This window comes from Ancylomarina euxina (assembly GCF_003863355.1).
GTDB lineage: Bacteria > Bacteroidota > Bacteroidia > Bacteroidales > Marinifilaceae > Ancylomarina > Ancylomarina euxinus.
Genome location: NZ_QQWG01000021.1, coordinates 1 through 57,671, shown reverse-complemented (window position 1 = coordinate 57,671; position 57,671 = coordinate 1). Strand labels below are relative to the sequence as shown.

Here is a 57,671-nt window from a genome sequence, read left to right as displayed (position 1 = left end):
CTTTAAAAGCCATGACCAGACCTAAACAAATTGTAAACAATCCTATAGCCTGAAATACAATCTCGAAAAGGCGTTTGGGAATACGTGAACGAAAAGCTAAACCAATAGCACTTCCTAAAATCACAGCTCCTACATTAACAATCGTTCCAACCATTGAGATCTCTTATAGATTAGTTTTCGTGAGGTAAAAATGAATACTTATCAGAATAATGTAACATTTGCTCTGAAAAATCCATAGGGTATGAGATCTCAACATCTACAATAATTCCTTCTTGATAAATAGGGTGGTATTCTGGATTAATAAAACCAGCATAAGCAGCCAAGTTCAATTTTGCGAAACGCTCTTTCACTTGCTTGTGAATAGCTTCATCAACTTTAACGGCATAATTCTCTACCAAAAGTTTTCCTGCTTCAAAATCGCCTTCTGATTTAATACGCTGAACCTCTTCTAACAATTCGCCGAAAAGCGTTCTTAATTTATGGTAATCACGAACCACAAAATAAACTTTCCCCTCCTTCTCTACGCGTTCTATGACTTTATCATCTGCACCTTTTTCGAAAACCCACTTTGCAACTAACTGACGATTTCTCATATGAGATTCTTCGATCTCTTTGCCCAACTCAACTCGAGTCAATTGAGTTAATAGACCATTACGGATGTAACCGTCATACTCTGCCTTACCTACCTCTAAAGAAGGAACCAAGCCAATCTCAATCAGCTTTTCATCCATAATGTAATACAAGGCAAATAAATCGGCTCGGGCTTCTTCAAGTGTAGAATGGTAATTTTTCAAAGCATCCATGCCAACACCAGGAAGTAGTTGTCCTGAACCATGCCCTAAACACTCATGCAAATCGGTATGTAAGTTCCCACCAAGATGTCCAAAAGCTTTGGAACGGGCAATCTCTTCTTCGCTATAAGCAAACTCTTCAAGCATGCCACCCTTTAAGGATGCCTGATGGTAAGCATGTGTAATATTATCAATCGTCACCGATTTACTACCATGTTCCTTTCTAATCCATTCCGCATTCGGCAAATTGATTCCAATCGGAGTCGCAGGATGACAATCACCACCCAACATAGCAACCGTAATCACTTTGGCACTTACACCTTTTACAACATCTTTCTTGAAACGTGAATCAACAGGAGAATTATCTTCGAACCATTGCGCATTATCCGAAATGATTTTAGTTCGTTTACTTCCCTCAACATCTTCAAAATTCACGACTGATTCCCAACTACCTTTTATGGCAAGAGCGTCACCATAAACTTCAATAAAGCCATTTACAACATCAACATGAGCATCCAAATCCTTAACCCAAAGGATAGAATAGTCATCGAATACGCTTAAATCACCTGTTTTATAGAATTCAATCAGTTTAATCAAGGCCTCTTGCTGCAATTCACTATCTGCAACAGGAAGAGCTTTTTCTAACCAAAATACAATCTCTTCGATAGCTTCGGTATACATTCCACCAACTTTCCAGGTCTTCTCTTTTAGCTCACCGTTCTCTTTGACAAGCTTGGAGTTTAAACCAGTTGATATTGGACGATCGACATCTCCTTTGTCTAATTCTTTGTAGAATTCTTCGACCTCTTTCTGAGAAACGCCTTCATAATAGTTATTCGCTGAATTCTCAATTAAATCCATTCCAGGATTAAGCACAACACGTTTGGCTTGTTCTTCTTCGCTAAAAATAACATCAGTTAAACGAAGAACCAGATCAACTTCATCTTCTGAAGCCATTAAAGGCATCATCTCATAGTTGGAGTTAGCAATCAATTCGCCAAAATATTCCTCTGTGAATTCTGGCATCATCTTATCCATAGAATAATGATGATGTATACCATTTGAAAACCAAATTCGTTTGATATAAACCTCAAATTTCTTAAAATCCTCACACTCTCTATCCCCATCGTATGACAAGAGGATGGCTTCTAAAGTACGTCGGACTTTAAGATTGTATTTATTATTCTGATCGAACAAAATATCACGGCCACAATGTGCGGCCTCCGATAAATAATAGATCAGCTCCTTTTGTTGAAGAGACAAGTCCTCGAAGCCAGGTACCTGATATCTTAATATTTTAATATCAGCAAACTGCTCGGTTTGATATATAAATTGTTCTGCCATAATTTTAGATATATTTTTATCGGTAATAGTGATTAATAAAACCAATACTACTGCATTTCAAATGGTTCATTATATTTTTAGAGAAGTAAAATTAATTCAGATTCTTCACATCAAATTCTTCAACCAAATGCCATATGCCATTTTTAAATTCTAAGGCATCGTATGAAAAATCTGGTCCGTAATATTCAAATTGATTGATATAGCGTGATTCCGACGGTGAAAGGTGATCAAAAACAACACAATTCTCTCTCTCGTGATATTTCAACTTCATTTGTACCTGCTTTGAGTACTCAAAAATGACACGGGATAAACGTTTCCCTCTCCAATTAATAACAGGTAATCCTAGTTCGGGCTCACCTGTCTTTGAAAAACCAATGATCTCTATCACCTTTTTATTTGTTCTATCCTTATTGCCATCCCATCCAAGCAGTAGATACAAGTTTCTTTTATTGTGTGTGAAAGGAACAATTTGATAATACAAAGCTCCCAACCATTGATTTGCTGAAAGCTTAGTCTCCATATTGACTTCCAACTCCAGGTTTTGATGCAATTCAATCAATGCAATTTTTCGTCCATCCCTTTTCTGAAGAAGAGCAAAATACCTATAAGCACCATTCTCAAGGGTATAATTCCAAGAAAAAATTCTCAACTGCTCATCAGACGAGGTCACTTTCCCTAAATTTACAATCTCGTTATAAGAATAAGTAAAACTTCCTTTCTTTTCCAGGCTCTTCCTTAGGTCTCTCATTATATTTTGAGAAATATTCGACTTCAATGAGTCATTAGATGCCATTTTTAAATCCTCAAAATGAGCATTCAATAATTGTTCTGAATCTGCAAACTTAGACTGCGCAATTAAGCCGTGACTTAAACAAAAGAACAACAGTAGAATAAGAAATCGTTTCAAGACCATCATTTAGATTTTTACAGCATCCATAGCCTGAATTAAAAGCTCACAGGCTTCATGAATCTCTTCGTCAGTAATCACTAATGGGGGTGCAATACGAAATGCCCCGGGATAAAATAAGAATGGATCCATAACAATACCAAGTGCGTAAGCATGCTTCATTATCTCAAGCATAACATCCTGATTTTCCACATTTACAGCAATAAAAAGGCCCTTCTGTCGAAAACCTTTAATCAATGGATGATCTTTTAGAAGAGAAATAAATAATTCACCTTTTCTTTTAACATCGTCAATAATCTTATCCTCAAGGAGAACTTCAAGTCCTGCCAGAGCAGCAGCACAAGAAACAGGATGACCACCAAAAGTAGTGATATGCCCTAACATCGGGTTTGATTTAAAGCTGTCTAAAATTTCTTTTTTAGAAATAAAGGCTCCAATTGGCATGCCAGCCCCCATAGCTTTAGCAAGAGTTAGAATATCAGGAATTACATTGAAATGCTCAAAAGCGAACAACTTACCTGTACGTCCAAAACCCATTTGCACTTCATCAAAAATTAGAAGTGCACCGGTTTTGTCACAACGCTTGCGTAAAGTATCTAAGAACTCTTGGGTAGGAATGATTAAGCCTGCTTCTGATTGAATAGGTTCTAAAATCACACAAGCTGTTTTGTCTGTGATCTTTTGAAGATCAACAATATTATCGAACTCAATCTGACGAACATCGGGCAAAAGTGGACGATATGCATTTTTCATTTCTTCATCACCCAATACGCTTAATGTCCCATGTGTGCTACCATGATAGGCATTATTAAAGTGAACAATTTCACTTCGGCCTGTATATCGCTTAGCTAATTTAATAGCCCCTTCATTTGCTTCACTACCTGAATTCACAAAATAAACTGAATCCAGTTTCTCGGGTAGATTATCAACCAACAACTTGGCTAACTTGACTTGTGGTGATTCAATAAATTCACCATAAACCATCAAGTGCATATACTTATCCACCTGATCTTTCACAGCCTGTTTTACACGAGGGTGACCATGACCAAGATTACTAACTGATACACCCGATACAAGATCGAGGTATCTTTTTCCTTCTGGGCTGTACATATATATCCCCTCGGCCCTTTCAATTTCAAGTGAAATAGGATAGTCAGAGGTCGTTGCAACGTGTTGTAGAAATAATTGTCGATTGGAAATCATAAACTTAAATTTAATAGATTACAAAAATCTTAAAAATTCCGGCCAAAAGGAAATGATACGTATAAAAATATCAGTTATCCTTGAGATGTAAAAATACAGATTTTAAAAGTAAGCCGACAGTTAAAATAAATCTATTCATATAGTGAGATGATACGAAAAAAGGGCTTGCTTGTGCAAACCCTTTATATTTTTTTATGATAAATACTTAGCGAGTCATCAAGTTGATATCTCCCATCAATTTTTCACGGTAAGATTTCCCTATAGGAATTGACTTAGATCCGCCATCAGTTGTGATAACCACTGAATTATCCTCTATCATTTCAATCTTCTTTAAATTCACAACGTATGAACGATGAATTCTTGAGAATAGATGAGAAGGCATCTTATCTTCAATTGCTTTCATCGTAAAATGGATCGTATACTTATCTGTAAAAGTATTAACTACCACGTAGTTTTCAAGCGCTTCAACCCAAAGAATATCATCATAATGAAGTTTTACAAGAGTTGAATTACTCTTAATAAATATTTCATTATTTTCTGGGGTAATTATTGCATTTCCATTTTTCTCGACACGGCTATTAACCTTATTTACAGCTTTAAAAAAGCGGCTATAAGAAATTGGTTTTAACAAATAATCTGATACATCATACTCAAAAGCTTCTAATGCATATTGCTCTTTGGATGAGATAATAATAACTTGAGGTGTTGTATTCAAACTATTCAAAAACTCCATCCCGGTCATTTCAGGCATTTCAACATCAAGAAAAATCAAATCAATAGGATCATTTTTCTTAATCTCATTAATAGCCTCAATTGCACTTGGATAAGAAGCAATAAGTGTCAGATAATCTGTTCTTTCAATATAACTTTCAACTACTTTTCTTGAAAGTTTATCGTCATCAATTACAACACAATTCATATGATTAAATTTATTATATCAATTTTAAAATAAAAACTTAAGAATTTACGAACACTTAAATTTCTGTGACCAAATTTAATAATCTTTTCGTGAATGAAGAAAAAAAATATCATTATCACTAGATAAACTTAACCAAATAATGCGAGAAAGTAAACAAATCGGTTCATTTTATTGCGATTACAGATGTTTTTTAAAGCGTTCAATCATTTTTTCGCTACTTTTTATTGATCTCTTATACCACTCTAATTTCAAATCTAACTTCTCTTCCTCAGTTAATTGCCAATCTACATCTGAACGACGAAGTGCGGATGCCAAATGACTTAAAACAAGTGAGGCAGACACAGAGATATTAAAACTTTCTGTAAAACCATACATCGGAATTTTGACAAACTCATCGGCATGGTCCATTACAACATCTGACAACCCCCTACGTTCAGTTCCAAAAAAGAAAGCTGATTTACCTTTTGTTAGGTCAAAATCCGGAAGCAAAACATCATTAGTGTGTGGTGTTGTTGCAACAATTCTGTACCCCTCCTTCTTCAAACTGTTTATTGCATCAAGCGTATTCTCATCCTTAAAATTGTATCTTTTCAGATCAATCCATTTTGATGAACCCATAACCACATCAGGATTAATCTCATATTTATTTGAATTTTCAATCACATGTAAATCTTGTACCCCAAAACAATCACAAGAACGCATGACTGCACTTGCATTCTGAGGCTGAAATATGTTTTCTAGAACAACAGTAACATATCTTGTTCGTTCATTTACATTTTTTTCAATCAATTCAATTCTTTCTTCAAGCATTACTGTTTCAAGAAATTGAATCAAATCTTTTTTCTGTTTAAAATTCATATCTGCTTAAAATTAAAAATAGCGATAATCGAAACTACCGCTATTCTAAATTCAGGTTATTCTCTAACCAAAATGATATAAAAAAAGGAGGTTAAAAGATAACCTCCTTAAAATTTCTTATTCTTAAATTATTGAATTACATCAACAAGCTCAGAACCTGCTTTGAATTTAATAACTTTTTTAGCTGGAATATCAATTGGCTTACCAGTTTGAGGGTTTCTTCCAGTTCTAGCTTCACGAGTTGAAACAGAGAATGAACCAAATCCGATAAGAGCGACTCTATCTTCACCTTTAAGAGCTTCAGAAGTAGTTTCGATAAAAGCATCAAGAGCTTTTTTTGCATCAGCCTTAGTTAAACCGGCTTTGTTAGCCATTGCTTCAATTAATTGAGCCTTGTTCATAATTTATAAGTTTTTTGGGTTAATAAAAATGTTTTTTTATCTGAATCACACACAAATATAACGGTTTTATTAAGCTTTGCAAATTTCAGAGCATAAAAATTTCATTTTTTTATGATTTTAAAGTGTCAACATAATAATATACACACCCCCTATATACACAGCATTGTAGAGTAATAAAACGTATATATTTTTCAAAAAACTCTGCCTGAGTTAAATTTCTTCAACAAAAAATGGTTTGTATCACAACCTCTCAAAACAGCCTTGAACACTGATTATCAAGCACGAGCGAGAATAAACATCTATATACTCCCTTAGTAATCACCTAGATATTAAACTTAATCTTTACTCAGGGAACCTGAGTAGTATGAAGCTTACACGAACAGCTTATTTTTAATCCTTACAAATATGTATTTAAGCCAAGTAGTAGATCTTGTATACTCTTACAATTGGTCACCTCTCCATTACTATGAATCTCCCACTCCATTCTATCCTCAATCAAATGTATAGAGCAATAATCTGTTTTCTCTCGAGTAACTTGATAACCTTCACGGGAAAGTGCTCTTTGTGTCCAAAATCCCATCACATCATTACCTACTAATTGTATTTTCTGCTTTTTCTGATAATTCATGATAAAATTCCCAGTTTTTCTATCAAAACTGAATGATTTATTCTTAAATGTATCTTCAATACTACCAGAGAGAACTAAATCTTCAGGAGCACCAATTTTCAAATCATTGTTTTTAGACATTAACCAAATAATATCAGCAGCTTGCAATGCCAAATCAAGCTCATGAGTTGAAAGAAGAATAGCTTTATCGGTCTCTTTAGCTAAATTCCTAAGCAATCGCATAATCTCAACTCGATTGGGTAAATCCAAATGGGCTGTTGGCTCATCTAGCATGATCAAAGGCGTATCCTGAGCCAATGCTTTTGCAATCATCACTCGCTGTCGCTCACCATCGCTCAGTTGATTAATAAACTTATTTGCATACTTCCATAAACCGACTTGCTCAAGTGCCCACTTAATCATTGATTCATCCTTATCCGATAATCTTCCCATCCACGACGTATAAGGATGTCTCCCAAGAGAAACAATGTGATAAACTGAAAGATTACCGACCTGCAATCTTTCAGTCAAAACGATACTAAGTAAACGTGCAATTTCACCAAAATTACGTTCACGAATTGGGACTCCCTCAACTAGAGTTCGTCCTTTTAATGGAGCTTGTAATCCTGCTATTGTTCGCATCAAGGTAGATTTCCCTGAACCATTAGGGCCTAACAAACAAACCAACTCACCTCTTCGAACCGTTAAATTAAGATCAGATAAAAGACATAAATCCTCACCCCTCCTTTGCTTATATCCTATCGACAAGCCATCTGTTTCTAATATATCTTTAAAATAATTTTGACTCACAATCAATATTTGTTTCTTAGTAATAATTTAAATCTTAGGCTTTGTATAGGTTATTTTCATGAAAAAGAAGCCTTAACACTTCTACTTCTAATTATTACCCAGATTACAACAGGGCCGCCAAATATAGCAGTTACTGAATTTATCGGCAATGTTGTTTGATTTCCTGGAACTTGTGACAGAATATCACAAATCAACATTAGAGCTGCACCTATAAGAACAACAGCAGGCAATAAAACCTTATGACTAGCAGTCCCAAAGATTGCTCGAGCCATATGTGGAACAGCTACTCCAATAAAGGCAATAGGGCCTGTAAATGCCGTTAAAGTACCTGCTACAAGAGCTGTACTAATAATAACCCAAATTCGAGTTCTGTTTACAGATATACCAACACCTCGAGCATAATTTTCACCTAATAATAATGCATCCAGCGGTTTTATCAACACAAAAGACATCAACAACCCTATAACGACAACAGGAGCCATTAAGTTCATCTCGTTCCAAGTAACACCACTAAGACTCCCAAAAGTCCATACTATAAAACTTTGCAGTTGTTCTGGATCACTAAAATATTGCAGAATATTCACTACAGCACCTGTTATACTTCCAAACATGATTCCAATAATCAAGAGAGAAACACTATCAGAAATACGGATTGAAGCCATTCCTATAATCACAAATATAATTGAAGCACCAGCAATAGCAGATACTACAAGAGCCCAACTACCAAGAAAACTATAAATAACTCCAAAAACACCGGGTAGCAATACAGATGCCATAACCATTAATGCGACCCCCAAACTAGCACCAGAACTAATCCCTAAGACGTATGGACCTGCTAATGGGTTCCGAAATAGAGTTTGCATCATCAATCCAGAGACAGACAAACCAGCTCCAACCAAAATAGCAGTTATAGCCTTAGGTAATCTAAAATTCAGTATGATATAATTCCAAGATGTTTTAACATCCTCCCCCATCAAAATTGACATAATTTTTTCGGAAGGAATACTGACACTCCCCAGGACAAGATCAACTATTAGAAATAGGGCTATCAAGATAAAAAGACCTACAAAGAGTATAATTTTTGTTTTATTCTGCATTTCTAAATTCAATTATTTTTTTCGGTAAAAATTCACAATCTCTTAGTCTAATTTCTGATAAAAAAACAGATCATGATCTAGAAACAACTCTGGATGTAAAACTTTAGCCACATCCTTCAGCAATAAATCCGGACATATCACTCCCGATTCATAATAATCATTAGCTCCATTTTCATTTGTTCGCTTAGTTACAGAATAGACTTGTCCATCTTTATAGGCTTGAAACAAGGTATATCTTTCATCTAAATCTTTCATTTCCTTAAGGCTTTGACAGTGTGCTGGACCAAACCATATTTTGGCTCCAGACTGTTTCTCAAGAACAACTTCGAAACTTAGCGGAATACTCCCTTGTGTTGAGTCAGAAAACCAACAATATTCACCCTTAGCATCACGTAACAATTGAGCTAAATAACTTTGTCCACCTGGCATATACCAAACCCCTTTATAATGATAACCAGAAATAACATCTGGCTTATCTTCAACTTCTTTAATTTTTGATTTAATACTAGAATATCGGTTTTCCAGTTCAGAAAATAAATCGTCAGCTCTTTGCTCCATATTAAAAAAAACTGCGATAAACTTAGCCCACTCAGCACGTGCAAGTGGACTACTCTCCATCCATTCAATATTAAAAGCAACTGGCAGACCTGCATTTATCAATTTCGTTTCATCATTGGATATCTTCATAAATCCTGCAACCATCACAAGTTCAGGAGATAAATCAAGAATTCTTTCAAAATCTAAAGTTGCTCCATGCCCAACTCCGATTACTTTACCGCTTTCAACTCTTTTCGAGAGTTTTCCATTATAAACTCTATCAGGCAAAGAAACGGCAACGACTTTATCCAGAACACCCAAAAAATTCAATATCCCAATTTGAGTACTCGACAGAGCAGCAATGCTTCTAACTGGCACTTCAATAATCTGACCATCGGTTGGTATACTGCTGCTTTTCTCTTTTCCTCGAGGGACAAGATAGTACTTCTGAAAAACTTGCCCTTTATTCCATGGATCAAGAACAGAAATCTCTTTATATCCTTCACGAATTTCGATTGTAAAACCTTTTGCATGCTTAATATTTGATCTAAAATAAAAAGACGAGTCAACTATCTCTTTAAGTGATTCCGATTTAGAAACAGTTTTCTTGTTTGCAGATTTCCCACAAGATAGGATTAAGAATAAACTAAGCATAGTGCTTAGGATCAATAATTGGCGAATACCCATTGCATAAAATTAGAATGGGAAGTAGAAAAGAAGATATAAGCAAACAGCCATAATCTCGTTACTCAACTCCCGAAGTTACGAATATAAATATCTTAAGGCAGGTCTTCTGGCTTATCCATTCAAACGCCTTCCCATTTCCCTCAAATTCATGAGAAGTAAATAGTGGCTCTATCGTTTGAACATACAATTCGACTTAACGAATAGGACATACAGCTGCGGGAACAGCTCCGGCATTAAACCGGATTCCCTTTTAATTCCTTTTTAGGAAACCTAATTAACTGCAAAGCTATGCAATATTTATAAAAAAAAAACAAAATGATCATTCTCATTGAATGAAGTCAATTCTTAATTAGAATATAGCTAATCATTAAAAAAGAGGCTATTGACTTGCAATAACCTCTTTAGATTCTCTTAATCTTCAGGCTCATTGATTTTTTCTGAATCTGGAGCATCTTTTTTTATTCGCCCAGACTCTTTAAGGGCTTTATCAATAATCCATTCAATTTGCCCATTAGCACTCCGAAATTCATCAGCAGCCCACTTCTCTAATTTCTTATAAATTTCGGGATTTAATCGCAAAACAAAGGATTTCTTTTTTGTCATATTTTATATACTATTGATATAAACTACCCGTATTTATGACGGGAGTTACATCCTTGTCTGAACAAAGAACAACCATTAAACTACTCACCATTGTAGCTTTCTTTTCTTCATCAAGTTCAATTACATCTTTTTCTTTTAGTTGTTCAAGGGCCATTTCAACCATACTTACGGCACCTTCAACTATTTTGAATCTTGCAGCAACAACCGCAGTTGCTTGTTGACGACGCAACATTGCGCCTGCAATTTCTGAAGCATAAGCTAAATAGTTGATTCTCGCTTCCATAACTTCAATTCCTGCGATCTCCAATCTTTCTGCAAGTTCTCTTTCAAGCAATTCACTCACCTCATTCCCACCAGAACGCAAAGTTATCTCAGCCTGTTCATCCTCAAAATTATCGTATGGATACGAACCTGCCATTCCTCTAATAGCAGCCTCAGACTGAATTGCTACAAAATTTGAATAATCATTAACATCAAAAGTCGCTTTAAATGTATCATTCACACGCCAAACCAAAACAACACCGATCATAATTGGGTTACCAATCTTATCATTAACTTTAATTGGGTCACTATCAAGATTTCTTGCTCGTAAAGATACTTTTCTCTTTGAGAAAAATGGATTAACCCAAAAAAAACCATTAGCCTTTACGGTTCCTTTATATTCTCCAAATAAAATTAAAACAACCGACTGGTTTGGATTCACAACTACAAATCCTGGCAGCATAAACACACCTACCAAAAGTGCAATAATAAAAGCTGGATGATGAATAACTGCAAGTCCAAAAACCCCAGCTAAAATTAAAATCAGAACTAAAAAAACGCCAAAATAGCCTGATATTGGTACAAAACTTCTTTCCTGTGTCATAATTATATGTTTTTGATATTATTTTGATATCAAAACTATAAAATATATTCCACTTGCACAAGTCTTCGTTTTCGAAGAGCTAATCGTTTTATTCTCAATATCTAACAAAAACTATGATTATCAATAAAATTTCACCTCTTCACTCGACAAATTATGATCATTCACAACTGTGAGAATTATTACAAAAATCAAATGATTTACACACAATATTACATATTGAAAATACTAAATTATGCTAACTGCCAAATAAAGACTTTCTTATTTAAATTAATTAAACTTGGAATTATAAAAAACTCTACTAACCAGACACTTAAGACTACACATAAACACAATATGTTGACACACTGACAATTAACTTTTATTTATTTTTTTTCATTCTCTAACAGCTGATGTTTCAAGGCTTAAATCATCTTTTTTAAAAGTCAAGTTTAAATTCATTTTTTTTACAGATTTTTTTTATCCAAATTTGCATGACCCAATAAAAACTAACCATTAAAACGACTTAAAATTCTGAACAAGAAATGAACAATAATCACTTCCAAATCTGGGAAAATTGCTTAACCGTAATTAAGGATAATGTTTCGCCAATTAGCTACAGTACATGGTTTCAACCTATCGTACCATTAAAGTTGGAGAACGAAATTCTTACTTTACAGGTACCTAGCCATTTCTTCTATGAGTACCTGGAAGAGAAATATATTGATCTTCTTAGAAAGACTTTAAGAAAAGAATTGGGTTCTAATGCAAAATTAGAGTACAACGTGGTTATGGAGAATAATCACATGGCCAATGTGAAACCTTTATCTGTAATCGTTCCAGGAAACAATCCTGCTAACACCAAAAACCGCCCAGTTAAGAATCCTTTTTCTCAAGAGGAACCAAGTATAAAAAACCCATTTGTTATACCTGGTATTAAAAAGTTACAAATCGATTCTCAGCTAAATCCTGATTATACTTTTTCTAATTTTATTGAAGGTGACTGTAACCGTTTGGCTCGCTCTGCTGGCTGGGCCGTTTCAGAAAATCCTGGAGGAACAGCATTCAACCCTCTTGTATTATATGGAGATTCTGGATTAGGAAAAACTCACTTGGCTCAATCAATCGGATTAAAAGCAAAAGAGCTTCATCCTGAAAAGACTGTTTTATACGTTAGTTCACAAAAATTCCAAACTCAGTTTACTGAAGCTATTCGAAATAATAACAAAAACGATTTCCTTCATTTTTACCAAATGATCGACATCTTGATTATTGACGATATCCAGGAATTAGCGGGTAAGGAAAAAACACAAAATACATTTTTCCATATTTTCAATCACCTGCACCAATCGGGGAAGCAATTAATTTTGACTTCTGATAAGGCACCAATTGAATTGAAAGGTATGGAGAATCGCTTACTTTCTCGTTTTAAATGGGGATTGTCAGCTGATTTGCAAAATCCAGATTATGAAACCAGAGTTCGTATTTTGCAACAAAAAGCATATAAAGATGGTATTATTCTAGAAAATGATGTGATTGAATATATTGCAACACATGTTATTAATAATGTTCGTGAACTTGAAGGAGCTCTTATTTCATTATTAGCTCAGTCAACTCTGAACAAAAAAGAATTAAATCTAGAATTGGCCATCGAAATCATCGATAAATTGGTAAAAAATACCAAACGTGAAATTTCAATAGACTATATTCAAAAGATAGTTTGTGACCATTTCAATATGGCAATTGATTTACTTCAAGCCAAAACTAGAAAGCGTGAAATTGTGCAAGCTCGTCAAATCGCCATGTATTTTTCAAAATCAATGACCAAGGCATCTTTATCAACTATTGGTTCACAAATTGGCAAGAAAGACCACGCTACGGTACTACATGCATGTAAAACAGTTAACAATCTAATAGATACCGATAGAGCTTTTAAAACTCAAATTGACGAAATAAATAAAAAATTAAAAATGTAATTGCCAACAGGCCTTCCATTTTTTCAACATAACAAGGAGCTGTTCTAAAAAGAGCAGCTCCTTTTTTTTGAAACACTAACCAACTAAATACGAAAATGTTACTCATCCTATTTGCCATACTAGCCTCAACAGGAATCTTTATTTGTTTCAAAAGTTTTGAAAAATTCAAGATTGAAATTCTTCCTGCCATAGTCATCAATTATATTATTGCTGGCCTTATGAGTTATCTCCTATCTGATAAATCCACTTCATTGCAAAAACTTTCAGAACAAAGTTGGATAGGTCTTGCCTTACTGATTGGTTTATTATTTATTGTTGTATTCTTTATTATTGGTAAATCATCTCAAAAAGCAGGAATTACGATAACGAGTTTAGCCAGTAAAATGTCTTTTATTATACCTCTCTTATTTTCGATCTTGTATTTTAAAGAATCGGTAAACCTGATGATGTTTTTAGGCTTTGTACTTGCTATATCATCAATTATACTAGCTGTGTATAAACCATCTGATAAAACTCGTAAAATCAAACATATTTGGCTACCTATTTCACTCTTTCTTGGAGCAGGACTTGTTGATACCTTGGTCAAATACTCGCAAGAAACTTTCTTAACCAATGGCGGATCAGAGTTATTCTCGCTGGTTCTTTTTGCTATTGCAGCTGTAGCAGGCTTTATCAGCTTGTATATTCAAAAAAGATCGCTTAAACAATTAGTTTCTATCAACACCTTAATTGGAGGCAGTATTTTAGGTATCGCTAACTTTGGGTCTTTATATTATTTAATTGCGGCCCTAAACAGTTCAGGATTTAAAAGCTCTGTTGTTTTTAGCATGGTAAACATTGGTATTGTTGCCTTATCTCTTATATTTGGACTTTTCATCTATAAAGAAAAAATTAGCAAGCTTAACTACTTTGGAATCGCTTTGGCATTTGTTGCGATAATTATATTAGCTCAATAGTCAAAAGAAATCATCCTAAACTGGTGCATGATGCAAACAGATAATTACAGAACTATAGAAACTATCTCAGAGGGTATTTATAAAGAAAAAGGAAGTAAGTTTATTGCTTATGCTTTTCCTGTGACTTGTGAAGAAGATATTAAAACAGAAATTGACAAACTCAAAAAAGAATATTACGATGCCCGTCATCATTGCTATGCCTACATACTGGGAGCCGATAAGAAGGACTTTCGTGCCAACGATGATGGAGAACCTTCATCTACTGCAGGAAAGCCTATATTAGGTCAAATACTATCGTCTGATCTCACCAATATTTTAATTGTTGTCGTTCGCTATTTTGGTGGAACAAAACTGGGAGTTAGTGGTTTAATTCATGCTTATAAAACGGCTGCTTTTGATGCGATTTCAAATGCTGAAATCATTGAAAAAACGGTGAATGACATCTATGATATTCATTTCGACTATCTGGTTATGAATGATGTTATGAGAATTATTAAGGAAGAAGAACCTCTTCAAATTGATCAGGATTTTAATTTGACTTGTAAAATCACCTTAAGCATCAGACAAAGTGAAGTAGAGAAGATTATAGAACGCTTTAATAAGATTGATAGTATCAAATTGGATCATATCAGAACAGAATAAAAAAAATTCCACCTTTATTTAAAGATGGAATTCATATTTCTAATCGAACAAGCTTACGGTATATGGGAATTCACCCATTTGATATAGCTTATGAACAATTTTAGCTTCATGAATGGCATCATCAAGTCCTCGGTGTGCTTCAATATAGCCTGTATCTCCAAAGAAATAATCCCAAGCCTCCTCCACTTTAGGCCATTTAAAACCTCTACGACCATTAGGTGCAGGTAATTTCACAATTGGAGTTGAAAGATGCATGGGGCAATCTAACTCCTTAACATGAAAGCCTCGATCCTTAAGAAATCCAAAATCAAAAGCCTTATTATAAGCGGTCACTCTATATCGATCTAATAAATCCTGAATTTCTTCTTTCTGACTATCAAGGCTTGGAGCTTCTAGCAGATCTTCGAACCGCAGATCTGAATTTTGAAAGATCCATCCAAAACCTCCTCGGGTATGAGAAGAATTAAGTCCATCCTCCTTTATCAGTGAATCGTAAACAGGAGTAACATCACCCGAATCTAAATCAAGCTTAACAATTCCAATTTCAACAATTTTTCCACCCTGATTCAAAAAGCCAGTGGTTTCTATATCTAATACTAATATCTCTTTAGCCATACAAATAGTTTAATGTGTAAAACCAAAAGTTCCCCATTTTAAATTGGGCAACTTTGAAGAATAAAAATAAGCGAATCAAACCAGAAATATGATATCTAGTTTAGTTTTTTTTCAGGAATAATAGGTAAATACTCTGATTGCACATTACTCATTGATCGAAACATATTGGTTCTGATACGCGAATCATCACCAGCAATACGCTCTATCATCTTAGTTGTCTCCTTACGCTTGGTGACATCTTCGTGTGGACAAAGTTCTTTTTCCAATACAAACTTACGAATACGACTGTATTCTCTCATTTCTGCATCTTTCAAAAGAATCAATGGTCGTATTAAAATGATATTCCCTTGAAACATACTCAATTTGGCTGGCATACTACAAACTGCTCCCTGATACATCATATTCATCAACAGCGTTTCAATGGCATCATCCATATGATGTCCTAAAGCAAGCTTATTGCATTTAAATTCATCAGTCATTTTAAAAAGAGTTGTTCTTCGGTGCCAGGAACAACGAAAACATGCTGGCTTTTTACTGGGTCGGTCAAAATCAACATTGATATCACGATAAATTAAAGGCACATCCAATTTTTCACAAAACCCTTTTAAAAATTCTCGGTCGACTTCATAAGGCAATTCTAATACATTGATATGAACAGCAACAACTTCAAAATTCTGTTTATTAAATTTACGCCTCAAGGCTAGGAGTTCGAGCAAAGCAAGAGAATCTTTACCTCCAGAAACACCCACCATAATTCTATCACCATCCTCTATCAGTTCGAAATCGCTAATGGCTTTACCCATTCGTTTCGCAACCTTTCTCTGAAAACACTCATCTTTCTTGTCCTGTTCCGTTTTTGTTTTTTTAACAGTCTCCATAATTCCTTTCTTTAAGATTGCCAAAAATAAGAGAAAGTTCCTAGGCTATCGATTCTGAAGCCAATTTAAAATGAGTTAGTATAATAATCAGCTTAGATTATTGGAAATACCATTTATTAGGAAATTAGAATTACTTTTGCCGCATGCAGGAAAATAAGATTAACACACAAGAGATTTTAAGGAAACTAGGAATTAAAGCCTTAAAACCAATGCAAGAGAAATGCATTGAAGCATGGGAAAAGAATGATGACATTATTCTTCTGTCCCCTACCGGGTCAGGAAAAACATTGGCATTTCTACTTCCTCTTCTTAATCAACTTGATGAAAATAAAAATGGCGTTCAAGCGTTGATTTTAGCTCCATCTCGCGAACTTGCAATCCAAATAGAGTCGGTTTTTAAGAGCTTAACAACACCTTTCAAAGTGAACTGCTGCTATGGTGGTCATGCTATGAAAATAGAAAAAAACAGCCTTGCTACTCCTCCCGCTGTTCTTATTGGAACACCTGGACGAATTGCTGACCATCTTCGTCGTGAAAATTTTTCTCCAGATAGTATTAACACCATCATTTTAGATGAGTTTGATAAATCTCTGGAACTTGGTTTCCATAGAGAAATGGGCCAAATTATTGAACAATTAGAGTTTATCAAAAAAAGAATTCTAACATCAGCAACAAAAAGTGAGAGTATACCTGACTTCACTGGAGTAAAAAATCCTTTTGAGATTAATTACTTAGTTGATGCTCCTAAAGACACTTTAGTCGAGAAAATTGTTAGAGCTGATGGTAAAGATAAATTGGCCGCTCTGTTCAATTTAATTTGTCACAATGGCAACGAAGCAACTTTGGTGTTTTGTAATCATCGTGATACCGTTGATAGAATCAGTGACCTTCTAAAAGACTCACATCTTCAACACGACACCTTTCATGGAGGATTAAAACAGGAAGATCGTGAAAAGGCTTTGATAAAATTCAGAAATGGATCTCATCATATTTTAATTACAACTGATTTAGCATCCAGAGGGCTTGACATCCCCTCAATTAAACATGTGATACATTATCAGTTGCCAACAACGGCAGATGCTTACACACACCGTAACGGTCGAACAGCAAGGATGGATGCATCGGGTTGTTCTTATTTTGTAATGGCAGATAGTGATTACCTTCCAGAATTCATCAATCAGAATATTGAAGAACTTATCATCCCAGATAATATTGTCCTTCCTGAAGATCCAGAATGGCTAACCATCTATATAGATGCAGGTAAAAAGGATAAGATCAACAGAATGGATATTGTTGGTTTCTTCATGAAGAAAGGTGAGCTTGAAAAAGATGAATTGGGAAAAGTTGAAGTTTTAGATCATGCTTCTTTTGTAGCTGTAAAACGCAATTCAGCAACAAAACTACTTAGAAAACTAAAAGACGAACGCATCAAGAAAAAGAAGGTAAAGATGGCAGTGAGTTACTAATCTAATCATCTTCATGAGATATAGAGAATAATAAATCCCAAGCTTCAAATTGAGGCTTGGGATTTTTTGTGTAATAAGAGAGCTGACCATACGACTAGCTCTCTTAGATTAATTTATAGGAAATTAGAATTTATCCCAGAATAGTTTAGTGCTTAATTTATCACCACCAACAGCAGCAGCTGCAGTTGTATAATTATCACCATTTAATGTTTGCTCTCCAATTGGATAAGTGAATCTTCTTGGAACAAAGCCTTCAGCAGCATCGTCAGCTGTATCCGGAGCAACTAAAGCTGGATAATCTAATCTTCTGAATTCAGTCCATGCTAAAAATCCTTGGTTATACAAAGAAATCCACTTTTGAGTTCCGATCTTCTCTTTCCAAGTACCAGTAGCAGTAGCATAGGCAACACTTGGCTGAGCAAGATAAGTAGCAACATCAGCAACTTCATAGTAATCAAAAGAAGCCGTAATTGCCTCATCATAATGAGCAGCAGCATCAGCAGGAGTACCAACTAAAGAAAGCTCAGCTGCCTCTGCCATCATAAACTCAACATTTGCATAGTCCAAAAGTACGTGCGGTAATGTCGCTTCATAGAAAATACCCCCAATATGAGAAAAATCTCCATAGCTACTATTTAGCCCGTAAACAGCACCAACATAACCATCCTCAATATTATCATCAAAATAAACAGTACGTCTTGGATCATTTAAAGTATTCAATACATCAACAAAAGGTTTTGCAACAATAAAGTCTTTACGACCACTTTGCACTAAATCTTCCCACATTGGGTTAGTATTTGGTGTTGCATCCAGGTACTCAAACGTAGCATTATCTAAATTAGAAGCAAATACACCCGAAGCAATAGCTTCTTGCACTGTTGCTGTACCTAGAGTTGCATCTACATCGTACATTACAAGACCCATTCTCAATTTAAATGAATTTGCAAATTTTTTCCATAGAGCAACATCTCCACCATAAATAAGATCTGCACCACCGAAACTATCTTCTGCTACATCCATATTAGCAATAGCAGCCGACAAGCGAGCAATTAGATCTGCATAAACAGTCTGACCATCATCATATTTTGGTAAAACATTAGTTATATCTAAGGCTTCTGTATAAGGAATATCGCCAAATGTTTCAACTAATATAGCATAGGCATAAACATTCATCACCTCAATCATTGCTAATTGATTCTTTTGAACATTAGTACCTCCAATTCCAACCGGTGCAGCAGGTGCCTCTTTAATAATTCGCTCACTTTCAGCTAAATCATTAAGTACATCACGGTACATAGTTGCCCATAAACCATCTGGCACTTTTCTATTTGCAATATTATAGTTGGCTTCATCGTTATACGTTGTTGAAGTAATTTGCTGAACAAATTGTCTCCAAACATTTGTATTAACGTTAATACTAGCCATGTCGTCAGTCAAGTTCTTCTGAGCACCTGTAAAAAAGGTCTCTCCTGCAGCCGTGGCCGCATTCTTTGTATCTACATTTCGATCCTCTAGATTGTCAGTACAAGAGTATGCTAAAAATAGAGTTAATAATATAATTGATATTCTTTTCATAATCGTCTATTATTAAAATTTAATTTTCACATTAACTCCTATGTCACGAGTTGTAGGCATTACTCCACTTTGGTAACCTTGTAAATTTCCTGAACTTAAACCTGCTTCAGGGTCAGCATAAGGTAGATTCTTGTGAATAATCCATAGGTTAGACCCAACAACACTTACTTGTGCTGAGCTAATAAATGTGTTCTTTAATAAATTAGAAGGAAGAGTGTAAGAGAAAGCAACCTCTCTTAATTTGATATAAGAAGCATCGTATATATGTAAAGCATTAGGAGCTCTAGCATAACCAGAACCATTGCCATAATAGTCACCTCGTCCATAAACAGTATTCTTAGAACCATCGGCTTGTACACCGTTGAAAAGAACACCACCACCATTAGCTAATGTCTCACGTCTTTCAATACCTCTAGCATTTTTACCAACACTATTTGCATATAGACCTGTAGCATTACCATACCATGTATCAAGAGAGAAAATATCACCACCTTTTTGTATATCAATCAAGAAACTAAGATTAAAATTCTTGTATCTTAATTTATTGCTGATACCACCATTCCAGTCTGGATTCATATTACCAATAACATTATCGGTCGTACTTGACTTCATATAGTAACCTGAAGAAGTGATCGTACGTTGACCATCTGTATAAACAAAATCAGATCCTTGAATTGTACCATAAGATTCACCAATAGTAGCATTAATAGTAATACCCCCCTGGAAAGACCCTAACTGTAGATTCTTAACATCCTCAAATAATGAGATAACTTCGTTTTTATTTTTCGCAAAGTTTACATTTACATCCCACTGAAAATCCTTAGTCTTAACAGGAGTTGCGAATAATGTAAGTTCTACACCTCTGTTCTCTATTTCACCAGCATTAACATACTTTGAAGAGTAACCACTTGCTCTAGATATAGAAACAGGCATAATTTGGTCTTCAGAATTTGTTTTGTACCAAGAGAAATCAAACCCAAAACGCTTGTTAAAAAAGTGCATCTCCAAACCAGCTTCAATACTTTTTGTTCTTTCAGGCTTTAAGTTTGGATTGTTCTTAGTACTATTTATAGAATAGATATGTGTTGAGCCAAAAGGAGATGGTTTAGTTAAAACATCACTAATTCTTGCAAAATCAGCACTACTTCCTACTTCTGCATAGTTAGCGCGAATTTTACCAAATGATAACCAGCTAACATCTACAAATTCAGAGAAAATCATACTAGTTGCAACAGATGGGTAAAAAAACTTACTCTCGTTTGATGGTAATGTTGAAGAGTGATCCTGTCTGGCGGTTACGTCAACAAAAAACGTTTTGTCATAACCAAAAGAGGCCATCCCATAAATACCATCAACTCCAATTTCAGTGGCTCTTTCAGTTGGTGCCAATGGAACACTTTGTGAGTTAGAAATAGCAAATAAACGATCAACAATTAACCCCCCATTTGTTTCAGCATAAATAGATCTGAAAGAAGTACGTCTTTTGTTTACACCTACAACTCCATTTAAATTAATTCTCTCTGTTAAATCTTTGTTAAAAGATAACATGAAATCGTAATTCTTTTCTGTAAAATCAGCTTCGTAACGAGTGTATTTAGATACAGGATTACTTCCATTATTGATTCTCTCTTCTTGTATATAAGAATAAGTATCTACAGAAACCTTTCCTTCAGCAGTTAACCAATCATTAATTTTATAGTTCAAAGCCATATTACCAAAGAAACGATTTCTAGTATCAGTTTCATAATTCTCATAACGAGCCCAATATGGATTATCCCAATATATTGGAGAAGGATCATCATATGATGATGGATTCCAAGTTACATTTCTTTTTGTCTTATGGTAGATATTTTCTAACTCCTTAACATCTACGTTAGTTTGCCACCATTGTCTGAATGAAGAAACCATGTTATCGCTATAACCTGTTTCGTTACGACCTTTAGCATCAGTTAAAACATAGTTTGCACCTGCTGAAACGGTTAACTTATCTGTAAGTTTGCTCGAAGCATTTAATGCGAATGTATTTCTTTCCAAATCACTATTAGGCATTAAACCATTTTGTTGAAAGTTGGTATAAGAAAAACGATAGTTCCCTGTATCAGTACTTCCAGACATAGAAACGTTATTCGAATAAGAAACCGGTGTTTCAAAAAACTCAATTGGACCATTCTTAGCGGCAACCCAAGGACGTTTTTTTAAATAATGTTCAGATGCAGGATCTAAAGAATTCCAATGAAATACGTTCAAGTTTGGATCAAATTTACCACCAAAAGAAGCATCTTCAGTAAGAGGAACAATTAAATCAACAGTTCCGTCACCGTCAACATCGGCTTCATCAAAATCCCCTGTACTTCCGTAATAAGGACCATAACCTGATCCATACTGTTTTTGGTATTCTGGGAAGGTAGACTTATCGATAGAACCTATAGTAATACCTGAATTCACTGTAATCTCTACTTTATTCCCTTTAGAACCTTTTTTAGTTGTAATAATAATGGCACCATTTGCAGCTCTAGAACCATAAAGAGCAGTAGCGGCAGCACCTTTTAGTACGTTAATTGACTCAACGTCATCAGCGTTGATATCCGAAGCGAAATTACCATAGTCGTATCCACCTCTTGCTGTTTGCTGACTAGATCCATTTAAGTTAGCGTTACTCATTGGAACACCATCAACAACAAATAGAGCTTGGTTATCACCAGTTAAAGATGTATTACCACGAATAAGGATGTTTGTAGATCCACCCATATTTGTATTTCTTTTAATTTGTACACCAGCTACTTTTCCAGACAGTGCATTCACAACGTTATCCGTCTTAACAGCTGTAACTTCTTCACTAGTTACTGCCTGAGAAGCATAACCCAGTGATTTTTTCTCTCTAGTAATACCTAATGCAGTAACAACAACTTCATCCATACCTATAGATTCAGTTTCAAGAACCATGTTAATCACAGTTTGTTCCCCAACTTTAATCTCCTTGGTTACCATACCGACGAAACTAAAGATCAAAACATCTGAAGCCTTAGCTTCTAAGGAATATTTCCCGTCAATATCAGTACTCGCACCTATAGTCGTACCTTTAAGAACAACAGATACACCAGGCATTCCGAGCCCGTCGTCAGCACTGGTTACCGTACCGGTAATTTGCTTGCTTTGCGCAGTCACTATTTGGGTCCCTACTATAAGTAGAAAGACAAATAGTCCAATTAATTTTTTCATAAAAATTCTTTTTAGTTAGTAATTAAGTAAAGATGCAAATGGTTTAATGGTAATAATCGATGCTAAATTTAGCATATATATTGATTTTAACAAATATTAACATGCATTTAACTGATGTTAACACACATAATTTTTGTCAGCATTTCCTATAAAACTAAAGATCTTTTTTATGTTTCCTATTACATACACAAGCATTCTATTATTATTTTATATTTTAATAATCAAGCTAATAGAGATAGTCAGCTCCATACATCTACATATCTCATTTAACTTATAAGACTTCCTTTGGCCCTACTATTTATAATTCATCTAAATACACTATTTAAAACAAGACTAAAACTTCAAATCGTTTTACAAAATTCATCCACTACATAACAATCTCATCTTATAAAATCAATATGCTCTTTATACCACCGATTTAAAGCTAAAACCATATAAAAGCAATCGGAAAAAAGAATTCCCAGAACACTTTAGACATAAAAAAAGGGATGATTCAATTAAGAATCATCCCTTCATATTTTTTTTTTGATTTAAACTTTTATGAGTAAATCTCTTTTTTCGATGCGATTAAAGTGTTTTGGAGTAATGACACAATCGTCATTGGACCAACGCCACCAGGAACTGGTGTGATGAATGAACATTTAGGAGACACTTCATCAAAATTAACATCTCCTATCAATTTCCAACCCGATTTAGTCTTATCGGATTTGATTCTGTGGATTCCTACGTCAATTACGACTGCACCAGGCTTAACCATATCTCCTGATAAGAATTCTGGCATACCAAGAGCAACAATAATGATATCTGCTTCACGGGTAATCTCAGGAATATTCTTAGTACGACTGTGGCATAGTGTTACTGTACAATCACCATGAGAAGCTTTACGCGACATTAATACACTCATTGGTGTACCAACAATATTACTACGACCGATAACAACACAGTTCTTACCTGAAGTTTCAATCTTATATCGTTTCAACAACTCAACAATCCCTGCTGGAGTAGCTGGCAAGTAGGTTGGTAAACTTGCGACCATCTTACCTACGTTCATCGGATGGAATCCATCGACATCTTTCTCTGGGCGAATGGTTTCGATCACTTTAGATTCTGAAATATGCTTAGGCAATGGCAACTGAACAATTAAACCATCGATTGAATCATCCTGATTCACTTTCTCAATTTCAGCTAATAGTTCAGCTTCTGTGATATCATCTTCAAATCTGAATTCAGAAGAATCAAAACCTACCTGATGACAAGCTTTAACTTTTGCAGCAACATAGGTTTCGCTGGCGCCATCATGTCCGACAATAATAGCCGCAAGATGTGGCTTTTTACCACCATTTTTAATAATCCCTTCAACTTCAGCAGCAATTTCCTGCTTCACCTCAGCCGAAATCTTTTTTCCATCGATTAATTCCATGACTATGTTTTGTATCTGTGATAAGTAATTTGCAGCTTGAATCTATAGCTACAAGACATTCTTTTTTAAGAAAAATGCCTGACTATAGAGTCAAGCATTTTCATATTTTATCTATCGCTTTTTCATTGGAAGATTTCCCATCATTCGAGACATCTTTCCGCCTTTCGACATCATTTTCATCAACTTTCGCGTTTCATCAAACTGCTTAATTAGTCGATTCACATCTTGAATATTAGAACCACTACCATCAGCAATACGCTTACGACGAGATCCATTCAATAAAGTTGGGTTCTCACGCTCTAGTGGTGTCATTGAATAAATAATCGCTTCAATCCCCTTAAAGGCATCATCATCGATATCTATATTCTTAAGTGCTTTTCCAACACCAGGAATCATCGAAGCTAAATCCTTAAGATTACCCATTTTCTTAATCTGAGAAATCTGAGAAAGGAAATCGTTAAAATTAAACTGGTTCTTAGCAATCTTCTTTTGTAGGTTACGAGCTTCGTCAGCATCGAACTGCTCTTGAGCACGCTCTACAAGAGAAACGATATCACCCATACCCAAAATACGGTCAGCCATACGAGATGGATGGAAAACATCTAAAGCTTCCATTTTCTCACCTGTACCTACAAACTTAATCGGTTTGTCTACAACTGAACGAATAGATAAAGCAGCACCACCACGGGTATCACCATCAAGTTTTGTTAAAACAACACCGTCAAAGTCTAATCTATCATTAAACTCCTTAGCTGTATTTACAGCATCCTGACCAGTCATTGAGTCAACTACGAATAAAATTTCAGAAGGTTTAATTGCCTTTTTAACAGCTTCAATTTCCTTCATCATCTCTTCGTCAACAGCTAAACGACCAGCCGTATCGACAATTACTAAATCATAACCTTTTGCTTTTGCTTCTTTAATTGCAGCTTCAGCAATTTTAACTGGGTTTTTATTATCCTTATCAGAATAAACAGGTACTCCAATTTGCTCGCCCAATACGTGCAACTGATCTATCGCAGCTGGACGATAAACGTCTCCAGCAACTAAGAGAGGATTTTTTGAACGCTTTGTTTTAAGTAGGTGAGCTAACTTTCCTGAGAAAGTTGTCTTTCCTGAACCTTGAAGACCAGCAATTAAAATAACCGCAGGATTTCCTTTGATATCGATATCAACGTTCTCTCCCCCCATCAATTCAGCCAATTCATCGTGAACAATTTTCACCATTAATTGATTTGGCTTCAATGAAGTCAATACATTTTGTCCTAATGCTTTTTCTTTTACTGTTGCAGTAAACGACTTGGCGATTTTAAAATTGACATCGGCATCAAGTAAAGCACGACGAACATCCTTTAAAGTTTCAGCTACATTTATTTCGGTGATCTTTCCATGTCCTTTCAACAACTGAAAGGACCGCTCAAGTCTTTCATTAAGATTTTCAAACATTGTATTTCCGGATTATTTTTAGTTTCCTGCAAAAATAAAAAAATCTCTGTATTTGCTCTTATATCAAAGCATCTTTTAATAAGATCCATTTAAGCCATTATTCAGAGTTCCTATTTTCGATTCATTTGAATAATTATATTCTATAGAGTCTTGGCTCATCAGAACCAAGACTCATTTTTATAATTTATAATATCGGCAACCAATAAAAGTCGCTCCTTATCATCGTATTACATTCTCTCTGGCAAACTTACACCTAATAAGCTCATACCCGATTTAATGATTCCTGCTACTTGCTTAGACAAGATAAAGCGGAAATTTCTCAAATCTTCGTTTTCCTCTTTGTTCATAGGGAAATCGTGATAAAACTGATTATACTCCTTAGACAAATCGTAAACATAGTTCGAAATTAAGGCTGGACTAGTGTCACGACCTGCATCTTTTATTACGTTTGGATAATTTGCTAATATCTGGATTAAGAATGATTCTTTTTCAGAAATATTTAAATCAGCTATAGCCAATTCTGGTATTTCCATACCACTTTCAGTTGCCTTACGCAATACTGACTGAATACGTGTGTATGTATATTGAATAAATGGGCCTGTATTACCGTTAAAATCAATCGAATCCTTTGGATTAAACATCATATTCTTCTTAGGATCAACCTTAAGAATAAAATATTTCAATGCTCCCATTGCAACCTTGTTATATACATCTTCGGCTTCTTCTTTCGAATAACCAGCTAGCTTACCTAATTCTTCTGAAGTTTCGCGAGCTGTATTCACCATCTCTTTCATCAAATCGTCAGCATCAACAACAGTCCCCTCACGAGATTTCATTTTACCTTCAGGTAACTCAACCATTCCATATGACAGGTGGTGAATCTTATCGTGCCATTCGTATCCCAGTTTGCCCATAATTAAAGAAAGCACCTGAAAATGATAGTTTTGCTCATTACCCACAACATAAATATGCTCATCGATATGAAATTCATTGAAACGCTCATAAGCCGTTCCAATATCTTGAGTCATATATACCGAGGTTCCATCATCGCGAAGCAATAACTTATGATCTAAGCCATCCGATTCAAGATCAGCCCAAACCGATCCCGTTTCTTTCTGATACAAAACACCTTCATCCAGGCCTCGCATCACAATTGCTTTCCCTTTCTTATATGTATCCGATTCGAAGTAAACTTTATCGAAATCTACCCCCATGGTTTTATAAGTGATTTCGAATCCAGCTAACACCCAATCATTCATTTTACGCCAAAGAGCAACCGTTTCTTCGTCACCAGCTTCCCACTTCACAAGCATTTCCTGAGCTTCAAGCAAAAGAGGTGCTTTTTTCTTAGCCTCATCAGCATCCATGCCGCCAGCTATTAAAGCCTCTATCTCTTTTTTATATTCCTGGTCGAATCTCACATAGTATTTTCCAACTAAGTGATCACCCTTAATGCCTGTCGATTCTGGAGTTTCACCTTCACCAAAACGCAACCAAGCCAGCATCGACTTACAAATATGAATTCCTCTATCGTTCACAAGATTTACCTTGATCACTTCAAGACCATTCGCTTTTAAGATTTGAGCTACAGAATAACCTAATAAGTTATTTCTGATATGTCCTAAATGAAGCGGCTTATTTGTATTAGGAGATGAGTACTCAATCATCACTTTTTTAGCTCCTTCAGTCAAAGGTATAAAACCGTAATTGTCAGTTATCACAGCCTCATTCAAAACTGAAAGCCAATATGAATTGTCGATAACCAAATTCAAGAAACCCTTTACGATATTAAATGAAGGAATGGCATCGATATTTTCTTGTAGAAAATTTCCAAGGTCATTAGCAGTTTCTTCAGGTGATTTCTTAGAGAAGCGTAAAAATGGGAATACAACAACAGTTAAATCTCCCTCAAATTCGCGTCTGGTCTTTTGAATCTGAACACTATCCTCTTCAACTTTTTGACCATAGCATGCACTTATGGCCTCTACTACTTTACCTTTAATAATACTTTCAATACTCATTTGGAAATTCTTTGTTCGGGAAATAAAATTGATAGTCTCAACTAGTTCATTTTAGTTCCGCATGAAATTAAAATAATTCAAAATTAGTCACTCCAATCTTTCAATCAGCAGATCAATACCAATATTCGAATTCGCAAAGATAACATGAATTCCAAAAAAACATATTTTCAAAGTCTAGAAATCTTGTAAAAATCACTTATTTCGACTATATTAATTTAAAATATTCGTTCTATTTACTTACATCATCAAGGAACAAGGCTTTCTAAGAAATGTTTCTGATATAAAAAACCTAACCTATGAACATAAATTTAAACGGACGCTGGCGAAATCAGTATAATTCTGAAATGAATTTAAGTATTGATGGTCAGAACATCACAGGAACTTTCCAAACTGGAATAGGACTTCCAAATTTTGAAGAAAAATTTGAAATTATTGGACGTCTTAAAGACAACGTCATTGCTTTCATGGTTGATTTTGGTCAATATGGTTCAATCGCTTGTTGGACAGGGCGTGTTGAAGTTGATGACTTAGGTGTTGTTATCCACTCCATGTATCACTTATCACAATCAGATGGTAGCGAAGAGGAAAAAATGGCTAAAGCTATTATAACAGGAGTGGGAACCTTTAGAAAACCATAGACCTCTGCGTAAAACACAACTCCTTTTCACTAGTAAAACGAGGCTTTTCAGAACATTCAGTCTAACATACAATATCAAATCATACTGGTTTTAAGGCAGTTATAATTCATTCAATTCACATGCTTTTAACCTTCTTTAACTTAGTTTTTTGTTTCAAAAAAGATTAAAGCTGTATGTTTGTAGTAGTTAAAAACAAAATTGATTTCTAAGATCAATTCTAAACTCTGAATCACATGAGTTTAGTCGTTTTCATAGGTTAGATTTAGGTTAGTAAGAAAACTCAGGTGGGGACCTGAGTTTTTTCTTTTATAGGAACTTCTCACCAACCTAATTCCAACCGACATCCACTGTCTATTCTATCACAATTCCATAAAAACAGAAGCTTAACGTTCTTTAACTTGTGTTGACTCCCATTAACTAAAGAAAGCACTACATTTGTAATGTTGAAACAAACTAACAATCCAAAGTTAGTTCTAAGCTCAACTCCAAAAGAGCTTAGTCAATTTTTTCATAGGTTAGATTTAGGTTAGTAAGAAAACTCAGGTGGGGACCTGAGTTTTTTCTTTTTATAAGAATCTCAGATTAACTCTACTCCATACATCATTTATTGAATCTGGTTTTAAATATCTGGACCATCATTTCAAAAACCGCCATAAAAAGAAAGCTTAACGTTCTTTAACTTGTGTTGACTCCCCTTAACTAAAGAAAGCTCTACATTTGTAGTGTTGAAACAAACTAACAATCCAAAGTTAGTTCTAAGCTCAACTCCAAAAGAGCTTGGTCAATTTTTTCATAGGTTAGATTTAGGTTAGTAAGAAAACTCAGGTGGGGACCTGAGTTTTTTCTTTTTTATAAGAATCTCAAGTTAGCCGCAATATCATTAATTCCACAAGTCCTTTTCTATCCTGTTACATCACTGTTACATTAGGCTGTAATAAATATTAGAAAACTGAACAATATCTCAGTTGCTAAGTTGAAATGCCAACACATCTACATGGTGTTTAATTTTAAACAATTCATTCAATATTCGACCAATTGTTTAATTTTATTCGATTTTGTTTTTTTATATCAATATTTTCATCATATTTGCACCTATAAAATTTGAAAAAATGAACTTGCCATTGACCACATTAAATAAACAGATAAAACACAATAAACACTATTGAGTTAGTATCTATGTGGAATCATGTTAAGCTTTAAAATATTAAAAAGCCTGCAGAAGTTCTGCAGGCTTTTTTTGTGAAAATATATGAGCGAATTAAAGTTTCATCCTGATGACAAGCTTAGAATTCAATTTTTCTAACTATTACAAAACAAAAACCATGAAAATCCTAAAATTTGGCGGCACCTCCGTTGGTACTCCTGAACGTATTCAAAACCTAGCCCAAATTGTTCAGAGCGAAGAGCCTTGTATTGTCGTACTGTCCGCTATGGCAGGCACGACCAATGCACTGGTTGAAATTACCGAATTACTATATAAAGGCGATAACGAAAACTCACTTATTAAAATTGAAGTCCTCGAGCAAAGCTATATTTCCAGGGTTAATGAGCTCTTTACAAGTGATGAGTATTTGAATAAAGGACTTGAATTAATCAGTTCACATTTTATCTACATCCGCAACTTTGTTCACAAGACTTTTACACAGCTTCAAGAAAAAGCAGTACTGGCTCAAGGCGAATTAATTTCGACAGCCATGTTTCACTATCACCTATCAGAAAATAATATTGATTCAGTGCTACTTCCAGCCCTTAATTTTATGAGGATTGATAAGGATGGCGAACCCGATAGTTATTACATCCAGGAAAACCTTAAAAGAGAAATTTGTCGAACCCCACAAGACAAGCTATTTATAACGCAAGGTTATATTTGTAGGAATGCGTACGGCGAGGTTGACAACCTACACCGAGGAGGTAGCGACTATTCTGCGTCGCTTATAGGGGCTGCTATTTCTGCTGATGAAGTTCAAATTTGGACCGATATTGATGGTTTTCACAATAACGACCCTCGTTTTGTAGAACAGACACAGGCTATCAGTGAGCTCTCTTTCGACGAAGCAGCCGAACTAGCCTATTTTGGAGCAAAAATTATGCACCCAGCCAGTGTATTACCCTGCAAACTGAATAATATTCCAGTACGCCTTAAAAACACCTTAAGTCCTTGTGATGTAGGGACTCTTATATCGAATAAATTAGAGCGCAAGCGTATTAAAGCCGTTGCAGCTAAAGATGGAATTACAGCCGTAAAAATCAAATCGGGGCGTATGCTTCTAGCCTATGGCTTTCTTAGGAAAATATTTGAGGTTTTTGAGATTTACAAGACGCCTATCGACATGATTACCACTTCCGAGGTAGCTGTATCTCTAACAATTGACGATACCAGTAGACTTGAAGAAATTGAAAATGAACTGAAAAAATTTGGGACTGTTGAAATCGACAAGAATCAATCTATTATATGTATTGTTGGTGATTTCATTTCTGAAGCAGCAGGTTCAGCAAAATTGGTTCTTGAAGCCCTAGACAAAATACCACTCAGAATGATTTCATATGGAGGTAGTAGTCACAATATTTCAGTATTAGTTGATCAAGAAAATAAGGTAGAAGCCTTAAAATCACTAAACAAACTATTTAGCTAGAAAATGCATTTGTTTACTTATTGAATCAACTTCTAAACATAGAAAACTCATGATAAATTCAACGACATACAATTACTTAAATTCACAGGAGACGCCATTCTACTATTACGACTTGGAGCTACTTAATTCCACATTAAAAAGCATTAAAGAAGAGGCTGCACAATATAATTATCACGTCCATTATGCCATAAAAGCCAATGCAAATCCAAGAATATTATCATTAATACAAACTTTTGGTTTGGGAGCTGACTGTGTCAGTGGCAACGAGATAAAAAGAGCATTGGAAAATGACTTCCCTGCAAATAAAATTGTCTACGCTGGTGTGGGCAAATCTGATAAAGAAATTGAAATTGCTCTTGATGCCCATATTTTTTGTTTCAACTGCGAGTCTATCCCCGAAATTGAGGTGATAGATGAAATAGCCAAGTCAAAAAACAAGATTGCGAACATTGCCTTGCGCATTAACCCTAATGTTAATGCCAATACACATCATTACATCACAACGGGAATAGCTGAAAATAAATTCGGGATAAATCCTTGGGAATTCGAAGAGATACTCCAATTATTAGAAAACTCCGAGAATATAAACCTGATTGGATTACATTTTCATATTGGTTCTCAAATTGTAGACTTGAGTGTTTTTAAAAGTCTTTGCTTACGTATCAATGAAATTCAAGATTGGTTTCTTGACCATCAAATTATTGTCGACCATATTAATGTTGGCGGTGGCTTTGGCATTAACTATCACAAGCCTGATGAAGAACCTATACCTGACTTTAAAAACTACTTTGCACTTTTCAATGAATTTCTGAGCCTAAAAGCTAACCAGGAGCTTCATTTTGAATTAGGAAGATCAATAGTTGGACAGTGCGGGAGCTTAATTTCACGCGTGCTATATGTCAAAAATGGGATCAATACCAATTTTACAATACTAGATGCAGGGATGACTGAATTATTACGTCCAGCTCTTTATCAGGCATACCATAAAATTGAGAATTTAAGTTCAAAAGATCTGCCAGAAAACTACGATGTCGTCGGTCCTATTTGTGAATCATCAGATTGTTTTGGTAAAGCGGTTTCCTTACCAAAAACGAAGAGAAATGATCTGATTGCAATTCGCTCAACAGGAGCATATGGAGAAGTAATGGCATCAAATTATAACCTTAGATTGATTGCAAAATCATTTTTTTCATATGATATTAAAAAATAGTAAATGCTGATTATCTGACTATTACAATCTTATTTAGATCCAAACATTTAACTATTAACCAAAAACAATTTGGATTTTAATTTTAAAATTCGATACATTTGTCAAAATCTAATAAGAAAAAACCATGAACGCTTCAGTTTGCAAATTTTGGTGGTGGCACAATACTAATCTCTCATATACCCTGAGCAGAAACGTCCGCCCTATATGCAATTTTTAAGCCTTTAATAAAGATAAAAACAGCATTAAGCGACCTACTGATTTCTCAGTAGGTCGCTTTTTTTTAACCCATTTTTCCTAGTCATGATCAAATTCAAACATTATAAAAAAGAAATGCTTGCCGATGTTATAACACCAGTAAGTATGTATCTGAAACTCCGAGATCGATTCCCTCAAAGCATACTTCTGGAGAGCTCAGATTATCACAGTCCTGAAAATGCAAGCTCTTTCATTGCGCTAGAGCCAATCGCTAACATCTGTTTAAAAGACAATCTGCTTATTGAAAGCATTGGAGCTCACAGAAAAGAAACCCATATCAAAGATCAACCAGTTGGCTTCCTCGCAAATCAACTAGAATCCTTTGTCAAACAATTTGATCTTGAAGACAAAAATGAGATTAATAAGGCCAATGCTTTATTTGGTTATACGTCCTTTGATGCAGTACCCGGATTCGAAAGCTTGAATTTTATTGAAAAAACGGGTCAGAAAATCCCACAACTCTCCTATTCTCTCTATCGATTTATTATCGAGGTTAATCATTTTAATAATACACTTAAAATCGTTGAGCTAAGTCAGAATGGTGAAGAATCAAGAATCAAAGAGATTGAAGACTTACTTCTTAATCACAATATTCCAAGTTTTTCTTTCTCATTGAAAGACGAAGAAGAGAAAACTAATATGAGCGATCAGGAGTATCTTGATATTGTTGAAAAAGGTATCCAACATTGCCGACGTGGCGATGTTTTTCAGATTGTTCTTTCACGATCTTTTTCACAAGGCTATCAAGGTGATGATTTCAACCTCTACAGAGCTCTTCGATCTGTCAACCCATCACCCTATTTATTCTATTTCGATTGTGGTTCATTTAGAATTATGGGTTCATCGCCCGAAGCACAAATTGAAGTGAAAAATAATAAGGCTTACATTCATCCAATTGCTGGAACTTTCCGTCGATCGGGTGACGCCTTACAGGATATTGAATTGGCAAAACAGTTAGAGGCGGATGAAAAGGAACAAAGCGAACATGTGATGCTTGTAGATTTAGCTAGAAATGACCTGAGTCGTAATGCGACGAATATAAAAATCGAAACTTTCCGCGAAGTCCAATTCTATTCTCATGTCATTCATTTAGTATCGAAGGTTTCAGGGGAACTATCAAAGGATTACAACACGTTTGATTTAATCGGGAATACTTTTCCTGCTGGGACTTTATCTGGAGCACCCAAATATAAAGCGATGGAACTCATCGATAGATATGAACCCACAAGTCGTGGATTTTATGGAGGCTGTATTGGTTCGATTGGATTTAATGGTGAGGTAAATCAGGCTATCATGATTCGAACTTTCCTAAGTAAGAATAACACCTTGTACTACCAAGCAGGTGCTGGTGTAGTCGAAAAATCAGTTCCTGAAAGTGAACTAAATGAAGTTGATAATAAGCTAGCCGCACTGAGAAAAGCAATGAAAATAGCAGAAAACATAGGTAAGTAAAAGGGTGTAGTCAGTTATCTTCTTCGGAAAAACATCTTCAAATCATCACATTAGCACATCAACATCATGAAAATACTTGTTCTGGATAATTACGATTCATTCACCTACAATTTGGTAGAATATTTACGCCAACTGAATCCTGGTGAAATTGAAATCCACAGAAATAAAGAAATTGATTTAAACGAAATTGAGAAATTTGATAAAATTCTTCTTTCACCTGGCCCTGGAATACCAGAGGAAGCAGGTATTCTAAAAGCACTGATCAAAAAATATGCGCCTACAAAATCAATTCTAGGGATCTGCTTAGGCCATCAAGCTATAGCTGAAGTTTTTGGCGCTGAACTGGAAAACCCTTTAAAAGTGTATCACGGCATAGCATCCGATATAAATCGATGCAGCGATAACTCAAAAATTCTAAATGGAATTCCTTCTGAATTTAAAGCGGGACGTTACCATTCATGGAATGTATCAGAGAATGACTTACCCGATTCTCTTGAAATCACATGTAGAGATGAAGATGGAATGATTATGGGTTTACGACATAAACAATTTGATGTGGAAGGTATTCAATTCCACCCTGAATCTATACTTACTCCCCAGGGTTTACAAATGATTATGAATTGGTTAAAAGAATATTAATGGAAAAATCTATCCTAAGAATTCATGTTAAATCGAAAAAAATATAAACCGATGCAAAATATACTACATCATTTATTCGAATATAAAACCCTGACAAAACCAGAGGCTGAGACTGTTTTGGTTAAAATCACTGAGGGGAAATACAATGAGGCTCAAATTATTGCCTTTTTAACCGTCTTTCAAATGCGAAGTATCACCGTTGACGAACTGAGTGGATTTAGAAATGCCTTACTCAAAATGGGAATTCCCATTGACTTGTCAGCATACAATTGCATTGACCTTTGTGGTACAGGTGGTGATAACAAAAACACCTTTAATATCTCAACCTTGGCTTCTTTTATTGTGGCTGGATCTGGCAATATGGTCAGTAAACATGGTAACTACAGTGTTTCTTCTTTTTGTGGATCATCCAATCTTATTGAATATTTAGGTTACCAATTCAAAGATACTGAAAGTGAATTACAAGAAGATTTAGAACGATCGGGAATCTGTTTTTTACATGCACCTCGTTTTAATACAGCAATGAAAAATGTTGCTTCAATTAGAAGAAACCTTGGTATCCGAACTTTCTTTAACATGTTAGGTCCCCTTGTAAATCCATCACAACCCAAGAATCAAATTGTGGGCGTTTACGATCTCGAACTGGCCCGACTTTATCAATATGTCTTGCAAGAAACGAACACGCGTTATACTATTATTCACAATATTGATGGTTACGATGAAATTGCCCTAACTGATAAAGTGAAACTCATTTCAAATGAACGAGAAGAAATTCTTAGTCCATATGATTTAGGATTCCGTACACTAGCTCCTGAAGAGATTTATGGTGGAGAGTCAGTTGAAGAGGCAGCCAAACTCTTTGTTAAGATCCTGAAAGGAAAAGGTAGTGAAGCTCAAAACTCGGTGTGTATTGCCAATGCCGGTCTAGCCATACACTGCCTGCATCCTGAAATTTCAAGAGAAGATGCTATGGATAGAGCTAGAGTTTCCCTGGAATCTGGTAAAGCTTTATTGGCACTTAACAAACTTGTAAAAAGAACTATTTAAGAATAAGTCATGCACGATATATTACGCACCATAATCGAACAAAAACATAAAGAAGTTGAGTTGCTTCAAAGTCAATATTCTATTAATGATTTGAAACAAGCGCAGCTCTTTAGTCGCACTTGTTATTCAGCTAAAGCTGCTATAACAACTGATAACAGTTCAGGCATTATTTCTGAGTTTAAAAGACGATCGCCTAAAAAAGGACCTATTAATCCTGATGTAGATATTAAAACCGTTGTTCAAGCCTATCAAAAAGCCAATGTTTCTGTTGTTTCAGTATTAAGCGACACGCATTTTTTTGGAGCTCATAATGATGATTTTATGAAAGCTCGAGAGTATTTAAACTTACCTCTTTTGCGTAAAGATTTTTTAGTAGATCCCTATCAAATATATCAAAGCAAGGCTATGGGAGCTGATCTGATTCTTTTGATAGCAGCTATACTGACTCCTAAAGAGGTTGAGAAAATGAGCCGAATTGCTAAAGATCTGGGTTTAGAAATTCTTTTGGAGATTCACGATGAGTCGGAGCTAAAGCACATCAATCCTTTAATTGATTTAGTTGGTATTAATAATCGCAATCTGAAAGATTTTTCTGTAGACTTGAATCATTCTATTCGTCTTTCAAAACAAATTCCAGATCGTTTCGTAAAAGTTGCCGAAAGCGGCATCAAAGGAGAAGATGATATTCAATTTCTAAAAACGAATGGTTTTCAAGCCTTTCTTATTGGTGAATATTTTATGAAACAGGGCGATCCGGGCAAAGCCTGCTCTGAATTAATTCAAAACATAGCTTTTAATAATTAACAAGATGAAACTAAAAGTATGCGGGCTTAAAAGTCCAGAAAATATAGAACAACTAACAAAGCTTAATATTGATTTCATGGGCTTTATCTTCTTTGAACTATCCAAACGATTTGTTGCTGATACACTAAGCAAAGAGATCATAAAGACCATCCCAAATCAGATCAAAAAGATAGCTGTATTTGTGAATGCAAGATCAGAAGATATCCTATGGACTTTGAAAGATTACGACTCAAAGTTCAACTACATTCAATGCCATGGGGATGAAACGCCAGAATTCTGTCAGGACTTGAAAAAGATGGGATTTGGAATCATCAAAGCCTTTCAAATGGATGAAGAATTCGATTTCAGTCAATTAAAAGCTTATGAGTCGGTTGTGGACTACTATTTATTCGATACATCCTCGAAAAATTATGGCGGAAGCGGACAAAAATTCGATTGGACTCTGCTCAATAAATATCAGGGTAATAAACCCTTCTTTTTGAGTGGAGGCATGAAACCAGAGGATGTCAAACAATTACAAAACTTTAATCACCCTCAATTTTACGCCATCGACATCAATTCGCGATTTGAAGATGAACCTGGTTTAAAAAATATCGAATCTATTAAGACGTTCTGTGAAAACCTAAATCAAACTTCAAATATTAACGAGTGAAAATAATAATCACACATTAACAAATTCGCTCATCAACACATTAACTCATCATGAATTATCAAGCAGACAATAAAGGTTTTTACGGCAAATTTGGAGGAGCCTACATCCCTGAACTTTTACGTAGAAATATAGATGAACTCGAAAATGCCTATTTAGATATTTTAGAATCGGAAGATTTCAAAACAGAGTTTGCACGCCTACTCAACAACTACGTTGGCCGACCTACTCCCCTCACTTTTGCGAACAATTTATCAGCAAAATATCAAACTCAGGTATATTTGAAACGTGAGGATTTAAACCATACGGGAGCACATAAAATAAATAATACAATTGGACAGATTCTTGTGGCAAAACGACTGGGAAAGAAAAGAATCATTGCTGAAACCGGAGCAGGACAACATGGGGTTGCAACAGCAACTGTTTGTGCACTTTTCGGACTAGAATGTGTCGTTCATATGGGTGCGCTTGATGTGGAAAGACAAGCTCCTAATGTGGCTCGAATGAAGATGTTGGGTGCCACCGTTATTCCTTCTACCTCGGGTAATCAAACCCTAAAAGATGCAACCAATGAAGCCATTCGTGACTGGATTGCCAATCCCCACTCCTTCTACCTAATCGGATCTGTAGTTGGTCCCCATCCTTATCCTGATATGGTGAGTCGCTTACAATCTATAATTTCGGAGGAAATTAAAGAACAGCTGAATAAAGAACAAGGAAATCCGAATCCAAACTATGTGGTAGCTTGCGTAGGTGGAGGCAGTAATGCTGCAGGTGCATTCTACCATTTTCTCGACGAAAAAGAGGTTGAGCTTATAGCGGTTGAAGCAGCTGGCAAAGGAATTGATTCATCTGAAACGGCAGCGACTATCACGATAGGATCCACAGGGTTTATACATGGAAGTAAAACCTTGTTGATGCAAGATGATGATGGCCAGATCATTGAACCTTATTCTATTTCAGCAGGTTTAGATTATCCAGGTGTTGGGCCTATTCATGCACATCTGGCTGAAACAGGTCGCGTGAATTACATCAGCGCTACTGATGATGATGCTCTTAATTCTGCGAAGGTTTTGGCTCTGAATGAAGGTATTATTCCAGCCCTGGAATCAGCTCACGCACTTACTGCTCTCGACAAAATACAATTCAAAAAGGATGACATTGTAGTTGTCATTGTATCAGGTCGTGGTGATAAGGATATGGAAACCTATATGAACAATTTATAATTTCATATTTATAATTTTTGATTTTATAAATCTAACACATCATCTCATTAACAGATCAACACATCACCTCATGAACAGAATAGACAATTTGTTTCAGAATAAAAAACAAGATATATTATCCATCTATTTTCCTGCTGGGTATCCCAACTTAAACGATACAGTACCTAATTTAGAATTATTACAAACCGCTGGCGTAGATATGGTCGAAATTGGTATTCCTTTTTCTGATCCTTTGGCCGATGGTTCGGCTATTCAAGCCGCAGCAAAGCAATCTCTTGATAATGGCATGAAGCTTCGATTGCTTTTTGAACAGTTAAAAGACGCACGACAGACAGTCAGCATGCCACTAATCCTTATGGGCTACTGGAATACAATATATCGTTATGGAGTTGATCAATTTCTAAAAGATTGTAAAAAGATTGGTATCGATGGCTTAATCATTCCAGATTTACCATTAGAGGAATTTGAGGCTCATTACAAGTCCGATTTTGAGGAGTATGGCATTTATAATGTCCTACTGGCTTGTCCTGAAACCGATGAAGTTCGTTTTCAAAAACTGATTACTGCCACTCAAGGCTTTCTTTATTTGGTATCATCATCAGCAACAACAGGCGGAAGCGTGAAGCTTGATGAAGAACATAAGGCTTACTTTAACCGAATCAAAAAAATTGAAACTCCTAGCCTTATTGGTTTTGGAATAAATAACAAAGAGAGTTTCAATTATGCTTGCCAGTATGCCAACGGGGCTATTGTTGGCACGGCCTTTATTAAAGCATTAAAAAAAAATAAGGCAAAAGATTTCATCAAAAAAATAAAATAAGATTCTAATATTAAAACAGAAAAGCACTGCGACTCAAATAAGAGAAAGCATTGCTTTTTTTGTATTTAATCAATTCAAATTTATAATCTTTTCAGTCGCATTATAAAATCACCATGTGGCATAAGCTTCAACCACAATCGTTCTGCATGAACAAAGAACCTTCTGAAAAAATCAAAATATAAGGTCAGATAAAAGAAAGCTGTTGTCAGCCAGATGAAACCCAAATTGAACCAGAAAGTTTCAATTAAGTAATTTCCTAAACGCTTTTCAGCTGCATAAAAGTGTGCTCGGCCCACTTTATGCTCAGGTGATTTAAATATCGGATCTTTTAACCGAACCAATTCCCCCTTATACTCGGTGAATTTGGTTAATTCCCTTTTATTAAGCACAACCTTTTCAATGGCTTTGTTGTGGTATCTCTGCTTAAAAGCAAATAGTTCATCTGAACCGCCATATTCTTTAAGCAAATCATGGTAAGCCTTATCTCGCTTAGTAGATGCACGAGAATACCTACCACGGAAAACTTGTTGTAAATCATCGAGCCATTGATTAACCGAATCAGCATTAGAAACAGAAATATCTTTAGGAATCGCATCTATATCAGACAATTTAGCAAACTCACTTCGAATTAGTTTAAGCTTTTTCTCTCCATTCTGATTCTTATGAGTAAGGCGCACATAGGCTTTGAATCGTCTTGATAGTTCAGGAATTAAAAATGACGCTTTATATGAGGCATCGCTCATCTCCTTTTCCAAATCAAAAAATTGTTTCTCAAATTCATTCTTACTAAACTGCTCCACCATTAAAGCCTCATAAGCCCATCTTGAAGTCATTAAATCGCCGCAAACAGGTACATATTTTTGAGTTGTGATACTCGGATGAAGCTTATTGTAACTCACAATAACACCAGAGAATAAAAGCTGAGGAACCAAAATAAATGGGATAGAAACATAAACAGCTACTACCGAATTCAGGGAAGCAGACAGATTTAAACCTATGAGATTAGCACAGGCAGATACCGTATACAACATCAACCAATACTCAAAATTTAAACCTTTAATTTCCAGAATTGAATTAGCAATAATCACAAAAAAGAAACTTTGAATAGCTGAAATTCCAAGCATTACAAGAACTTTGGAATTAATATAACTCAGACGACTCAAATTAAGAAATGACTCACGTTTAATAATACGTCTATCGTGAAGTATTTCCTCTGCTGAAATAATCAGACCTAGGAATAGTGCCACCACTACTGCCATAAAAATATAGGATGGTAAATTTTCATTTTCTGCAAATATATAGGTCGACGGATCATCAATTGTTCCAATAATATACTTAGTGAAATAACCCAATATCACAGCCAAAAGAGGTGCTTCAAAGAGCGTAATCATCATGTACTGAATATTACTCAATTTGGAATTAATATCTCTCGACAAATAGATTTTCAACTGCTGATAGCGTTGTGGAATTTGAAAATAATTATCTGGCAGGACTGTTTTCTTCTTAGGTGTTTGAATTGCTTTCTTACTTTCTATTTTCTCTTTATAATAAGCATACCACTCCTCTGATCCTCTTTTGCGCTTACGAATTTGTTTGCCATATTCGTTCGTCATTTTGGTCTCAACAATCTTCAGAATCTGCTCAGAGCTAACATTACCACAAGTCAAACACTCACTTTCGTCTGCATTCACGAAATGACTCTGGGTCTTAAAATAAACAATGGCTTCAACAGGATTTCCGGAATATATAACTCTTCCTCCCTGATCCATAATAATCAAAACATCAAGCAATTTGAATATATCGGATGAAGGTTGATGAATATTACACATGACCAATCGTCCTCTAAGAGTCTGGCGTTTCAATAAAAGCATCACCTTCTCCGAATCCATACTTGACAAACCCGAAGTCGGCTCATCAACAAATAAGATGGATGGTCGTCGCATCATTTCCAAGGCGATATTCAAGCGCTTACGCTGACCGCCACTCAATATTTTATTAATAGGATCGCCAACCTTTAAATCTCTAGCCTCAATCAAATCGAATTTCTCAAGTGTATCCTCAATAATATTAAGAATATCATCTTCGGAAAACTTATCGAAACACAGCTTAGAATTATAATATAAATTCTCGAATACAGTTAATTCTTCAAGTAATAAATCATCTTGAGGCACATAACCTATAACACCTGCAAGCTTGTCTTTCTGCTTATGTATATCGTAACCATTAATCCATATATTCCCTGAATTCAAAGGCAAATTACCGTTGAGAACATTCAGAAGAGTTGATTTTCCAGTACCACTCCCCCCCATAATCCCAATCAACTGGCCAGATTCAGCTTTAAAACTGAATGAATGAATACCATTTTCAGTCCCCTTAAACTTAAATTCAATATCCTTAGCAACTAGATTAATCTGAGAACGATTTTTCAGTACAATAAACTCAGCAACAATTTGAGAATAATAGATCGGATCGATACGTGAAGAACGAATAACGGACCCGAAAGTGATCAAGTAGCTTCTGTCAATCTTGATATTATGGCCATTTAGGAAGAGATTATATTCTCCAAAATATTTGATTAAATAGGTATTGGTACTCTTGATTCGAAGGACAAAAACCCGCCCACGAAGCTTTGGCACATAAATATGCTTAACAAGCTCATCTTTAAAATCCTCGTTACTATCAATGAGCAATAAATGTTCATTAAATGGAATAGAATATTCATCTCCTAAAATAAATTGCTGTGCATATTCAAATTCCTCATCTGAAATTTTAAATGTACTTGAAACGGTTTGAACAAATTTAAGAATCTCATCCCCAACGAATTCCGAATCATCAATAAATTCGAGCAATTGAAGCATGATCCAGACCTTTTGTTCCTGATCAACTTCTTCCAATAAGCTAACACAAACTTCAGTCAATTGCTTATGCTTGGTCTGTATATAATCCAAATTTCCGTTATCGTAATAGGATGCTTTTAAAAAGGTGTCAAAATCGCTTAAATACCTCTCCTGCCATTCTTTATTGAATCTGGTTTCTAAATAATTGGCAACCACATCGCGTGCAGCCAGTTCAAAACCGTGTTTTTGCTCATCAACAATGATGGCAAACAATTTCATTAAAGCATTTAAAACTGATTCGTTCATTCGTAATTTTTAGGGACAGCAAGTCTTATTTTTTTTGCAAGTGCTCTAATTTATATAATTTTAAAGAGATATCCTGACCATATGCTTTATGAAATTTAAATGAATGATTACTCATCTGAATATAAGTAATTTATCAAACATAGAGTCAATTCAATTAAGCCTCAGCCTGCAAACGTTTTCATAAATTAATTACATTTTTTTCTTGCATGATAAAAAAATCCCTCCTACATTGCGAGCAACAAATAAAACAAAATGACTGTATTAAATTCATATTTCTGGTTCTATTTTTACTTTATCAAATGATAGAGCGGAACCTGATATGTAAATATTACAACAAAATATTTTAAAGGCTTCGCTAAATGCGAAGCCTTTTTTTTTAGATCAAAATTTCAATACAACAGAATGAATACATCAATATCATATAACTATTTCTTTTATTTCTGGTTCTTCTATTTTAGAAGCGATCCGAGACTGTATGACATCATCTGAACTAATAATATATCAGAATAATGTGCAAAGCGTCTCGGGGAAATCCACGAGACGCTTTTTTTATTAGCCAAAATTATAAAAACAACCATCAGAATTTAATCACAATGCAAGTAGCTATACAAGGTGTAAAAGGTGCATTCCACGAAGTGGCAGCTCGAAATTATTTCGGAAATGATATCGAAATTCTACCTATGCTTCATTTCTCCGATCTGGCAGAATCTGTTCAAAACGGAGACTGCGACTATGGAATCATGGCTGTAGAAAATACCATTTCAGGTACCATTCACGCCAATCTCAATTTAATTCGTGAGCACAAACTCGTTGTTTGTGGTGAAGAATATCTTAGAATAAGACAAAATTTGGTTGCTAAAAAAGGAACTAAAATAGAAGATCTTAATGAAGTTCATTCTCACTATATGGCTATTAACCAAACAAGAAAATTCTTTAAGCAACACCCCAATGTTCACCTTGTAGATTCAATTGATACCGCTTTAAGTATGAAAGAGATTGCAGAAAACAATCTTGACAAGAGAGGTGCCATTGGAAGTCTCTTAGCAGCTGAACACTACGATCTTGAAGTACTTGCAGAAAGTATTGAGACGAATAAAAAGAACTACACACGTTTCCTGATTTTAAGAAATAAAGAAACCTGGAATAAGAATGATAGCAATAAAGCTTCAATGGCCTTGGTTCTTGATAACCATCTAGGAAGTTTAGCTGAAATATTATCGATTATTGCCTCTCACAATATCGATTTAAGCAAAATTGAATCCGTGCCTTTGGTTGGTGAACCCTGGCATTATCAATTTTATCTCGACGTTCTTTTCGATGATAAAAGCAAGTATCACAACATGATTACTGAAATAAGTAGCAAGCTTGATAGAATAGATATATTAGGTGAATACACCAATGGCAATCAATCTTACTCAAAAATACATCACCATGACAATTAGAACAGCAGATAGATTATTGCGAGTTGAAGAATACTACTTTTCAAAGAAATTAGCTGAAGTGGCACAACTCAAAGAAAATGGAGCCGATATTATCAACTTGGGAATTGGAAGCCCAGATATGCCTCCACACCCCGATGTAAAAAAGGAATTGGTTTATGCCTGCGATCAAACAGGAAGTAACCATTATCAATCGTACAGAGGTTTAGAAAGTTTTCGCCAAGCCATTGCACACTGGTATAAGTCAATCTACGATGTTGAATTGGATGCTAGCAAGGAAATATTGCCACTAATGGGATCTAAAGAAGGCATCATGCACGTTTCAATGGCTTTTTGTAACCCCGGAGAAACAGTTCTTGTTCCGAATCCATGTTATCCCGCTTATTTATCAGCAGCCAAACTTTTAAACATAAACCTCAAGTTTTATAATCTAAAAGAAGAAAACAATTGGTTACCCAATATGGAAGAGATCGAATCTCTGTGTGATGATTCTTGTCGGATGATCTGGACCAACTACCCTCATATGCCAACGGGTGCAAATGGGAATATGGAAGTCTTCAAACAACTGGTTGACCTAGCTAAAAAGAAGAATATCCTTGTCGTTAATGATAACCCATATAGTTTGATATTAAATGACAAACCAGAGAGTTTACTAAAGGTTGAAGGGGTTAGTGAATTTGTATTAGAAATGAATTCATTGAGCAAATCCCACAATATGGCAGGCTTTAGAGTGGGAATGCTTTGCGGATCGGAAAAAAATATCAATCACGTTTTAAAAATAAAAAGCAATTTCGATTCAGGTATGTATAAACCCATACAATTAGCCGCAAGTAAAGCTCTAGCATTAGATACAAGCTGGTATAAAGAACTAAATATCAACTACCAAAAACGTAGAAATTTAGTTTGGAGCTTGGCAGATAAGCTAAACTGCAAATACAAAAAAAATAGTGTTGGCATGTTCGTTTGGGCTAAAATTCCTGACGAATACAATTCAGGAGAGGATTTTTCTGATCATTTACTCTACAACAAAAGTGTATTCGCTACACCAGGTATAGTATTCGGGCAGGAAGGGAAAAAATACATTCGATTTTCACTCTGTGCCACAGAGGAAACTATAATAAAAGCAATCGAGAGATGCGAAAAGAATGTAGAAACACTTGTTAATATTTGAAAAAGGAAATACAATGAAAGTAGGAATAATAGGTCTTGGTTTAATAGGTGGTTCAATAGCTACAGATTTGCGAAAACGTGGATTTGCTTCCAAAATATTAGGCCACGATTCAAGTAAGCTTCACGCTGAAACAGCACTCAAATTTGGTTTAATTGATTCAGTCAGCAACATGGATGAGCTAATTGATGAAAGTGAGTTAATTGTATTGGCTATACCCGGAGATGCAACGCTTAAGCTTTTACCTAAAGTATTGGATAAAATCAGTACTCAGGTTGTTTGTGATGTTGCTTCCATAAAAAGTCAGATTTGTGAAAGAGTTAAGTATCACCAAAATCGTAAGCAATTCGTTGCGACTCACCCAATGGCTGGAACTGAGCATTCGGGACCTTGGGCTGCAAAAGCAGGCCTTTTCGACGGAAAAGCAACCATATTTTGCGATGCCGAAGATAGTGATGAAAACGTGCTGCAAACGGTTCACAAAATGTATGAGTACCTCAACATGCGAGTGCTTTATATGAGTGGTTTCAATCATGATGTGCATGCAGCCTATATTTCTCATATTTCACATATCAGCTCATTTGCATTAGCTCTAACAGTTTTAGAGAAGGAAAAAAATGAAAAAAATATTTTTGACTTGGCCAGTGGTGGTTTCGATTCAACCGTACGATTAGCCAAGAGTGATGCCGAGATGTGGGCGCCTATTTTCAATCATAACGCTGAGAATGTTTTAACGGTTCTCAACACCTATATAGAGAGTTTAAATAGGTTTAAAACAGCGATCGAAAATAGAGATCGAGATGGTTTAGTCAACATGATTTCAAAGGCAAATCGAATAAAAAGAGCACTAAGAGAATAAAACCACAAGTAAATTATACGTTCATATTTTAATTAGTGATGAAAAATTGCTAACTATCAGCTAAATTACAGAAGAAATGAAAAGTAAGTTAGATTTAAACAAGATTGAAAGACCATTAATTATTGCTGGCCCATGTAGTGCCGAAACCGAAGAACAAGTTCTCAACTCTGCACGTTTATTGCAGCAAGAGGGCATTAATATATTCCGCGCTGGTATTTGGAAACCACGTACCCGTCCAAATTGTTTTGAAGGTGTTGGTACTGAAGGCTTAGAATGGCTTAAAACAGTTCAAAAGGAAACAGGTATGCAAACAGCTACTGAGGTAGCCAATGTCAACCACGTTTTCGAGGCTCTTAAATATGGAGTTGATATCTTATGGATTGGAGCAAGGACTTCAGCCAATCCTTTTGCCATGCAAGAAATTGCGGATGCGCTTAAAGGTGTTGACATTCCTGTTTTGGTGAAAAATCCAGTGAACCCTGATGTTGAATTATGGATGGGTGCTTTAGAAAGATTGGAAAAAGCAGGATTGAAACAACTTGGTGCAATTCACCGTGGATTCTCGAGCTACGAACATAGTATTTACAGAAATATTCCACAATGGCAAATTCCGATTGAGCTAAAAAGACGAATGCCTAATATGCCAATTATTTGTGATCCAAGCCATATTTGTGGTAATCGTGAATTATTACAATCGGTTTCTCAAAAAGCCATGGACCTTAACTTCGATGGTTTGATGATTGAAACGCATCCTACACCAGATGAAGCATGGAGTGATGCTCAGCAGCAAATCACTCCAACTCAACTCACACAGCTTCGTTCTAATCTGGAGTTACGTGTGGAGCATCCTGATGGTATCTCTTTGGACACTCTTGAAGATTTACGTTTCAAAATTGACCAATACGACAATGAAGTCATGGCTATTCTTCAAAAGAGAATGGAAGCAGCCAATGCAATTGGGCAATATAAGAAAGCTAATCACATGACCATTCTTCAGTCTGGACGTTGGGAAAATATTTTGAAGAAGCATTTGGCTCAATCTAAAGACACCAACCTTAGCGAACGTTTTATCAGTAAGCTTTTCAAAGCGATTCACGAAGAATCTATCGCTCACCAAACTGAAGTTATGAACGTGAAGAAATAAATTTCATACTTCAAAATAGAAAAAGGGTGTCTAAAATATTTTAGCACCCTTTTCATTTTATATCTATCCTATCAAAAAAAATCACTCAATTACTGAATTTGCATTCTTAACAGATCAAAACAATTCGGCATGTCCATTCTGAAAATTATGCCATTCTGGGCGATTCATTTACTTTTTAGGCATTCATATTTTGGATTATCGTTTACAGATAAAGTAAGGATTCAATAAATCAGCCTTATTGTAGACTAAATCTTCTCCAGATCCCAGTTGTTTAATTACGGCACCCGAAGCCGAGACGATAGCATGACCAGCAGCGATATCCCACTCCATAGTTGGTGCATAACGTGGATAAACATCAGCAGATCCTTCAGCAATTAAACACAGCTTCAGCGAACTTCCCTTTGAAACCATTTCAACCTCATCTCCATTATCTCGCAAGGATTCAATAAATAAGCGAGTCTCTTCATTCATATGCGATCGTGATCCCACAACACGTATGCCCCTTTTCTTTTGTTCAAGAGGTAAGTTCTTTGATACAGACATCAAAACCTCAAGCTGAGTACTTTCTGTTATCTCATCACAACGAAAAGCACCTAAAAGTTCATCGGCAAAATAAAGCTGCTGATATACGGGCACATAAATAACACCTGCAACTGCTTTCCCATCTATCACCAAAGCAACATTAACCGTAAACTCATCGTTACGCTTAATAAATTCCTTGGTCCCATCCAATGGATCAACAATCCAACATTCTTTCCAATCTTTACGTTCTTCGTAAGGTAAATGTGTTCCCTCTTCACTCAAAATTGGAATCTCAAATTGATCTAAAACAGAAACAATCGCATGATGTGCTCTTTGATCTGCAATGGTCAATGGACTATCATCCGATTTCAACTGTACATTAAAATCATCCGATTGATAAACCTCCAATATCTCTTTCCCTGCTTTTATGCATGCCTCTATGGCTGCTGATAAAAGCTCTTTTCTATAGTCTTTATTCATAATTTAATGCATTCTAAATTTGATTGGAACCGTATAACCAACCTTCACTGGTTTACCATCCAACTTCCCTGCAGTCCATTTCGGCATAGCAGAAACAACCCTTAAAGCTTCCTGATCAAAATCGGAATTCAATGACTTACTAATGTTAGCGCCAATAACCAACCCATCCACATCTATGACAAAGCTAACATAGACATCTCCATAAAATCTTTTTTCTATCGCTTTTTCCGGGTATTTTAGATTATCACCTAGATATTTTTTTAATTTCATTTCTCCACCAGGAAATTGAGGCATTAGATCAACCTCACCAAAAATATTATCAATGTATGGCTCCCCATTTTCGAGCCAGTTCTTATTTCCACTTACTTGATTGTTTTTATATCTAGTTATCGATTCTAATTTTCCTGACGGATAATACTCCTTTACCTGCCCTTCCCAATGCTTAAATATTTTTGATTTAGAGAGCCCCTCAATTCTTAACTTACCATTTTTGTGGTATTCTTTGATATAATAGTAATCACCTACCGGCTTAAACGTTTTATAATATTCATTTCGTGTAAACTGATTCAATATTTTAATCGTCGAATCATTTTCAACAGTAAGTATTCTAGTGTGCTTTGATCTGATCCATCGATCTCCTTTCTTAACTAAATAAAGTAGTTTATACTCATTCTCACTTTTCTTTTTAATCTTAGTAAGATGGCTGGCATCCTCCTTACCTATGGCTGGCTTATTGTTTGCCTTATAATAAATCGTTGTATCATTTTGCGAATATCCAAATTGGAATAGAAAGACAAAAATTATAGCAAGTAAAAATGACCTCATCCTTGTTCAAGTATTATTATGTGAATAAATTTTTTGATAAAAATAAATAATTTATTTAACAAAAATAATACTAAAAAGCAATTCCTCTAATAAAAGTAAATATAGGAAAGTATAGACACACAAACCACCATATAGATGATCGTCAGTGGAAATCCAATTTTAAAGAAATCGCCAAACTTATAAGCTCCCGGACCATAAACCATCAAGTTGGTTTGATAACCAATAGGTGTCATGAAATTAGCAGCTGCAGCAAAGGCAACAATCAATACAAAAGGTTCTGGATTGAGATGCAGATGGAGTGCCATGCTCAACGAGATTGGGAAAATAATGGCAACGGCAGCCTTATTGGTAACATAAGCAGCTAGAACTGTTGTAATGAAATAGATTCCAAAAAGTATACCGACTCGACCTAAAGGCATAAAAACGGATATCAGAAGGTCCGCAACCAACTCGGCTAAACCCGATTTAATCATAGCTGTACCAAAAGCCAGAGAGAGGGCAATAATCATCGCCAAGTTAAAATCAATACTGGCTGCAATATCCTTAGGGTTAGTAATCTTAAGAGCCAAAATCACAATAATCATCACAATCAATGTCATAAACAAAGGCACAATTTTTAAAGCTGATAAAATCACAGCCAGAATTGTACCTCCCAATAACAAACCAATCTTGTAATTCTCTTGCTTACGAAATTCCTTCACCTTTGAAATAAAGTAGAAATCCTGAACGCGTTGTGTTCTTGCAGTAAAATCGTCCCCTCCCAAAAGAAGAAGGACATCACCAGCACGAACTTTCACATCACCAATTTTACCAGACATTCGCTCCCCATTTCGATGAATGGCAATAACTGCCGCATCGTATTTTCCTCTGAAATTGGCTTCTTTCACCGTTTTAGATATCAAAGTCGAGTTGTGAGAAACCACAATCTCAACCACCTCAAGTTGCTTTTTATGACTCAACATTCCAACAGTAGGTAAGGTTAATCCCTTGTTTGCTAGAATCAAATCTGCAATCGTTTCAGTCGCACCTGCAAAGAATAAACAATCGCCCTCTTCTAAGATAAATTCTGGAGAAACAGCTGCAAGCTTAATGTTGTTTCTTTTGATTTGAAATAGGTATAGGCCCTGCAAGTTGCGTAAGTTGGCTTCTCCAATACTCTTCCCATTCAAATCCGAACCAGGACGCACATGAGCCTCAACAATATACTGACGTGAATTCTTTGAGAATTTATCCAAAGTATCAGCATTATCAGGTAATAGCTTCTTCCCCACAATTAAAATGTAGACTGAACCAATAAACATCATCGGAATACCCACATAGGCAAAGTCAAACATATCCAAAGACTCCAGACCTGGAATAATATTTTGATCCACAACCATACCATTTACAATTAGGTTGGTTGATGTTCCTATCAGCGTGATACAACCTCCTAAAATAGCTGAGTATGAAAGGGGAATCAAAAGTTTTGAGGGTGAAATATTATTTCGTTTACTCCAGGAGTGCACATAGGGCATCATGACGGCAACCAAGGGGGTATTATTCAAAAAAGCAGAGAATCCACCTACCAGAAGCATCATTCTCCCCATAAATTGCCGGTAGGTTTTCGCTCGCTGAAACACCTTATCGAATAGATTCTCAACAATACCTAAATCTCTTATGATATCGCCAATCAAGAGTAGCATTAAAATCACCACAACCTGATCGTTGGCAAAACCACCCATAATTTCTGAAGGGGTTAAAACGCCAAAAATTCCCAAAGCCACAACACCGATGAGAAAAGTAAAGGCAGGACCAATCCATTCCTTATAAAAGGATAGAACAATAAAAATTAATACAATTGATACAACAATGGCATCAAAACTGAGCATATGGTAGAATTTATAAGATCGCTTCTTAAAAGCTTCAAATGAACGAATTAGGTGCAGAAAGCCAATCAAGCAGCTTTACGCAGGTATTTTAAAATACGAATATACGAAAAATCTAAGGCGAAGTCCCCCATTCTTATGCTTATTTATGACTAATACAATTAAGAGGTTGTATTAGTCATAAAACTTATCAAAAACTTAATTGACTCATTCCCTGCTGTTAAGAGAATCCCATATACTTTCATATCTTATTCACGCTAAGAGCGCCTAAGTCATAGGGAAGGAGAATTCGCGAAGAACCGAGTCAAGAGGACTCAAATATTAATAGCGGATTAAAGAGAATAAATGTAATTTTGCTACCCTAAAAAAAATGATGATGCAAGCTGTAGACAGACCTCATATAAAAAGTCAATTTCAAGACAAGGACATTCAAATTCAAACTAAGGAAATTGAATTACCTCTTGAAGCAATTCTCCCCTATTGGAATCCAGAAGAATTTAATGCCCATTGCCAAACGGGATGTGAGAATTTTTCGAAGAAATGGACCTGTCCTCCACATTGCCCTACCTTTATGGAATATGCGGCTGATCACACTCACATTAAATTAATTTTATACAAGACCGATTGCGATCAATTCTCCTTTATAGAATCGAACGAAAGAGCATTAACAGCTTATAATTTTGCAAAAGATTTATTGCAAAAGAATTTGAGAAATGCTGAAGCTGAAACCGAACGTTTTATTGGACCAAACTCATGTGAGATCTGTACTATCTGCAAGGCTGCGCAAGCTGATGCCTGTCACCTGCCTCACTTAATTCGCTACAATTTGGTCGCCTTTGGTTTTAATGTGACCCAAATAATGGAAGACTTATTCCAACATAAACTTGAGTGGGCTAAGGCCGAACAAGTTCCCAATCATGTTAGTTCAGTAGGTGCAATTCTATTCAAGAAATAGAGCATCAAGCTTTATTTTTAATAAATTAGCGACTCTTTTAAAAACAATCTAAATGAGATACTTCAGCTATACACTTCTAGCCCTTCTGATTTCGACATTGGGAATGGCGCAAAAAACGTGTTGCAAACAAGCCAATGCGCTTAAAACGCTTATCTATTCTCCTGAATTGATCAGCGATCAACTTTCATCAAAGGTGAATGAACAATCCGGAATGGTGTGGCATAAGGATTTATTTTGGGTGATTAACGATAGTGATTGCGCACCCGAACTACTGGCTTATAATATGAAAGGTGAACTGAAAAAGACGATCCACATTAGCAATACCAATAACAGAGACTGGGAAGATTTGGCCGAAGATGAAAACTACATTTACATTGGTGACTTTGGAAATAATCGAGGCGCTAGAAAAGACTTACGTGTACTTCGCGTTTTGAAATCGGACATGGAGAAACAAACAGAACTAAGCATTGATTCCATCACATTTGCCTGGGCAGATCAGCAAAACTTTGAGAAGCGAAATATGAAACACGATTTCGACTGTGAGGCCTTTTTTGCCTTTGGGGATTCCCTTTACTTTTTCACAAAAAACTGGGCAAACAAAAGGACACGCCTGTATAGCATGTCGAAACTACCTGGCAACTATCAGTTAAAACCAATAGCTGACTTCGATGTAGATTTTATGGTGACTGGGGCAGATATTACAGCCGATGGTAAAACCGTCGCTTTAGTGGGGTATAAAAACTACCGTACCTATATGATGTTATTTACAAACATTGAAGGTGAAAATTTCTTTGCCGGCGATGCTATACGTTTAGACCTTGAATCTTTAGGTGGTAGCCAAACCGAAGGCCTGGTTTTTACCGACAAAAATGAGCTCTACATCAATACCGAGGAAACCAGACAGCCGCAAGCACTTTATAAAGTGGATTGGAAAAAGATAATTAGTAGTGATTAGTCAATGGGCATTGGGGAAATCTAGTTTGTGATTTCAATATAGCTCTTCAACTAAATATCTAGACTTCGTTTTCAATCTATTGTCATTCGTAATTGATAATTCGTAATTAATTAGACTGAATTTCTGCTGGCGTTGATATTGCCATAGACAGAGCGAACCACCATTTTCTCAAAGATCACTTTACTGGCCGTATCCTGAGCCAATTTTTGCAAAGCATATTGTTGAATCACTAATAAGGGTAAGACAATAGCTTCCCTATTTTCTATCGATCGTTTTGAGATGGGTTCATCGGCCATCAGTTCATCGTATTCCGTGATTTCAAGTATCATCTTTTTTGACAGCTGGTATTCATCAAACAAGATGCGCCAAAAATCGCTATACGCATCATTTTTTTCCATATAAGCAGTGAGTTCAAAATAGCATTTCGACAAGGACATCATACTGTTTGAGATCAGAGCCTTGAAATAGGGAACCTCTTTGTATAAAGTTTTTAAATCTTCCAACCTATTCTGATCTTTGAGACCTTTCAAAGCCGTTCCAATGCCAAAGTAGCCCGGTATATTTTGTTTCAATAAACTCCAGGAGCCCACAAAGGAAATGGCTCTCAAGTCGGTCAATTCCAGTTGTTTCTTTTGCCCTCGCTTTACAGGTCGGCTTCCAATCTTAGCCTTTGAATAATATTTTAAAGGACTGACATTTTCCAAATAAGGAATGAACATCTCATGATGCTTTAGCGCATCGTATTTCTTAAAACTCAATTCACTTAAATCTTCCAATAAGCGCCTGGACGCTTCAGAAATAGTAGCCTCATCGTGATAGGTGAAATTATATAGCCCTGCTGATATCAACTGTTCACAGCTGTATTGAAATTGATCTTTGGTACCGTAAGTACTGGTAATGGTTTGTCCTTGTATGGTCAGTTGAATCTCTTCATTGGATATTTTGGGCCCCTGTGAAGCATAGAACCGATGTGTCTTTCCTCCTCCACGAGCTGGTGGTCCTCCCCTTCCATCGAAGAAAATGGATTTAATCTGATACGTCTCACACAAGGCGGTCAGGGCTTCTTTGGTTTTGTATATAGACCAGTTCGCCTTTAAATAGCCACCATCTTTGGTTCCATCAGAAAAACCCAGCATCATTGTTTGCTTATTATTTCTTCGCTTTAAGTGTTCAGCATAAGGCTCTGTATTAAAAATGGTTTCCATAATCTGACTCGCTTCACTCATGCCTTTCATGGTTTCAAACAGTGGAATGATATCAAAATTAATATCGCGAACATCATGAGTCATCCATCTGAATAAAGCAAAGACAAACAAAATGGAAAAGATATCTTCAGAATTACTAATGATATACCGGTGACAGCCTTGCTCTCCATTCGACAATTGAATAGATGGGAGCTGAATCATATTGGCTATTGTATCAGCCACAAGAGGATCGTAGGACTGAAAATCAGACAGATTAATTTCCTGATTCAGAAGAATATCAAGCAATTGATCTGTTGACAAGTCCTCAAGAGTCTTATTGATTAAACCCTGTTCCTTAAGAATATAAGTGATGACTTGCTTATGTACGGAATGATCCTGTCGGATATCAAGAGAGGCAAAATGCGTTTTGAAAATACTCACTTTGTCAATGGTATCCTGAAGTTCATTTAAATATAAGGCATTATATTTTTCCTGAATAATCTTTTTGATCTCCAGCAGGGGATTTAATATAGATGGGTAGGTCAGACAATAATCGGCATTAAACATGGCCAGATATAACTGATCTCTCAGTGCTTCAATTTTCTCATCAACATGTTTGAAAGTGATTTTACTGCAAAGTCGCTTAACATCTGAGTAATAACATTTCATTAAAGTCATTCTTAACTCATTGGCCACTTCTTTGGTTATCTCACTGGTGACGTAAGGATTCCCATCTCTATCGCCACCGGGCCAAAAACCTAAGGAAACAATCTCAGGATTATCCAAATTGGTGACTTTACTCTTCATTCGGCTATAAAGTTCCCCGATAGCCTGATAGTAGACGTTCTTACAGAAATAAATAATATTTTTGGCCTCTTCCAGAGGCGTCGGACTCTCAGTATTAATCAGTGATGTTAGGCCTAGTTGATTCAACAATAGGTCAATCTCATTCACGTCGTTCTGCACAATCTGCCCTCTTAGTTCACTCATAATATCGAGAACAGCAGGCTGATAGAACTGAGTGGGATGGGCCGTCAAAACAATACGGACTTTAAAGTCTTCAAGCTTTTGAGAGATGTCTTCCCCATGACCACCATTTTTACTTTGACTCATCAAATCAGATAGCCTTGAATCGTCAGCATCTTCACGAATTGCGGGCAAAGCAGCATCTTCGATACTATCGAACAAAACAACCTGCCGCTCAACGTAAGAGATCACTCGAAATAAAAAATCATTCCTCTCATCTTCCGTTTTAAGATGGGTATGTGTATCAAAAAAAGAATCGATGATTTCGATGGGGCTCATCGATGCCCTTAAGCTTTCTTCACTGTAAGCTGAGAGCAAAGGCAGAAGCTGCCCAACATCAACCCCTTGATAAGGCAAATTGAGAAATAGGCTGTTATAAACCAGGTATTTCTTCTCTATTAAATTCTCAAACTTTTTTAGACTCGTATTTTCAGTTCCAGATTGGCTTTTCATAAGCAGACGATTGTAAGCGTGATACAATAGTCTTAAAATACAAATTTTAGGGCAGACTTAAGTATTTTGAGATACTTTGTTCAAAAGAGACGCATTGCCTAAGATAGTTATCTGATGAATTTTCTTAATCATGATAAATTATCAGATAACTGATAAAATGAGAAACTTTAAAATAAAAAAAAATTGAACCACAGATTACACAAATTATTAAACAAAATAAATAAGCTTAAACTATACAGAAACAATGCATTTCTTAATCCCAAAAGGATTACATGTTTATAGCACAACGATGATTATCCTTTTGTTTGACTCCTTCGGAGTCATATCTTTTTTTTCAATATCCTTATCTATAGACATGCGAATCCTTCGGATTCGAATTATTTCGGATTACAAATCCAATTACTCCCAACCTGTGTATTACAAATCCACAAGAGCTCATATCTAAGAGAGCGGGCGGATTACTATGGTGCACTGTGAAAAGTTGATGAAATATAACAACACTAACCCATTACTATTTCTTTTACTGGTTGTGGCATAGCGTCACACACATCATATGGTACAATTTTTTTTCTCATTTCGCCTTTATCTTCAAAATGTCGATAGATATCAAATGTTTTTTCCGTAAAATCATCTTCCTTTTCATTTTTCTCATAGAAGAATATTTTAATAGACCTACAATATTTGTTCTCAAAGATAGTCCTAAGCATCGTTCTATCAGATAATCCACAAGAGTGTCCATATATATGGACTTGGAAGTCATCAGACTCTAAAAAACTTAATAACTTAAAATAATTCCTATTTTTTGAATATTCAAATGATTTAATATGTGTGTAATAGTCATTGTCTTTCAAATCTTCAAACAATAAATAATCTTTATCAAACTCATCACCAAAACCGAATATAGGTTCTCCATAATCGCCATTCAAATTTCCATGAATGTAGTTGATGATAGATTTAATTCTCTTGCCACTTTCAATAAAGTAGGGTTCTAGAGTATTAGTGTAATTAAAGTTTAAAAAATACAATGAATCTGGTTCCGTATTATCCTCTGAATCAAAAACTTCTTCATAAATAATTTCTTCAGTGAAACGATTAACCATAGGGGCTAAATCAAATACTTTTTTTGCATGTTCTTTTTCTTGACGTTGCAGATATTCAATCAATTTCTCTTTTAGGCAGGCAAATTGAATGTTTAAATCTTTTGTTCTGACTTCTCGCCTTGCACTATTAGTGGTAGATTTAAGTAGAGAAAAGTATTCTATCTCAATATCAACCCAATTACTAGATTCCAATTTTGATTTAATATTCTTTAAAAGAACTGACTGGGTAACTATAACTTCATGTTTGTTTTCAAAATTAGTTAACATATCAAATGTTTCATCAAGCTTAATCACCTGTTTATCGATAAAGTAACCATTAGATTGTTTAAAGCTCATTTTTAAAAGAGCGTCATCATATACATTCTTATCTATAAACGTATTAACAGCATTATTATAATAATCCGTAATAAAATCCTTAAAACTTGTTTTCATTCCATGAGCTAAATCAAAGCCATTCCCTATTATAATTAGTCTATTCATTATATTTTTCTATTCTAGTGTTTCACTGAATTTACCTTAGCCCGTTTCTTAATAGGCACTTCTACATTCTTATCAGCAATCAAACTAAGCTTAATTATTGTACTATTGATAGTAGAGTCAATTTTAGTAAGCCTTTCAAGAATTTCGGCATCATCTGTTTTATCCCTATTCTCAGTAACTATAACCTGCTTTGGTTTTTCTGGTATTATCCTACTTATAAATGGTGACAAGAAGATCGAAAGTATAGCTATTCCAATTGAGATATACGATATCTTTTTAGCTGTTTGTGAGGACTCCCTTGACTCTTTAATTTCTAAGTAATCTATATACTTCTGGATAGATTCACCTTTAATGTATGATTTATCAGCGCTGCAATCATCTACATCCTTTATTCTACTTTTCGAAATTCTGTAATGGTTTCCAATTGGACCTCCCGTTTTGCTTGATAAAGCCAGTGATTCAAGATCTTTATGATAGAAATTGGTATAGAACCAAATAGCAAAATTTACTCGAAATGATTCATCTTTTAGCTTTTCTACTAGTCCTAACTCCTTAACAACATCATCAAATGAAATGCCTGTAGTTTCATTTCTGAACCCTATTTCAAGAGCTTTTATGTAAATATTATCCTTCATTCCATATAAATTTTATCGATTTACTAAAGTAATCATTATTTAACTTTGCTTTTTATCATTTCGAAGTAATTATAGTAGATAAAATATCATTTGCGTCTCGAAATTGATTCTCCTGTCACTGGACTTGCAACAAAAATGTGGACAATAAGTTAAGTCATGCCGCTCTCTTTTGATTATTTAATAGCCTTCCGTATTCTAAAGGCGAAAGATAATTTAAAGAAGAATGCCTTCTACATGTATTGTACC

The 57,671-nt window shown here is 35.5% G+C and carries 46 protein-coding genes and 1 riboswitch (1 of these 47 running past the window's edge); of the genes, 20 read left to right on the top strand and 26 right to left on the bottom strand.

Annotated features, from left to right (window positions below):
* The 12 genes from DWB61_RS15560 to DWB61_RS15505 all read right to left on the bottom strand — a co-directional run.
* Positions 1-154, bottom strand: partial view of a DUF554 domain-containing protein gene (locus DWB61_RS15560; protein WP_125031840.1) — the beginning only. It extends 527 nt beyond the left edge of the window; only the first 154 of its 681 coding nucleotides appear in the window; it begins with the start codon at positions 152-154; its stop codon lies beyond the left edge, outside the window.
* A gap of 16 nt (positions 155-170) precedes the next feature.
* On the bottom strand, positions 171-2,135 hold the full coding sequence (locus DWB61_RS15555; RefSeq protein WP_125031839.1) for a dipeptidyl-peptidase 3 family protein: 1,965 nt from the start codon (positions 2,133-2,135) through the stop codon (positions 171-173).
* Positions 2,136-2,226: 91 nt separating this feature from the next.
* The gene (locus DWB61_RS15550; protein ID WP_125031838.1) at positions 2,227-3,042 is read right to left on the bottom strand and encodes a hypothetical protein; all 816 of its coding nucleotides are present in this window, start codon (positions 3,040-3,042) and stop codon (positions 2,227-2,229) included.
* A 9-nt stretch (positions 3,043-3,051) separates the two neighbouring features.
* Positions 3,052-4,245, bottom strand: coding sequence for an aspartate aminotransferase family protein (locus DWB61_RS15545; RefSeq protein WP_156190272.1), 1,194 nt, complete (start codon positions 4,243-4,245; stop codon positions 3,052-3,054).
* A 205-nt stretch (positions 4,246-4,450) separates the two neighbouring features.
* Positions 4,451-5,164: a LytR/AlgR family response regulator transcription factor gene (locus DWB61_RS15540; RefSeq protein WP_125031837.1), complete on the bottom strand. Its 714-nt coding sequence runs from the start codon at positions 5,162-5,164 to the stop codon at positions 4,451-4,453.
* Positions 5,165-5,341: 177 nt separating this feature from the next.
* Positions 5,342-6,022 carry a TrmH family RNA methyltransferase gene (locus DWB61_RS15535; protein WP_125031836.1) on the bottom strand — a complete coding sequence of 227 codons (681 nt, stop codon included), beginning with the start codon at positions 6,020-6,022 and terminating at the stop codon, positions 5,342-5,344.
* 128 nt (positions 6,023-6,150) lie between these two features.
* Complete coding sequence (locus DWB61_RS15530) at positions 6,151-6,423, bottom strand: HU family DNA-binding protein (protein WP_125031835.1); 273 nt, start codon at positions 6,421-6,423, stop codon at positions 6,151-6,153.
* A gap of 397 nt (positions 6,424-6,820) precedes the next feature.
* Positions 6,821-7,840, bottom strand: a complete 1,020-nt coding sequence (locus tag DWB61_RS15525; protein ID WP_125031834.1) for an ABC transporter ATP-binding protein — start codon at positions 7,838-7,840, stop codon at positions 6,821-6,823.
* Positions 7,841-7,896: 56 nt separating this feature from the next.
* Entirely contained in the window at positions 7,897-8,937 is a 1,041-nt protein-coding gene (locus DWB61_RS15520; protein WP_125031833.1) for a FecCD family ABC transporter permease, read from the bottom strand.
* Between the two features lie 42 nt (positions 8,938-8,979).
* Complete coding sequence (locus tag DWB61_RS15515; protein WP_158614446.1) at positions 8,980-10,128, bottom strand: ABC transporter substrate-binding protein; 1,149 nt, start codon at positions 10,126-10,128, stop codon at positions 8,980-8,982.
* Positions 10,129-10,240: 112 nt separating this feature from the next.
* Positions 10,241-10,450: riboswitch (cobalamin riboswitch) on the bottom strand.
* 122 nt (positions 10,451-10,572) lie between these two features.
* Positions 10,573-10,764, bottom strand: coding sequence for a type II toxin-antitoxin system antitoxin (locus DWB61_RS15510; RefSeq protein ID WP_125031831.1), 192 nt, complete (start codon positions 10,762-10,764; stop codon positions 10,573-10,575).
* Positions 10,765-10,774: 10 nt separating this feature from the next.
* Positions 10,775-11,629, bottom strand: a complete 855-nt coding sequence (locus DWB61_RS15505; RefSeq protein ID WP_125031830.1) for an SPFH domain-containing protein — start codon at positions 11,627-11,629, stop codon at positions 10,775-10,777.
* Positions 11,630-12,150: 521 nt separating this feature from the next.
* Here DWB61_RS15505 and dnaA point away from each other — a divergent pair.
* The 3 genes from dnaA to DWB61_RS15490 all read left to right on the top strand — a co-directional run bounded on the left by dnaA (position 12,151) and on the right by DWB61_RS15490 (position 15,179).
* A complete protein-coding gene (gene dnaA, locus DWB61_RS15500; RefSeq protein WP_125031829.1) occupies positions 12,151-13,581 on the top strand; it encodes a chromosomal replication initiator protein DnaA in 1,431 nt (476 codons plus the stop codon).
* A 95-nt stretch (positions 13,582-13,676) separates the two neighbouring features.
* Positions 13,677-14,537, top strand: coding sequence for an EamA family transporter (locus tag DWB61_RS15495; RefSeq protein WP_125031828.1), 861 nt, complete (start codon positions 13,677-13,679; stop codon positions 14,535-14,537).
* Positions 14,538-14,567: 30 nt separating this feature from the next.
* Complete coding sequence (locus DWB61_RS15490; protein ID WP_125031827.1) at positions 14,568-15,179, top strand: IMPACT family protein; 612 nt, start codon at positions 14,568-14,570, stop codon at positions 15,177-15,179.
* 39 nt (positions 15,180-15,218) lie between these two features.
* Here DWB61_RS15490 and DWB61_RS15485 read toward each other — a convergent pair whose 3' ends face one another.
* Complete coding sequence (locus DWB61_RS15485) at positions 15,219-15,794, bottom strand: 3'-5' exonuclease (protein ID WP_125031826.1); 576 nt, start codon at positions 15,792-15,794, stop codon at positions 15,219-15,221.
* A gap of 95 nt (positions 15,795-15,889) precedes the next feature.
* On the bottom strand, positions 15,890-16,672 hold the full coding sequence (locus tag DWB61_RS15480) for an ATP-binding protein (RefSeq protein ID WP_125031825.1): 783 nt from the start codon (positions 16,670-16,672) through the stop codon (positions 15,890-15,892).
* A gap of 143 nt (positions 16,673-16,815) precedes the next feature.
* On the opposite strand from DWB61_RS15480, the gene DWB61_RS15475 reads away from it, so the two are divergent.
* Positions 16,816-18,138: a DEAD/DEAH box helicase gene (locus tag DWB61_RS15475; RefSeq protein ID WP_156190274.1), complete on the top strand. Its 1,323-nt coding sequence runs from the start codon at positions 16,816-16,818 to the stop codon at positions 18,136-18,138.
* 123 nt (positions 18,139-18,261) lie between these two features.
* On the opposite strand, the gene DWB61_RS15470 is transcribed toward DWB61_RS15475, so the two are convergent.
* From DWB61_RS15470 to argS, 5 genes are all read right to left on the bottom strand, one after another.
* Entirely contained in the window at positions 18,262-19,713 is a 1,452-nt protein-coding gene (locus DWB61_RS15470) for a SusD/RagB family nutrient-binding outer membrane lipoprotein (RefSeq protein ID WP_125031824.1), read from the bottom strand.
* 12 nt (positions 19,714-19,725) lie between these two features.
* Positions 19,726-22,932, bottom strand: coding sequence for a SusC/RagA family TonB-linked outer membrane protein (locus tag DWB61_RS15465; protein WP_125031823.1), 3,207 nt, complete (start codon positions 22,930-22,932; stop codon positions 19,726-19,728).
* A 538-nt stretch (positions 22,933-23,470) separates the two neighbouring features.
* Positions 23,471-24,352 (bottom strand): bifunctional methylenetetrahydrofolate dehydrogenase/methenyltetrahydrofolate cyclohydrolase FolD, encoded by an 882-nt coding sequence (gene folD / locus DWB61_RS15460; protein WP_125031822.1) that lies wholly within the window; start codon positions 24,350-24,352, stop codon positions 23,471-23,473.
* Positions 24,353-24,463: 111 nt separating this feature from the next.
* Entirely contained in the window at positions 24,464-25,798 is a 1,335-nt protein-coding gene (ffh, locus tag DWB61_RS15455) for a signal recognition particle protein (protein ID WP_125031821.1), read from the bottom strand.
* A 227-nt stretch (positions 25,799-26,025) separates the two neighbouring features.
* Complete coding sequence (argS, locus tag DWB61_RS15450) at positions 26,026-27,819, bottom strand: arginine--tRNA ligase (RefSeq protein ID WP_125031820.1); 1,794 nt, start codon at positions 27,817-27,819, stop codon at positions 26,026-26,028.
* A 296-nt stretch (positions 27,820-28,115) separates the two neighbouring features.
* On the opposite strand from argS, the gene DWB61_RS15445 reads away from it, so the two are divergent.
* The 10 genes from DWB61_RS15445 (at position 28,116) to trpA (ending at position 39,192) form a co-directional block, all read left to right on the top strand.
* Complete coding sequence (locus tag DWB61_RS15445; protein ID WP_125031819.1) at positions 28,116-28,457, top strand: avidin/streptavidin family protein; 342 nt, start codon at positions 28,116-28,118, stop codon at positions 28,455-28,457.
* Positions 28,458-29,779: 1,322 nt separating this feature from the next.
* Complete coding sequence (locus DWB61_RS15440) at positions 29,780-31,090, top strand: aspartate kinase (RefSeq protein ID WP_125031818.1); 1,311 nt, start codon at positions 29,780-29,782, stop codon at positions 31,088-31,090.
* A 7-nt stretch (positions 31,091-31,097) separates the two neighbouring features.
* Positions 31,098-32,300, top strand: coding sequence for a diaminopimelate decarboxylase (lysA, locus tag DWB61_RS15435; RefSeq protein WP_317124883.1), 1,203 nt, complete (start codon positions 31,098-31,100; stop codon positions 32,298-32,300).
* A gap of 300 nt (positions 32,301-32,600) precedes the next feature.
* A complete protein-coding gene (locus tag DWB61_RS15430; protein ID WP_125031816.1) occupies positions 32,601-34,007 on the top strand; it encodes an anthranilate synthase component I family protein in 1,407 nt (468 codons plus the stop codon).
* Positions 34,008-34,073: 66 nt separating this feature from the next.
* On the top strand, positions 34,074-34,646 hold the full coding sequence (locus tag DWB61_RS15425) for an anthranilate synthase component II (RefSeq protein ID WP_125031815.1): 573 nt from the start codon (positions 34,074-34,076) through the stop codon (positions 34,644-34,646).
* 51 nt (positions 34,647-34,697) lie between these two features.
* Complete coding sequence (gene trpD / locus DWB61_RS15420) at positions 34,698-35,693, top strand: anthranilate phosphoribosyltransferase (protein WP_125031814.1); 996 nt, start codon at positions 34,698-34,700, stop codon at positions 35,691-35,693.
* 9 nt (positions 35,694-35,702) lie between these two features.
* The gene (trpC, locus tag DWB61_RS15415; protein WP_125031813.1) at positions 35,703-36,497 is read left to right on the top strand and encodes an indole-3-glycerol phosphate synthase TrpC; all 795 of its coding nucleotides are present in this window, start codon (positions 35,703-35,705) and stop codon (positions 36,495-36,497) included.
* Positions 36,498-36,501: 4 nt separating this feature from the next.
* Positions 36,502-37,149, top strand: coding sequence for a phosphoribosylanthranilate isomerase (locus tag DWB61_RS15410; RefSeq protein WP_125031812.1), 648 nt, complete (start codon positions 36,502-36,504; stop codon positions 37,147-37,149).
* Between the two features lie 50 nt (positions 37,150-37,199).
* Complete coding sequence (trpB, locus tag DWB61_RS15405; RefSeq protein WP_125031811.1) at positions 37,200-38,372, top strand: tryptophan synthase subunit beta; 1,173 nt, start codon at positions 37,200-37,202, stop codon at positions 38,370-38,372.
* 70 nt (positions 38,373-38,442) lie between these two features.
* Positions 38,443-39,192, top strand: coding sequence for a tryptophan synthase subunit alpha (trpA, locus tag DWB61_RS15400; protein ID WP_125031810.1), 750 nt, complete (start codon positions 38,443-38,445; stop codon positions 39,190-39,192).
* Between the two features lie 80 nt (positions 39,193-39,272).
* Here the strand turns inward: trpA and DWB61_RS15395 are convergent, their stop codons facing one another.
* Positions 39,273-42,335 (bottom strand): ATP-binding cassette domain-containing protein, encoded by a 3,063-nt coding sequence (locus DWB61_RS15395; RefSeq protein WP_125031809.1) that lies wholly within the window; start codon positions 42,333-42,335, stop codon positions 39,273-39,275.
* Positions 42,336-42,928: 593 nt separating this feature from the next.
* Here DWB61_RS15395 and DWB61_RS15390 point away from each other — a divergent pair.
* The 4 genes from DWB61_RS15390 to DWB61_RS15375 all read left to right on the top strand — a co-directional run bounded on the left by DWB61_RS15390 (position 42,929) and on the right by DWB61_RS15375 (position 46,945).
* Positions 42,929-43,777 carry a prephenate dehydratase gene (locus DWB61_RS15390; RefSeq protein WP_158614445.1) on the top strand — a complete coding sequence of 283 codons (849 nt, stop codon included), beginning with the start codon at positions 42,929-42,931 and terminating at the stop codon, positions 43,775-43,777.
* Positions 43,767-44,945, top strand: coding sequence for a pyridoxal phosphate-dependent aminotransferase (locus tag DWB61_RS15385; RefSeq protein WP_125031807.1), 1,179 nt, complete (start codon positions 43,767-43,769; stop codon positions 44,943-44,945). The genes DWB61_RS15390 and DWB61_RS15385 overlap by 11 nt, the downstream gene beginning before the upstream one ends.
* Before the next feature lie 13 nt (positions 44,946-44,958).
* Entirely contained in the window at positions 44,959-45,801 is an 843-nt protein-coding gene (locus DWB61_RS15380; RefSeq protein WP_125031806.1) for a prephenate dehydrogenase, read from the top strand.
* Positions 45,802-45,877: 76 nt separating this feature from the next.
* Entirely contained in the window at positions 45,878-46,945 is a 1,068-nt protein-coding gene (locus DWB61_RS15375) for a bifunctional 3-deoxy-7-phosphoheptulonate synthase/chorismate mutase type II (protein ID WP_125031805.1), read from the top strand.
* 195 nt (positions 46,946-47,140) lie between these two features.
* Here DWB61_RS15375 and cysQ read toward each other — a convergent pair whose 3' ends face one another.
* The 3 genes from cysQ to DWB61_RS15360 all read right to left on the bottom strand — a co-directional run bounded on the left by cysQ (position 47,141) and on the right by DWB61_RS15360 (position 50,640).
* On the bottom strand, positions 47,141-47,947 hold the full coding sequence (gene cysQ, locus DWB61_RS15370) for a 3'(2'),5'-bisphosphate nucleotidase CysQ (protein ID WP_125031804.1): 807 nt from the start codon (positions 47,945-47,947) through the stop codon (positions 47,141-47,143).
* 3 nt (positions 47,948-47,950) lie between these two features.
* Positions 47,951-48,772, bottom strand: coding sequence for an energy transducer TonB (locus tag DWB61_RS15365; RefSeq protein WP_125031803.1), 822 nt, complete (start codon positions 48,770-48,772; stop codon positions 47,951-47,953).
* A gap of 86 nt (positions 48,773-48,858) precedes the next feature.
* Complete coding sequence (locus tag DWB61_RS15360; protein ID WP_125031802.1) at positions 48,859-50,640, bottom strand: SLC13 family permease; 1,782 nt, start codon at positions 50,638-50,640, stop codon at positions 48,859-48,861.
* Between the two features lie 373 nt (positions 50,641-51,013).
* On the opposite strand from DWB61_RS15360, the gene DWB61_RS15355 reads away from it, so the two are divergent.
* Together DWB61_RS15355 and DWB61_RS15350 are read left to right on the top strand one after the other, a co-directional pair.
* Positions 51,014-51,592, top strand: coding sequence for a DUF2284 domain-containing protein (locus DWB61_RS15355; protein ID WP_158614444.1), 579 nt, complete (start codon positions 51,014-51,016; stop codon positions 51,590-51,592).
* A 52-nt stretch (positions 51,593-51,644) separates the two neighbouring features.
* A complete protein-coding gene (locus DWB61_RS15350; RefSeq protein WP_125031800.1) occupies positions 51,645-52,547 on the top strand; it encodes a hypothetical protein in 903 nt (300 codons plus the stop codon).
* A gap of 110 nt (positions 52,548-52,657) precedes the next feature.
* On the opposite strand, the gene DWB61_RS15345 is transcribed toward DWB61_RS15350, so the two are convergent.
* The 3 genes from DWB61_RS15345 to DWB61_RS15335 form a co-directional block, all read right to left on the bottom strand.
* Positions 52,658-55,210 (bottom strand): phosphoenolpyruvate carboxylase, encoded by a 2,553-nt coding sequence (locus DWB61_RS15345; RefSeq protein WP_125031799.1) that lies wholly within the window; start codon positions 55,208-55,210, stop codon positions 52,658-52,660.
* A 500-nt stretch (positions 55,211-55,710) separates the two neighbouring features.
* Entirely contained in the window at positions 55,711-56,790 is a 1,080-nt protein-coding gene (locus DWB61_RS15340; RefSeq protein ID WP_125031798.1) for an AbiH family protein, read from the bottom strand.
* Between the two features lie 14 nt (positions 56,791-56,804).
* The gene (locus tag DWB61_RS15335; RefSeq protein WP_125031797.1) at positions 56,805-57,425 is read right to left on the bottom strand and encodes a hypothetical protein; all 621 of its coding nucleotides are present in this window, start codon (positions 57,423-57,425) and stop codon (positions 56,805-56,807) included.
* Positions 57,426-57,671: the final 246 nt, after the last annotated feature.

What these genes read in the sequence shown, in the direction of transcription:
- DWB61_RS15555 (WP_125031839.1), bottom strand. Translation starts at nt 2,135, where the DNA reads ATGGCAGAACAATTTATATATCAAACCGAGCAGTTTGCTGATATTAAA.
- DWB61_RS15545 (WP_156190272.1), bottom strand. Translation starts at nt 4,245, where the DNA reads ATGATTTCCAATCGACAATTATTTCTACAACACGTTGCAACGACCTCT.
- DWB61_RS15540 (WP_125031837.1), bottom strand. Translation starts at nt 5,164, where the DNA reads ATGAATTGTGTTGTAATTGATGACGATAAACTTTCAAGAAAAGTAGTT.
- DWB61_RS15535 (WP_125031836.1), bottom strand. Translation starts at nt 6,022, where the DNA reads ATGAATTTTAAACAGAAAAAAGATTTGATTCAATTTCTTGAAACAGTA.
- DWB61_RS15530 (WP_125031835.1), bottom strand. Translation starts at nt 6,423, where the DNA reads ATGAACAAGGCTCAATTAATTGAAGCAATGGCTAACAAAGCCGGTTTA.
- DWB61_RS15520 (WP_125031833.1), bottom strand. Translation starts at nt 8,937, where the DNA reads ATGCAGAATAAAACAAAAATTATACTCTTTGTAGGTCTTTTTATCTTG.
- DWB61_RS15515 (WP_158614446.1), bottom strand. Translation starts at nt 10,128, where the DNA reads ATGCTTAGTTTATTCTTAATCCTATCTTGTGGGAAATCTGCAAACAAG.
- DWB61_RS15510 (WP_125031831.1), bottom strand. Translation starts at nt 10,764, where the DNA reads ATGACAAAAAAGAAATCCTTTGTTTTGCGATTAAATCCCGAAATTTAT.
- DWB61_RS15505 (WP_125031830.1), bottom strand. Translation starts at nt 11,629, where the DNA reads ATGACACAGGAAAGAAGTTTTGTACCAATATCAGGCTATTTTGGCGTT.
- dnaA (WP_125031829.1), top strand. Translation starts at nt 12,151, where the DNA reads ATGAACAATAATCACTTCCAAATCTGGGAAAATTGCTTAACCGTAATT.
- DWB61_RS15495 (WP_125031828.1), top strand. Translation starts at nt 13,677, where the DNA reads ATGTTACTCATCCTATTTGCCATACTAGCCTCAACAGGAATCTTTATT.
- DWB61_RS15490 (WP_125031827.1), top strand. Translation starts at nt 14,568, where the DNA reads ATGCAAACAGATAATTACAGAACTATAGAAACTATCTCAGAGGGTATT.
- DWB61_RS15485 (WP_125031826.1), bottom strand. Translation starts at nt 15,794, where the DNA reads ATGGCTAAAGAGATATTAGTATTAGATATAGAAACCACTGGCTTTTTG.
- DWB61_RS15480 (WP_125031825.1), bottom strand. Translation starts at nt 16,672, where the DNA reads ATGGAGACTGTTAAAAAAACAAAAACGGAACAGGACAAGAAAGATGAG.
- DWB61_RS15475 (WP_156190274.1), top strand. Translation starts at nt 16,816, where the DNA reads ATGCAGGAAAATAAGATTAACACACAAGAGATTTTAAGGAAACTAGGA.
- DWB61_RS15470 (WP_125031824.1), bottom strand. Translation starts at nt 19,713, where the DNA reads ATGAAAAGAATATCAATTATATTATTAACTCTATTTTTAGCATACTCT.
- DWB61_RS15465 (WP_125031823.1), bottom strand. Translation starts at nt 22,932, where the DNA reads ATGAAAAAATTAATTGGACTATTTGTCTTTCTACTTATAGTAGGGACC.
- folD (WP_125031822.1), bottom strand. Translation starts at nt 24,352, where the DNA reads ATGGAATTAATCGATGGAAAAAAGATTTCGGCTGAGGTGAAGCAGGAA.
- ffh (WP_125031821.1), bottom strand. Translation starts at nt 25,798, where the DNA reads ATGTTTGAAAATCTTAATGAAAGACTTGAGCGGTCCTTTCAGTTGTTG.
- argS (WP_125031820.1), bottom strand. Translation starts at nt 27,819, where the DNA reads ATGAGTATTGAAAGTATTATTAAAGGTAAAGTAGTAGAGGCCATAAGT.
- DWB61_RS15445 (WP_125031819.1), top strand. Translation starts at nt 28,116, where the DNA reads ATGAACATAAATTTAAACGGACGCTGGCGAAATCAGTATAATTCTGAA.
- DWB61_RS15440 (WP_125031818.1), top strand. Translation starts at nt 29,780, where the DNA reads ATGAAAATCCTAAAATTTGGCGGCACCTCCGTTGGTACTCCTGAACGT.
- DWB61_RS15430 (WP_125031816.1), top strand. Translation starts at nt 32,601, where the DNA reads ATGATCAAATTCAAACATTATAAAAAAGAAATGCTTGCCGATGTTATA.
- DWB61_RS15425 (WP_125031815.1), top strand. Translation starts at nt 34,074, where the DNA reads ATGAAAATACTTGTTCTGGATAATTACGATTCATTCACCTACAATTTG.
- trpD (WP_125031814.1), top strand. Translation starts at nt 34,698, where the DNA reads ATGCAAAATATACTACATCATTTATTCGAATATAAAACCCTGACAAAA.
- trpC (WP_125031813.1), top strand. Translation starts at nt 35,703, where the DNA reads ATGCACGATATATTACGCACCATAATCGAACAAAAACATAAAGAAGTT.
- DWB61_RS15410 (WP_125031812.1), top strand. Translation starts at nt 36,502, where the DNA reads ATGAAACTAAAAGTATGCGGGCTTAAAAGTCCAGAAAATATAGAACAA.
- trpB (WP_125031811.1), top strand. Translation starts at nt 37,200, where the DNA reads ATGAATTATCAAGCAGACAATAAAGGTTTTTACGGCAAATTTGGAGGA.
- trpA (WP_125031810.1), top strand. Translation starts at nt 38,443, where the DNA reads ATGAACAGAATAGACAATTTGTTTCAGAATAAAAAACAAGATATATTA.
- DWB61_RS15395 (WP_125031809.1), bottom strand. Translation starts at nt 42,335, where the DNA reads ATGAACGAATCAGTTTTAAATGCTTTAATGAAATTGTTTGCCATCATT.
- DWB61_RS15390 (WP_158614445.1), top strand. Translation starts at nt 42,929, where the DNA reads ATGCAAGTAGCTATACAAGGTGTAAAAGGTGCATTCCACGAAGTGGCA.
- DWB61_RS15385 (WP_125031807.1), top strand. Translation starts at nt 43,767, where the DNA reads ATGACAATTAGAACAGCAGATAGATTATTGCGAGTTGAAGAATACTAC.
- DWB61_RS15380 (WP_125031806.1), top strand. Translation starts at nt 44,959, where the DNA reads ATGAAAGTAGGAATAATAGGTCTTGGTTTAATAGGTGGTTCAATAGCT.
- DWB61_RS15375 (WP_125031805.1), top strand. Translation starts at nt 45,878, where the DNA reads ATGAAAAGTAAGTTAGATTTAAACAAGATTGAAAGACCATTAATTATT.
- cysQ (WP_125031804.1), bottom strand. Translation starts at nt 47,947, where the DNA reads ATGAATAAAGACTATAGAAAAGAGCTTTTATCAGCAGCCATAGAGGCA.
- DWB61_RS15365 (WP_125031803.1), bottom strand. Translation starts at nt 48,772, where the DNA reads ATGAGGTCATTTTTACTTGCTATAATTTTTGTCTTTCTATTCCAATTT.
- DWB61_RS15360 (WP_125031802.1), bottom strand. Translation starts at nt 50,640, where the DNA reads ATGCTCAGTTTTGATGCCATTGTTGTATCAATTGTATTAATTTTTATT.
- DWB61_RS15355 (WP_158614444.1), top strand. Translation starts at nt 51,014, where the DNA reads ATGCAAGCTGTAGACAGACCTCATATAAAAAGTCAATTTCAAGACAAG.
- DWB61_RS15350 (WP_125031800.1), top strand. Translation starts at nt 51,645, where the DNA reads ATGAGATACTTCAGCTATACACTTCTAGCCCTTCTGATTTCGACATTG.
- DWB61_RS15345 (WP_125031799.1), bottom strand. Translation starts at nt 55,210, where the DNA reads ATGAAAAGCCAATCTGGAACTGAAAATACGAGTCTAAAAAAGTTTGAG.
- DWB61_RS15340 (WP_125031798.1), bottom strand. Translation starts at nt 56,790, where the DNA reads ATGAATAGACTAATTATAATAGGGAATGGCTTTGATTTAGCTCATGGA.
- DWB61_RS15335 (WP_125031797.1), bottom strand. Translation starts at nt 57,425, where the DNA reads ATGAAGGATAATATTTACATAAAAGCTCTTGAAATAGGGTTCAGAAAT.